The 57,671-nt window shown below is 39.8% G+C and carries 50 protein-coding genes, 7 tRNA genes and 4 pseudogenes (1 of these 61 running past the window's edge); 17 read left to right on the plus strand and 44 right to left on the minus strand.

The window, feature by feature from the left end:
* From FIM44_RS05585 to hisS, 3 genes are all read right to left on the minus strand, one after another.
* Positions 1 to 650, minus strand: a 650-nt coding sequence (locus tag FIM44_RS05585; RefSeq protein WP_140579370.1) for a DUF874 family protein, incomplete at its 3' end; no start/stop codon positions are given.
* Positions 651 to 1,080: 430 nt separating this feature from the next.
* Entirely contained in the window at positions 1,081 to 2,121 is a 1,041-nt protein-coding gene (asd, locus tag FIM44_RS05590) for an aspartate-semialdehyde dehydrogenase (RefSeq protein ID WP_140579371.1), read from the minus strand.
* Positions 2,108 to 3,436 carry a histidine--tRNA ligase gene (gene hisS, locus FIM44_RS05595; RefSeq protein ID WP_140579372.1) on the minus strand — a complete coding sequence of 443 codons (1,329 nt, stop codon included), beginning with the start codon at positions 3,434 to 3,436 and terminating at the stop codon, positions 2,108 to 2,110. Before hisS ends, asd begins: the two co-directional genes overlap by 14 nt.
* Before the next feature lie 61 nt (positions 3,437 to 3,497).
* On the opposite strand from hisS, the gene waaF reads away from it, so the two are divergent.
* On the plus strand, positions 3,498 to 4,547 hold the full coding sequence (waaF, locus tag FIM44_RS05600; protein ID WP_140579373.1) for a lipopolysaccharide heptosyltransferase II: 1,050 nt from the start codon (positions 3,498 to 3,500) through the stop codon (positions 4,545 to 4,547).
* Positions 4,548 to 4,737: 190 nt separating this feature from the next.
* On the opposite strand, the gene FIM44_RS05605 is transcribed toward waaF, so the two are convergent.
* A complete protein-coding gene (locus FIM44_RS05605; protein ID WP_000744170.1) occupies positions 4,738 to 4,956 on the minus strand; it encodes a hypothetical protein in 219 nt (72 codons plus the stop codon).
* 225 nt (positions 4,957 to 5,181) lie between these two features.
* Between FIM44_RS05605 and FIM44_RS05615 the strand changes: the two genes are divergently transcribed.
* Complete coding sequence (locus FIM44_RS05615; protein WP_140579374.1) at positions 5,182 to 6,171, plus strand: aldo/keto reductase; 990 nt, start codon at positions 5,182 to 5,184, stop codon at positions 6,169 to 6,171.
* Between the two features lie 535 nt (positions 6,172 to 6,706).
* On the opposite strand, the gene fusA is transcribed toward FIM44_RS05615, so the two are convergent.
* From fusA to FIM44_RS05710, 17 genes are all read right to left on the minus strand, one after another.
* On the minus strand, positions 6,707 to 8,785 hold the full coding sequence (fusA, locus tag FIM44_RS05625) for an elongation factor G (RefSeq protein ID WP_140579376.1): 2,079 nt from the start codon (positions 8,783 to 8,785) through the stop codon (positions 6,707 to 6,709).
* Between the two features lie 11 nt (positions 8,786 to 8,796).
* Positions 8,797 to 9,264: a 30S ribosomal protein S7 gene (gene rpsG, locus FIM44_RS05630; protein ID WP_001254358.1), complete on the minus strand. Its 468-nt coding sequence runs from the start codon at positions 9,262 to 9,264 to the stop codon at positions 8,797 to 8,799.
* Positions 9,265 to 9,279: 15 nt separating this feature from the next.
* Entirely contained in the window at positions 9,280 to 9,687 is a 408-nt protein-coding gene (rpsL, locus tag FIM44_RS05635) for a 30S ribosomal protein S12 (RefSeq protein WP_001142321.1), read from the minus strand.
* Between the two features lie 87 nt (positions 9,688 to 9,774).
* On the minus strand, positions 9,775 to 18,447 hold the full coding sequence (locus FIM44_RS05640) for a DNA-directed RNA polymerase subunit beta/beta' (RefSeq protein ID WP_140579377.1): 8,673 nt from the start codon (positions 18,445 to 18,447) through the stop codon (positions 9,775 to 9,777).
* Between the two features lie 224 nt (positions 18,448 to 18,671).
* The gene (gene rplL / locus FIM44_RS05650) at positions 18,672 to 19,049 is read right to left on the minus strand and encodes a 50S ribosomal protein L7/L12 (protein ID WP_001018228.1); all 378 of its coding nucleotides are present in this window, start codon (positions 19,047 to 19,049) and stop codon (positions 18,672 to 18,674) included.
* A gap of 45 nt (positions 19,050 to 19,094) precedes the next feature.
* On the minus strand, positions 19,095 to 19,589 hold the full coding sequence (gene rplJ / locus FIM44_RS05655; protein WP_128077775.1) for a 50S ribosomal protein L10: 495 nt from the start codon (positions 19,587 to 19,589) through the stop codon (positions 19,095 to 19,097).
* 108 nt (positions 19,590 to 19,697) lie between these two features.
* Complete coding sequence (rplA, locus tag FIM44_RS05660; protein WP_140579378.1) at positions 19,698 to 20,402, minus strand: 50S ribosomal protein L1; 705 nt, start codon at positions 20,400 to 20,402, stop codon at positions 19,698 to 19,700.
* Between the two features lie 44 nt (positions 20,403 to 20,446).
* Positions 20,447 to 20,872, minus strand: a complete 426-nt coding sequence (gene rplK / locus FIM44_RS05665) for a 50S ribosomal protein L11 (protein WP_042631812.1) — start codon at positions 20,870 to 20,872, stop codon at positions 20,447 to 20,449.
* Between the two features lie 17 nt (positions 20,873 to 20,889).
* A complete protein-coding gene (gene nusG / locus FIM44_RS05670; RefSeq protein WP_001846772.1) occupies positions 20,890 to 21,417 on the minus strand; it encodes a transcription termination/antitermination protein NusG in 528 nt (175 codons plus the stop codon).
* 29 nt (positions 21,418 to 21,446) lie between these two features.
* Complete coding sequence (secE, locus tag FIM44_RS05675) at positions 21,447 to 21,626, minus strand: preprotein translocase subunit SecE (protein WP_000362123.1); 180 nt, start codon at positions 21,624 to 21,626, stop codon at positions 21,447 to 21,449.
* 141 nt (positions 21,627 to 21,767) lie between these two features.
* Positions 21,768 to 21,843 (minus strand) — tRNA-Trp (locus FIM44_RS05680).
* 39 nt (positions 21,844 to 21,882) lie between these two features.
* The gene (gene rpmG / locus FIM44_RS05685; protein ID WP_000865159.1) at positions 21,883 to 22,041 is read right to left on the minus strand and encodes a 50S ribosomal protein L33; all 159 of its coding nucleotides are present in this window, start codon (positions 22,039 to 22,041) and stop codon (positions 21,883 to 21,885) included.
* A gap of 33 nt (positions 22,042 to 22,074) precedes the next feature.
* Positions 22,075 to 23,274 (minus strand): elongation factor Tu, encoded by a 1,200-nt coding sequence (gene tuf, locus FIM44_RS05690; RefSeq protein WP_001040574.1) that lies wholly within the window; start codon positions 23,272 to 23,274, stop codon positions 22,075 to 22,077.
* A gap of 126 nt (positions 23,275 to 23,400) precedes the next feature.
* Positions 23,401 to 23,475, minus strand: a tRNA-Thr gene (locus tag FIM44_RS05695).
* Positions 23,476 to 23,505: 30 nt separating this feature from the next.
* Positions 23,506 to 23,582: transfer RNA gene (locus tag FIM44_RS05700), tRNA-Gly, on the minus strand.
* A gap of 15 nt (positions 23,583 to 23,597) precedes the next feature.
* Positions 23,598 to 23,682 (minus strand) — tRNA-Tyr (locus tag FIM44_RS05705).
* Between the two features lie 27 nt (positions 23,683 to 23,709).
* Positions 23,710 to 23,785: transfer RNA gene (locus FIM44_RS05710), tRNA-Thr, on the minus strand.
* 185 nt (positions 23,786 to 23,970) lie between these two features.
* Between FIM44_RS05710 and FIM44_RS05715 the strand changes: the two genes are divergently transcribed.
* Entirely contained in the window at positions 23,971 to 25,707 is a 1,737-nt protein-coding gene (locus tag FIM44_RS05715) for an ABC transporter ATP-binding protein/permease (protein WP_140579379.1), read from the plus strand.
* Between the two features lie 8 nt (positions 25,708 to 25,715).
* On the opposite strand, the gene FIM44_RS05720 is transcribed toward FIM44_RS05715, so the two are convergent.
* The 17 genes and pseudogenes from FIM44_RS05720 to FIM44_RS05810 form a co-directional block, all read right to left on the minus strand.
* Positions 25,716 to 26,384 (minus strand): HAD family hydrolase, encoded by a 669-nt coding sequence (locus tag FIM44_RS05720; protein ID WP_140579380.1) that lies wholly within the window; start codon positions 26,382 to 26,384, stop codon positions 25,716 to 25,718.
* Between the two features lie 101 nt (positions 26,385 to 26,485).
* The gene (locus FIM44_RS05725) at positions 26,486 to 27,475 is read right to left on the minus strand and encodes a DNA adenine methylase (protein ID WP_140579381.1); all 990 of its coding nucleotides are present in this window, start codon (positions 27,473 to 27,475) and stop codon (positions 26,486 to 26,488) included.
* A gap of 8 nt (positions 27,476 to 27,483) precedes the next feature.
* Positions 27,484 to 28,171, minus strand: a pseudogene (locus tag FIM44_RS08670) (NlaIII/IceA1 family type II restriction endonuclease).
* Positions 28,172 to 28,255: 84 nt separating this feature from the next.
* Entirely contained in the window at positions 28,256 to 28,771 is a 516-nt protein-coding gene (gene cysE / locus FIM44_RS05740) for a serine O-acetyltransferase (RefSeq protein ID WP_140579383.1), read from the minus strand.
* Positions 28,772 to 29,030: 259 nt separating this feature from the next.
* Positions 29,031 to 29,117: transfer RNA gene (locus FIM44_RS05745), tRNA-Leu, on the minus strand.
* A 54-nt stretch (positions 29,118 to 29,171) separates the two neighbouring features.
* Positions 29,172 to 29,258 (minus strand) — tRNA-Leu (locus tag FIM44_RS05750).
* Positions 29,259 to 29,330: 72 nt separating this feature from the next.
* A complete protein-coding gene (locus tag FIM44_RS05755; RefSeq protein WP_000669961.1) occupies positions 29,331 to 29,648 on the minus strand; it encodes a F0F1 ATP synthase subunit C in 318 nt (105 codons plus the stop codon).
* A gap of 132 nt (positions 29,649 to 29,780) precedes the next feature.
* Positions 29,781 to 31,847, minus strand: coding sequence for a polyribonucleotide nucleotidyltransferase (locus FIM44_RS05760; protein WP_140579384.1), 2,067 nt, complete (start codon positions 31,845 to 31,847; stop codon positions 29,781 to 29,783).
* A 3-nt stretch (positions 31,848 to 31,850) separates the two neighbouring features.
* Positions 31,851 to 32,555: a phosphoribosyltransferase gene (locus FIM44_RS05765; protein WP_001090660.1), complete on the minus strand. Its 705-nt coding sequence runs from the start codon at positions 32,553 to 32,555 to the stop codon at positions 31,851 to 31,853.
* Between the two features lie 13 nt (positions 32,556 to 32,568).
* The gene (gene lptD, locus FIM44_RS05770) at positions 32,569 to 34,830 is read right to left on the minus strand and encodes an LPS-assembly protein LptD (RefSeq protein ID WP_140579385.1); all 2,262 of its coding nucleotides are present in this window, start codon (positions 34,828 to 34,830) and stop codon (positions 32,569 to 32,571) included.
* A 2-nt stretch (positions 34,831 to 34,832) separates the two neighbouring features.
* On the minus strand, positions 34,833 to 35,312 hold the full coding sequence (locus tag FIM44_RS05775) for an RDD family protein (protein ID WP_101021680.1): 480 nt from the start codon (positions 35,310 to 35,312) through the stop codon (positions 34,833 to 34,835).
* 41 nt (positions 35,313 to 35,353) lie between these two features.
* Complete coding sequence (gene purD / locus FIM44_RS05780; RefSeq protein ID WP_140579386.1) at positions 35,354 to 36,628, minus strand: phosphoribosylamine--glycine ligase; 1,275 nt, start codon at positions 36,626 to 36,628, stop codon at positions 35,354 to 35,356.
* Between the two features lie 382 nt (positions 36,629 to 37,010).
* Positions 37,011 to 37,355: a hypothetical protein gene (locus FIM44_RS05790; protein WP_078268907.1), complete on the minus strand. Its 345-nt coding sequence runs from the start codon at positions 37,353 to 37,355 to the stop codon at positions 37,011 to 37,013.
* A gap of 1 nt (position 37,356) precedes the next feature.
* Positions 37,357 to 37,826, minus strand: a pseudogene (locus FIM44_RS05795) (hypothetical protein).
* A gap of 442 nt (positions 37,827 to 38,268) precedes the next feature.
* Positions 38,269 to 38,955, minus strand: coding sequence for an ABC transporter ATP-binding protein (locus FIM44_RS05800; protein WP_000959606.1), 687 nt, complete (start codon positions 38,953 to 38,955; stop codon positions 38,269 to 38,271).
* Positions 38,949 to 39,653, minus strand: coding sequence for a di-trans,poly-cis-decaprenylcistransferase (locus FIM44_RS05805; RefSeq protein ID WP_140579387.1), 705 nt, complete (start codon positions 39,651 to 39,653; stop codon positions 38,949 to 38,951). The genes FIM44_RS05800 and FIM44_RS05805 overlap by 7 nt, the downstream gene beginning before the upstream one ends.
* A gap of 41 nt (positions 39,654 to 39,694) precedes the next feature.
* Positions 39,695 to 42,535: an FAD-binding and (Fe-S)-binding domain-containing protein gene (locus FIM44_RS05810; RefSeq protein ID WP_140579388.1), complete on the minus strand. Its 2,841-nt coding sequence runs from the start codon at positions 42,533 to 42,535 to the stop codon at positions 39,695 to 39,697.
* A 71-nt stretch (positions 42,536 to 42,606) separates the two neighbouring features.
* On the opposite strand from FIM44_RS05810, the gene FIM44_RS05815 reads away from it, so the two are divergent.
* The 3 genes from FIM44_RS05815 to crcB are packed head-to-tail and all read left to right on the plus strand — an operon-like array spanning position 42,607 to position 44,070.
* Positions 42,607 to 42,948: a rhodanese-like domain-containing protein gene (locus FIM44_RS05815; RefSeq protein WP_140478771.1), complete on the plus strand. Its 342-nt coding sequence runs from the start codon at positions 42,607 to 42,609 to the stop codon at positions 42,946 to 42,948.
* Positions 42,949 to 42,950: 2 nt separating this feature from the next.
* On the plus strand, positions 42,951 to 43,631 hold the full coding sequence (locus FIM44_RS05820) for a uroporphyrinogen-III synthase (RefSeq protein ID WP_140490629.1): 681 nt from the start codon (positions 42,951 to 42,953) through the stop codon (positions 43,629 to 43,631).
* Between the two features lie 46 nt (positions 43,632 to 43,677).
* Positions 43,678 to 44,070 carry a fluoride efflux transporter CrcB gene (gene crcB, locus FIM44_RS05825; RefSeq protein WP_140490627.1) on the plus strand — a complete coding sequence of 131 codons (393 nt, stop codon included), beginning with the start codon at positions 43,678 to 43,680 and terminating at the stop codon, positions 44,068 to 44,070.
* 50 nt (positions 44,071 to 44,120) lie between these two features.
* Here crcB and hemW read toward each other — a convergent pair whose 3' ends face one another.
* The gene (gene hemW / locus FIM44_RS05830) at positions 44,121 to 45,158 is read right to left on the minus strand and encodes a radical SAM family heme chaperone HemW (protein ID WP_194148706.1); all 1,038 of its coding nucleotides are present in this window, start codon (positions 45,156 to 45,158) and stop codon (positions 44,121 to 44,123) included.
* A 94-nt stretch (positions 45,159 to 45,252) separates the two neighbouring features.
* Here hemW and FIM44_RS05835 point away from each other — a divergent pair, with 94 nt between their 5' ends.
* The 6 genes from FIM44_RS05835 to folP all read left to right on the plus strand — a co-directional run bounded on the left by FIM44_RS05835 (position 45,253) and on the right by folP (position 49,721).
* Positions 45,253 to 45,543, plus strand: a complete 291-nt coding sequence (locus tag FIM44_RS05835; protein ID WP_140579390.1) for a c-type cytochrome — start codon at positions 45,253 to 45,255, stop codon at positions 45,541 to 45,543.
* A 160-nt stretch (positions 45,544 to 45,703) separates the two neighbouring features.
* A complete protein-coding gene (locus tag FIM44_RS05840; protein ID WP_000902626.1) occupies positions 45,704 to 46,171 on the plus strand; it encodes an RNA pyrophosphohydrolase in 468 nt (155 codons plus the stop codon).
* Between the two features lies 1 nt (position 46,172).
* The gene (locus tag FIM44_RS05845) at positions 46,173 to 47,390 is read left to right on the plus strand and encodes an aspartate kinase (RefSeq protein WP_140579391.1); all 1,218 of its coding nucleotides are present in this window, start codon (positions 46,173 to 46,175) and stop codon (positions 47,388 to 47,390) included.
* On the plus strand, positions 47,387 to 47,929 hold the full coding sequence (gene hobA, locus FIM44_RS05850; protein ID WP_140579392.1) for a DNA replication regulator HobA: 543 nt from the start codon (positions 47,387 to 47,389) through the stop codon (positions 47,927 to 47,929). Before FIM44_RS05845 ends, hobA begins: the two co-directional genes overlap by 4 nt.
* Positions 47,926 to 48,582, plus strand: coding sequence for a DNA polymerase III subunit delta' (locus tag FIM44_RS05855; protein WP_120894093.1), 657 nt, complete (start codon positions 47,926 to 47,928; stop codon positions 48,580 to 48,582). The genes hobA and FIM44_RS05855 overlap by 4 nt, the downstream gene beginning before the upstream one ends.
* Positions 48,579 to 49,721 carry a dihydropteroate synthase gene (gene folP / locus FIM44_RS05860; protein WP_140579393.1) on the plus strand — a complete coding sequence of 381 codons (1,143 nt, stop codon included), beginning with the start codon at positions 48,579 to 48,581 and terminating at the stop codon, positions 49,719 to 49,721. Before FIM44_RS05855 ends, folP begins: the two co-directional genes overlap by 4 nt.
* Positions 49,722 to 49,815: 94 nt before the next feature.
* Here folP and FIM44_RS05865 read toward each other — a convergent pair whose 3' ends face one another.
* Positions 49,816 to 50,277 (minus strand): HP1233 family protein, encoded by a 462-nt coding sequence (locus tag FIM44_RS05865; protein ID WP_033742661.1) that lies wholly within the window; start codon positions 50,275 to 50,277, stop codon positions 49,816 to 49,818.
* 370 nt (positions 50,278 to 50,647) lie between these two features.
* Here FIM44_RS05865 and FIM44_RS05870 point away from each other — a divergent pair, with 370 nt between their 5' ends.
* The 5 genes from FIM44_RS05870 (at position 50,648) to FIM44_RS05890 (ending at position 55,722) form a co-directional block, all read left to right on the plus strand.
* On the plus strand, positions 50,648 to 51,556 hold the full coding sequence (locus tag FIM44_RS05870) for a DMT family transporter (protein WP_140579394.1): 909 nt from the start codon (positions 50,648 to 50,650) through the stop codon (positions 51,554 to 51,556).
* Positions 51,547 to 52,794 carry a glycosyltransferase family 39 protein gene (locus FIM44_RS05875; protein ID WP_140579395.1) on the plus strand — a complete coding sequence of 416 codons (1,248 nt, stop codon included), beginning with the start codon at positions 51,547 to 51,549 and terminating at the stop codon, positions 52,792 to 52,794. The genes FIM44_RS05870 and FIM44_RS05875 overlap by 10 nt, the downstream gene beginning before the upstream one ends.
* A 78-nt stretch (positions 52,795 to 52,872) precedes the next feature.
* Positions 52,873 to 53,424 (plus strand): DUF507 family protein, encoded by a 552-nt coding sequence (locus tag FIM44_RS05880; protein ID WP_001237418.1) that lies wholly within the window; start codon positions 52,873 to 52,875, stop codon positions 53,422 to 53,424.
* Complete coding sequence (carA, locus tag FIM44_RS05885; RefSeq protein ID WP_140579396.1) at positions 53,424 to 54,551, plus strand: glutamine-hydrolyzing carbamoyl-phosphate synthase small subunit; 1,128 nt, start codon at positions 53,424 to 53,426, stop codon at positions 54,549 to 54,551. The genes FIM44_RS05880 and carA overlap by 1 nt, the downstream gene beginning before the upstream one ends.
* A 166-nt stretch (positions 54,552 to 54,717) precedes the next feature.
* Positions 54,718 to 55,722 carry a formamidase gene (locus FIM44_RS05890; RefSeq protein ID WP_140579397.1) on the plus strand — a complete coding sequence of 335 codons (1,005 nt, stop codon included), beginning with the start codon at positions 54,718 to 54,720 and terminating at the stop codon, positions 55,720 to 55,722.
* Positions 55,723 to 55,800: 78 nt separating this feature from the next.
* Here FIM44_RS05890 and FIM44_RS08675 read toward each other — a convergent pair.
* From FIM44_RS08675 to alaS, 4 genes and pseudogenes are all read right to left on the minus strand, one after another.
* Positions 55,801 to 56,059, minus strand: a pseudogene (locus FIM44_RS08675) (hypothetical protein).
* 150 nt (positions 56,060 to 56,209) lie between these two features.
* A pseudogene (locus tag FIM44_RS08835) lies at positions 56,210 to 56,685 on the minus strand (hypothetical protein).
* A gap of 119 nt (positions 56,686 to 56,804) precedes the next feature.
* Positions 56,805 to 57,368, minus strand: a complete 564-nt coding sequence (maf, locus tag FIM44_RS05905) for a septum formation inhibitor Maf (protein ID WP_140579398.1) — start codon at positions 57,366 to 57,368, stop codon at positions 56,805 to 56,807.
* Between the two features lies 1 nt (position 57,369).
* Positions 57,370 to 57,671, minus strand: the end of a protein-coding gene (gene alaS, locus FIM44_RS05910) for an alanine--tRNA ligase (protein WP_140579399.1). 2,242 nt of this gene lie beyond the right edge of the window; only the last 302 of its 2,544 coding nucleotides appear in the window; its start codon lies off the right edge, out of view; its stop codon occupies positions 57,370 to 57,372.

Consider the following 57,671-nt stretch of genomic DNA (forward strand, 5'->3'; position numbering starts at 1 on the left):
TCTATAGAAATACTATCCTTAATTCCTACTTTTTTAATAAAGAATTGACTATGATTTTCTTGGCAATTTTGTTCTGCTTTTTTAACCAAATCTTTTTGTGTATTGTTTGTCTTTTGTTTTTCTTGTTCTGTCTTTTGTTTTTCTTGTTCTACTTTTATTTGATTACTAGTCTCTATATTGCTTGTCTTTTGTTTTTCTTGTTCTACTTTTATTTGATTACTAGTCTCTATATTGCTTGTCTTTTGTTTTTCCTGTTCTACTTTTATTTGATTATTAGCGAGTTCTATCCCACTCTTGTTCGCTCTATCCCTAGCATTTTCAGCTTCCTTTTGAACTTCAGCCACTTCTTTTTTGGATTGGTCATCAGCAAAACACACATTCATAAGCATGGCTGTTATCGTTGTTACACCTATTACTGAATTAAACCATGAGTTAGGATGCGTTTTTAAATAATCATCCGCAGTCTTAACATTCCCGCATATCCAATCGCTTTTTTTAATTTGTTTTTTTATTGAGTCTTTTATCGCTTCCCAAAAAGTAATCCCCATTATAGACACTCCCACATTCTTAAAAACTTTCTTTTCTTTTGCCGTTTTTACTAATTTCATCATCATTGTTGCAAGCATTACTAAAACTCTTATAGCAGGCATTTAAATCCTTTCAAAAAACAATCTTACCCATCAAGATCTTATTATTGTAGTGTATATAGTTATATTCAATCGTTATTAAACGATTGGTTTGAAAAATTGTAAGTGGCAATTCAATCAGATTTTTCTAATCCATTTCAATAAAACTTGATACAAGTTTTCCTTATACCCAAACCCACACCCTTTTAAAGGGAATAATAGGCAATAACTCGCTAGCTAAACATTCACTCTCTGCTTGAGTGTAAGCCTTTCATTCCTTTTGACCTACCAAATATTAGCATTTCTCTCAATCAAGCCTTGAGAAATTCAATTACACCCTTGTTTAACATCGCAAGCCTAGTAACTTAAAGCTCTTTTTTAGAGATTGGGTTAGGTTGATCCTTATCCTTAATTCAAGTGCATGCGCATTCATCTTTGTTATCTTTGAGTAAAATCAAGCGTTCTTAATGTAATGCAAGGCGATTTTGAGTGCGTTGGTGGCTGCCCCCACTCTTAATTGATCCGCCACGCAAAAGCCGTGCAAAGTTTTCTTATCAAACAAATCCTTCCTCAAGCGCCCTATAAAGACGCTATCCGTGTGGCTCACTTTTAAGGGCGTGGGGTAAAGATTATGGCTAGGATCATCGCAAACAACCACGCTAGGGGCGTTTTTTAAGACTTCATAGACTTCTTTGAGATCGAATTCTTTTTCAAAAGCGATACTCAAACTCTCGCTATGGCTCCTCAATACCGGCACGCGCACGCAAGTCGCGCTGATAGGGAAATCCACGCCCATGATTTTATGGGTTTCATGCACCATTTTCAGCTCTTCTTTCGTGTAGCCATTCTCCTTAAAAGTATCAATATGAGCGATCGCATTGAAAGCGATCGGATAAGCGAAAGCCCCGGCTCGCAAAACCTGGTTTAAATCAATAGCGGAGTCTTTTTCCAAATATTCTAATGCGGTTTTTAACTCATTTTTTAAACTCTCTATGCCCTTATTCCCTGCCCCACTCACGGCTTGATAGGTGCTAACAATCACGCTTTTTATCTTAAAATGAAGGTGTAAGGGGTTTAAGATTTGCGTCATTTGAATGGTAGAGCAATTAGGGTTAGCGATGATATTCAAAGGAGCGTTAAAAATTTCTTTAGCGTTGATTTCAGGCACGACTAAAGGCACTTTTTTATCCAATCTAAAAAAGCTCGTGTTATCAATCACTAAGGCAGTTTTTGCAGTGCTTGTAGCAAATTCTTCGCTCACGCTCCCCCCAGCGCTAAAAAAGGCGATGTCTATTCTTTCTTTTTCAAAAACCTCATGCGTGGTTTCTAAAATCTCATAGTCTTTATTGAAAGCTTTAATCTTTTTACCGGCACTCCTAGCGCTAGCGAGCGGGACAAATTTTTTAATTGGGAAAGAAGAATTTTCTAAACCCTTAATCAGCTCTTGCCCTACCGCTCCGCTAGCCCCGACAATAGCGACATTATAAGTCCTCATCGTTTTCTCCAATGATTTCAAGGGCTTTTAAAAAACTCAAGCAATTCAACTGCATGCCTGAATGCATGTTTTTCAAGCTTAAGGTTTCGCTTTTAAATTCTTCTTCACCAATGACAGCCACAAACTCATGCCCTTTGTGGTTGGCATAAGAAAAGGGTTTTTTGATTTTTTGAGCTTCTGGATAGACTTCGCTAAAAATCCCGCTTTGCCTTAAAGACTCCGCTAATCGATTTGCATAAGAAAAATACTCTTCATGCATGCAAGCGATTAAGACTTTAGCTTGGGTGGAACGCTCGTCTAATAATTGCATTTCACTCAAAGCCACAATCAATCTATCAATCCCAATAGAAGCCCCTACCCCTTGTAAATTTTCTTTAGAAAAATTTTTAGTCAAATGATCGTAACGCCCCCCTGAACACACGCTCCCTAAAGACTTCATGTCATTAAGCGTGGTTTCATACACAATCCCCGTATAATACCCTAACCCCCTAGCGATAGAAAAATCAATTTTATACAGGTTTTGAGAAATTTGTAAATCCCCTAGCAACTGGTATAGCCTTTCTAAATCCTGTATGCCCTTTTTCAGATTTTCATTATAGTCTTTCAAATAAGCAATTTTTTCAAAAAATTCCGCATGGCTTAAATCGTTCTGTTTGATTTGAACCATTTCTAAAAGCTCTTTAATGGTGTTTGAATTCAAATCGCACTCTTTTTTTAATTCTTCTTCAACCCCATTCAAGCCAATTTTTTCTAATTTATCCACAATGCGCAACACTTCATTCACTTGAGAGATCCCAAAATATTCGCATATCCCGTTCAAAATTTTTCTGTGGTTGATAGAGACGCAAAAATCTTCTAAATCCAAGGCTTTTAAGGAAGCGATGATCACTTGAATGATCTCAGCATCGCACACCAAACTCTCGCTCCCTATAAAATCAAAATCGCATTGCGTGAATTCCCTATAACGCCCTTTTTGCGCCCTTTCGCCCCTAAAGACATTGCCTATGGCGTAGCGTTTAAAGGGCATGCCTAATATTTGGTGGTGCAAAGAGACAAAGCGGGCTAATGGCACGGTCAAATCAAACCTTAAAGCCACATCCCTATCCCCATGGTCTTTAAAACGATAAATTTCTTTTTGAATATCGTTGCTCGCATCAGGTAGTAGCGCTTCAGCGTATTCCAAATGAGGGGTTTCAATCGGCACAAAACCAAAACTTTGAAACACGACTGAAACTTTAGAGAGCAACTGGGCTTTTTGTATCGCATCTTTAGGCAAGCGGTCTTTAAACCCGCTCAACACTTTAGGGGTAATCATTCCATTTCCTTGTATTTGTATGCTAAAATTTTAGCTTAAAATCTTTAAAAAAGGGCTATTGATGAGCGTAAATGCACCCAAACGCATGCGTATTTTATTGCGTTTGCCTAATTGGTTAGGCGATGGGGTGATGGCAAGCTCGCTTTTTTACACCCTTAAACACCACTACCCTAACGCGTATTTTATCTTAGTGGGCCCACAAATCACTTGCGAACTTTTCAAAAAAGATGAAAAAATAGAAGCCGTTTTTACAGATGACACCAAAAAATCCTTTTTCAGGCTGCTAGCCACTTACAAACTCGCTCAAAAAATAGGGCGTTGCGATATAGCGATCGCATTAAACAACCATTTTTATTCCGCTTTTTTGCTCTATGCGACAAAAACGCCTATTCGCATCGGTTTTGCTCAATTTTTTCGTTCTTTGTTTCTCAGCCATGCAATAATGACTGCCCCTAAAGAGTATCATCAAGTGGAAAAGTATTGCTTTTTGTTTTCGCAATTTTTAAAAAAAGAATTGGATCAAAAAAGCGTTTTGCCCTTAAAACTGGCCTTTAACCTCCCCACTCACACCCCAAATACCCCTAAAAAAATCGGCTTTAACCCTAGCGCAAGCTATGGGAGCGCTAAAAGATGGCCGGCCTCTTATTACGCTGAAGCCGCCGCTGCTTTGTTAGAAGAAGGGCATGAAATTTATTTTTTTGGGGCTAAAGAAGACGCTATCGTTTCTGAAGAAATTTTAAAACTCATCAAAGGCTTATTAAAAAACCCCTTATTGTTCCATAACGCTTACAATCTGTGCGGGAAAACAAGCATTGAAGAATTGATAGAGCGCATCGCTGTTTTAGATTTATTCATCACTAACGATAGCGGCCCTATGCATGCGGCTGCTAGCACACAAACCCCCTTAATCGCTCTTTTTGGCCCCACTGATGAAAAAGAGACTCGCCCCTATAAAGCTCAAAAAGCAATCGTATTGAACCACCATTTAAGCTGTGCGCCTTGCAAGAAACGAGTTTGCCCTTTAAAGAATGAAAAAAACCATTTGTGCATGCGATCTATCACGCCCCTTGAAGTCCTTCAAGCCACTCACACCCTTTTAGAAAAGCCTTAACGCCCTTTATGCACTTTTAAAAAACACAGCCGTATTGACAAAATTCTAGTATATAAAAGATTTAAACTTTACTTTTGAAGGCGTGAGAAAAGCGATAAATCCTACCAAGGGTTTTACAAAATGGTAAGAAAAATTATAAGATAATATCCAAAAAAGCGTTTTTAAAAACGCTTTTTTAGAGTCAAAGCCATTAGGCCACTGAGTTTTTAGGTTTTTTGGCGTCTTTTTTATCTTTGTGAGCCACTAATTGAGAGCTTAACTCAGGTTTTTTGGCGTCTTTTTTATCTTTGTGAGCCACTAATTGAGAGCTTAACTCAGGTTTTTTGGCGTCTTTTTTATCTTTGTGAGCGTATGCAGAACTCACTGCCAAAACTGATAATAAAACACCTGTCAAGATTTGCTTTTTCATACGAAAACTCCTTATGATGATCTTAAAAGCGAGAGAATTATATTTCTCAAAAGTAAACGAATAGAAACCAATAGAATTTTTGATTGGTTTGGTGGTTTTGCTACCTTAAAAAAACTACAATACAAAAAACTTGATAAATTATCTTTGGTTTTAGAAAGTTTGACAAAAATTAAGATTGATATTATATTGAAAAAACAAAAAACAATATGAAATCAAGGAGTTTGTATGCAACAGCGTCATTTAGGCCCTTTAAAAGTGGGTGCGTTAGCTCTAGGGTGCATGGGCATGACTTATGGGTATGGGAAAGTCCATGATAAAAAGCAGATGGTTAAACTTATCCATAAGGCTTTGGAATTGGGTATTAACTTTTTTGACACTGCAGAGGCTTATGGGGAAAATAATGAAAAGCTTTTAGGCGAAGCGATCAAGCCTTTTAAAGACAAGGTTGTGGTAGCGAGCAAGTTTGGGATTTACTACACAGATCCTAATGACAAATACGCAACCATGTTTTTAGACTCCAGTCCTAACCGTATTAAGAGTGCCATTGAAGGGAGTTTGAAACGCTTAAAAGTAGAATGCATTGATTTATACTACCAACACCGCGTGGATACTAACACGCCCATAGAAGAAGTGGCAGAAGTTATGCAAGCTCTTATCAAAGAAGGAAAAATTAAAGCTTGGGGGATGAGTGAGGCAGGGTTATCTAGCATCCAAAAAGCCCATCAAATTTGCCCTTTAAGTGCGTTGCAGAGCGAATATTCCTTGTGGTGGTGCGAACCTGAAAAAGAGATTTTAGGTTTTTTAGAAAAAGAAAAAATTGGCTTTGTCGCTTTTTCGCCTTTGGGTAAGGGGTTTTTAGGTGCGAAATTTGAAAAAAATGCCACCTTCGCTAGTGAGGATTTTAGAAGCGTTTCTCCTAGGTTTAATCAAGAAAATCTAGCCAAAAATTATGTCTTGGTGGAATTAATCCAAGATCATGCACACGCTAAAGGCGTTACACCAGCCCAACTGGCTCTCTCATGGATTTTGCACACGCAAAAAATCATTGTCCCTCTCTTTGGCACCACCAAAGAATCCAGGCTCATAGAAAATATAGGGGCTTTGCAGGTTTCTTGGAGTCAAAAAGAATTGGAGATTTTCCAAAAAGAATTGACTGCAATCAAAATAGAAGGGGCCCGCTACCCTAAAAGAATCAATGAAATGGTGAATCGATAAAAGTATTGGGTATTTATAATTGCATTGGCTCTTTTAAAAGAGATTGAGCGTTATTTTCTGTTTGTCAGTGTGTTTTTATCCCACTAACAAACTTTTTAAGGCATTTTAACAAGGCTTTGTTTTAATAAAAAATTGATTATAAAAATTTGAAAAATACCAAAAAGCGTTTTTTAAGATTGAATACAAAAGAGCTTGTCGTTAGTCAAGCGGAATTTCTTGTAAGGCGGTCTATGAATTAGGGGATTTTTAAAGAGCATTGCTACAAAACACCCCCTAACCCCTTAAGAAAACGAATTCCACCATGAAATAAAATCTAAAACGATTAAACGAAGCAACCAAAACCCCATTTTTAAAAAATTAAAAAATTTTAGTTACTCCTGTTTGACAATAGAGCCAAGAATCAATTTTATAGTAAAAAAGGTAATTAGAGAGATAGAAGTGGATAAAAACCCTCAAGAAAGTCTTTTCAATCCAAAAGAGAAAAAGTTTAAACAGCACCTGCAACACCCTCCCACAAGAGAGCGTTATGATAAAATCAGCCTTTGCGCTTTTCTACAATTTCCTTAGCGATATTGCTAGGCACTTCGCCATAATGATCAAACTCCATAGAGTAAGTCCCACGCCCTTGAGTGGCTGATCGTAAATCCGTAGAGTAACCAAACATTTCCACCAACGGCACAAAAGCGTTCACGATTTTCAAGCCTAATCGGTCATCCATAGAATTGATTTGCCCTCTTCTTCTATTCAAATCGCCAATCACATCGCCCATGTATTCTTCAGGGACTTCCACTTCCACTTTCATCATAGGCTCTAGTAAAACCGGGTTAGCCGTGCGACTCGCTTCTTTAAACGCCATAGAACCAGCGATTTTAAACGCCATTTCTGAAGAATCCACATCATGGTAGCTCCCATCATAAAGGGTAACTTTAAAATCCACCACCGGATAGCCTGCCAAAACGCCATTTTGCATCGCTTCTTGGATACCCTTATCCACCGCAGGGATATATTCTTTAGGGATCACGCCCCCAGAAATTTCATTCACAAATTCATACCCACTGCCAGGCTCTTTAGGCTCAAGCTTGATAAACACATGCCCGTATTGCCCACGACCACCGCTTTGCTTAGCGTATTTATGCTCTTTGCTCACGCTTGAGCGGATAGTCTCTCTAAAGGCGACTTGCGGCTGACCGATTTCAGCTTCCACCTTAAATTCTCTCTTTAATCTATCCACGATGATTTCTAGGTGCAATTCACCCATGCCGCCAATGAGAGTTTGCCCGGTTTCTTCTTGAGTCATCACCCTAAAGCTTGGATCTTCTTCGGCAAGCTTGCCTAACGCTACGCCCATTTTTTCCTGGTCTGCTTTCGTTTTAGGCTCCACAGCGATGTGAATGACCGGCTCAGGAAATTCCATCCTCTCTAAAACAACCGCATTTTTCTCATCGCAAAGCGTGTCCCCAGTTAGCGTGTCTTTCAGGCCCACAAACGCACAAATCTCACCCGCATAAACTTCTTTAATGTCTTCTCTCTTATTGGAATGCATTTTAAGGAGTCTTCCCACGCGCTCTTTCTTGTCTTTGGTGGAGTTATACACATAGCTACCGGACTCTAGCTTGCCACGATACACGCGCACAAAAGTGAGTTGGCCCACAAAAGGATCTGTCATGATTTTAAACGCCAAACCGGCAAACTCGCCATCATCGCTGGATTTCACAAAAACCTCTTCTTCAGTTTTTGGATCAATCCCCTTAATATCCACAACCTCCGTGGGTGCTGGCAAGTAATCAATGACTGCGTCTAATAAAGTCTGCACGCCTTTATTTTTAAAAGAAGAACCACAAAGCATAGGGACAAGGCTCATGTTCAAACAACCTGTTTTAATGCCTTTTTTGATTTCTTCAATATCCAATTCTTCACCACCTAAATACTTTTCCATCAACGCTTCATCTTGCTCGGCTACGGCTTCTACAAGCTTTTCTCGGTATTGTTTAGCCTTTTCTAACAAATCGCTAGGGATTTCTTCCACATCGTATTTGGCCCCCATGGTTTCATTATTCCAAACGATCGCTTTCATTTGGACTAAATCAATCACGCCAATGAAAGTGTCTTCAGCCCCAATAGGGATATTAATAGGCACAGGATTGGCTTTCAAGCGTTGCTTAATCTGGTTTTCCACATTATAGAAATTCGCCCCAATCCTATCCATTTTATTGACAAAAACAATCCTAGGCACGCCGTATTTATTCGCTTGACGCCACACGGTCTCGCTTTGAGGCTGCACGCCCCCAACCGAGCAAAACACCGAAACCGCACCATCTAGCACGCGCATGGATCGTTCCACTTCAATAGTGAAATCCACATGCCCTGGAGTGTCAATCAAATTGATTTGGTGATCCTTCCAAAAGCAAGTTGTTGCTGCAGAAGTGATAGTGATCCCTCTTTCTTTTTCTTGCTCCATCCAATCCATTGTCGCCGCACCGTCATGCACTTCGCCAATCTTATGGCTCACGCCTGTATAGAATAAAATCCTTTCAGAAGTGGTGGTTTTCCCAGCATCAATGTGGGCGGCAATACCGATATTCCTGATCCTATTTAATGGGGTTTTTCTAGCCATTCTAACTCCAATTACCAGCGATAGTGCACGAACGCTTTATTCGCTTCTGCCATTTTATGCACATCTTCTTTTTTCTTAAAAGCCGCACCCTTATCGCTAGCCGCATCCATAAGCTCGTTAGCCAATCTATCCACCATCATTCTTTCATTGCGTTTCCTGGTCGCTTCTAAAATCCAACGAATAGATAGCGACTGCTGGCGGCTCGCTCTCACTTCTACCGGCACTTGATAGGTAGCCCCACCCACTCTTCTGCTGCGCACTTCCACTAAAGGGCGCACCCTTTCTAGGGCTTTTTCAAACACTTCAATCCCTTTTTCACCGCTTTTTTCTTCAATCTTATTAAAAGCTTTATAGATGATTTTTTCCGCTACGCTTTTCTTGCCGTCGAACATCATCTTATTGATAAACTTAGTAACCACTTTGTTCCCATAAACAGGATCGCCCAAAACCTCCCTAACGGGTGCTTTTCTTCTTCTCATACTTTTGTTTTCCTCTTATTTTTTCTTGTTGTCTGTTGCTTTCTTGTCGGTTGCTTTAGCTTTTTTAGTCCCGTATTTAGAGCGTGAAACCGTTCTTTTATTGACCCCTGCAGTGTCTAAAGCGCCACGAACGATGTGGTATTTCACACCGGGTAAATCCTTAACCCTACCCCCACGCACTAACACAATGGAGTGCTCTTGCAAGTTATGCCCTTCACCAGGGATGTAACTGATCACTTCAAATTTACTGGTCAAACGGACCTTAGCGACCTTTCTTAAAGCCGAGTTAGGCTTTTTAGGGGTAGTCGTATAAACCCTAGTACAAACCCCTCTTCTTTGAGGGCATTCCACTAATGCAGGTGATTTCGTTTTTTTAACCACCTTTTTCCTTTCTTTTCTAATCAACTGATTGATAGTAGGCACTATTTTTCCTTATTCTAAAAATTTAAAACTAAAAGTTCTCCCATTTTACCCTAATTTTTCTTTTAAAAATCTTAACCGATTTTTTTGTCAAAATTTAGGGCTATCTTCAAGCGTTCTTAGCACGATTTTCTTATTCTTATACATGCCTGTTCCCACAGGGATCATCCTCCCCAACACCACATTCTCTTTCAAATCCTCTAAAAAGTCTTTTTTCATAGCGATACTGGCTTCTGTTAAAACTTTAGTCGTTTCTTGGAAAGAGGCCGCTGAGATGATGCTATCGCTCCCAATAGCCGCTCTGGTGATCCCTAAAAGCACCGGTTCAGCAATCGCTGGCTCGCCTTTTAAAGCGATCACACGAGCGTTTTCTTCTTTGAAGAGTTTTTTACTGACTAAATCCCCTTCAATAAACTTGCTATCCCCGCTGTCTAAGATGCGCACTTGCCTTAGCATTTGAGACACAATGATTTCAATGTGCTTGTCGGCAATGCTTACCCCTTGCCTGCGATACACTTGCTGGACTTCGCTCACAATGTATTTATAAAGCTCTTTTTCGCCACTAATCCTTAAAATATCATGGCTTGAGATTACTCCATCTGTCATCGTCTCTCCCGCATGCACAAATTCATCAGCATGCACTAAAATTTGCTTGCCTTTATCCACAAAATAATCCATGGAACGGCCATCTTTAGAAGTTACGATGATGTGTTCTTTATTGCGAATGGGTTTGCCAAAACTCACTATCCCATCCACTTCAGAAAGGATCGCCACATCTTTAGGCTTGGGTTTTCTCGCTTCAAAGAGTTCAGAAACCCTTGGGAGACCCCCGGTAATATCCCTAGATTTAACGGTCGCTTTAGGGATTTTCGCCAACACTTCAGCCTGCTCCACGCTAGAGCCATCACTAACAGCAATAGAAGTTTTTGGTTCTAGGAAATAACGCACCTCTTCGCCATTAGCCCCCTCTAAAAACAAGCTTGGTTTGTATCCGCTTGGAATGTAATCATTCACCACTAAGCTTGTGATACCGGTATTTTCGTCTTCTTTTTCAGCGACCGTAACCCCTGCGATAACATCCACAAAACTCACCTTACCTTTAAAGTCCGCAATGATAGGGGTGTTGTAAGGATCCCATGTGGCAATCGTTTTGAAAGTGTTAGTCGTGGGTTTAGAGATCACGCTATTAGCGCTCACTTCACTATTATCATCAATTAAGATCTCAGAACCCCTAGCGATATAATGGCGAGCGGCTTCCCTACCATTATCATCAGCTATCACCGCAAACAAGCCTTTTTCGCTCACAATATCGCCCTTTTTGATCCCATGGGTGCGCTCTAAATGGTTAGCCTCTAAAACATAGTATTTGATTATGCCTTTTTCTTTGGCATACACATCTTGTGCAATGGGGTCATTATCCTTGACTAGCAATTCGCTCGCATAAGGGATGCGATTAGGCACATTCCAGCCCTCTTGGATAATATCAGCGATACTCCCCCCCTTATGCACCTGATGCCCACTAGCATAAGGCAAATACACTTTCCCCTCAATCTTACTGCCAACGCCGGCTAGTTCGCTTGGCTTGACAATATCGCTTCTTCTTAAAACAAATTTAGCTTCTTGATCGCCATTTTTCACGCTCACAACGACTTCTTCATAGACCGTTTCAATGCGTAATTCCCCATCAAAAGGCGCTTTAATCTTAGGTTCTACCACTAAAATAGAAGCGTTACGGCGGTTAGCGATAATGTTTTTACCCTCCTTATTCGTGTAAGTCCTAAGGTTGTAGAAACGCACAAAACCTTCTTTGCTCGCTACAATTTCGCGCTCATCCTGACTCCTGCTCGCTGTCCCGCCCACATGGAAAGTCCTTAAAGTGAGCTGCGTTCCAGGCTCCCCGATAGATTGCGCGGCTACCACGCCCACCGCTTCACCCGGATAACTCATCTTGCCTTCGCCCAAATTCAAGCCGTAGCATTTCGCGCACACGCCCTTTGGCGCTTTACAAGTTACTGGGGTGCGGATCGTAATGGATTTAATCCCGGCTTCAACCACTTTTTTAGCACCCTCTTCATCAATCAAAGTGTCCGCATAAAGCAAGATTTCATTCGTAATGGGATCGATCACATCTTCTAATAAAACGCGCCCAAAAATACGCTCTTCTAAAGGTTCAATCAGCTCACTCCCCACCGCAATATCCGTGATTTCAATCCCTTCATGCGTGCCGCAATCATCAGACACCACCTTGACATTTTGCGAAACATCAATGAGCTTTCTTGTCAAATACCCCGCATTGGCTGTTTTTAGCGCTGTATCCGCTAAGCCCTTTCTAGCGCCGTGCGTGGAGTTGAAGTATTCTAAGACATTCAACCCCTCTTTAAAGTTAGAAATAATGGGCGTTTCAATGATACTGCCATCTGGCTTTGTCATAAGACCCCTCATCGCTGAAAGCTGACGGATTTGCACCGCGCTACCCCTTGCGCCGCTATCTGCCATCATATAAATAGAGTTAAAGCCCTCTTTATCTTTTGCGATAGCGGTCATCATTTCTTTACTCATTTTGTCATTGACTTCAGTCCAAGTGTCAATGATCTTATTGTAACGCTCTTGGTCAGTGAGTAGCCCTTGATCGTATTGTTGCTGGATTTTTTTAACCTCTACTTTGGCTTTTTCCACCATTTTTTGCTTGTCTTTGGGCGTGATAATATCCTCCATAGAGATAGAAATACCAGCCTTAGTCGCATACCTGAAGCCAAGCGTTTTCAAATTATCCAAAAAGGTTGCGGTAATGCCGATACCACCGACTTTATGCACATAATCCACAAGCACGCCAATATCTTTTTTCTTCATGGGTCTGTTCCACAAATCAGTAGGGATAAAATCAGGCAAAATAGATTTAATAATCATGCGCCCTGCGCTCGTAGCGATAATATTCCCTTGATCTAAAACCCTAATCTTTGCATGGATGTCTAATTCTTTCGTGTCAATAGCGGTGATGATTTCATTCACGCTAGAAAAAAGCTTATGCTCGCCCTTGACCCCGCTCTTTTCTAAAGAAAGATAATAAAGCCCTAAAACCATATCCTGGCTAGGAATGGCTACGGCTTTACCGCTAGCGGGCAAAAGGATATTCATAGAGCTTAGCATCAGCACCTTGCATTCAGCGATCGCTTCCTGGCTTAAAGGCACATGCACCGCCATTTGATCCCCGTCAAAATCGGCGTTGAACGCTGAACACACTAACGGGTGCAATTGGATCGCTTTGCCGTCAATAAGCTTTGGATGGAACGCTTGAATGGATTGCTTGTGCAAGGTAGGAGCGCGGTTGAGTAACACCGGATACCCCTCTGTGATTTCTTGCAAGCACTCCCACACTTCATTGCTTTTTTGCTCAATCATGCGTTTAGCCTGTTTGAGCGTGGTAGCATAGCCTCTCTCTTCAAGCTTGGATAATAAATGCGGTTTGAAGAGTTCTAACGCCATGTTTTTAGGCAATCCGCACTCGTCCATCTTGAGGTTTGGCCCAACCACAATCACGCTTCTGCCTGAAAAATCCACGCGCTTACCTAAAAGGTTTTGCCTGAAACGCCCTTGCTTGCCTTTAATGATTTCACTGAGCGATTTTAAAGGGCGCTTGTTAGCCCCTTTAACCGCATTGGTGCTGCGGCCGTTATCAAAAAGCACATCCACGGCTTCTTGCAACATCCTCTTTTCATTGCGCACAATGATTTCTGGTGCCCCAAGCTCCATTAGGCGTTTCAAGCGTTGGTTACGATTGATGACACGACGATACAATTCATTCACATCGCTGACTGCAAACTTCCCGCCATCTAGCGCGACTAAAGGCCTTAAATCCGGCGGCAATACCGGTAAAACCGTGAGCATCATCCACTCAGGCCTGTTACCAGAATTTAAAAAGCTTTCTACCACTTTCAAACGCTTAATGAGTTTTTTCTTTTTCGCATCAGAATTAGTGTCTTTCACTTCTTCTTTCAAACTTTGTAACAAAACGATCAAGTCAATTTCTTCTAACAAATCCTTGATCGCTTCGCCACCCATTTGCGCTACAAATCCCCTGTCTTCGTATCTTCGTGAGATATTTTGATACTGCTCTTCATTCAAAATATCGTATTTCATCACAAGCTTAGTGCCTTCATTGTCATAAGCGGCTTCGCCTGGTTCTTTAACGATATAAGCTTCATAATACAACACACGCTCTAAGTCTTTCATCTTAACGCCTAAAAGCGTGCCGATACGGCTAGGCAAGGAATTGACATACCAAATATGCGCTACAGGAGTGGCCAATTCAATATGCCCCATTCTAAAACGCCTGACTTTGGAGTGCGTGATCGCCACGCCACATTTTTCGCATGTGCCAATGTCTTTAAAGCGAGGCTTTTTGTATTTACCACACAAGCATTCATAATCTTTAGTGGGGCCAAAGATTTTCATGCAAAACAAGCCGTCTCGTTCAGGTTTTAGGGTGCGATAATTGATCGTTTCTGGCTTTTTAACTTCCCCATAACTCCAAGAATGGATTTTTTCAGGGCTAGCTAGAGTGAGCTGGAAAGAGCTAAAGTCTTTAGGCCTGTCATCTTCTTTAATGACAATGGGTTTAGGCGCTCCATCTTCATCCACATCATCCCCAAAAATATTAATATCCAAAGCGAGCGATTGCAATTCTTTAGTCAAAACATAGAAAGTCTCAGGGATCTCACTCTCACCCACTTGCTCACCTTTAGCAATAGCCCTATAAGCGTTCTCTCTGCCTCTAATATCATCGGATTTAATGGTGAGCATTTCTTTTAGAGTGTGCGCTGCGCCATAAGCTTCCAAGGCCCACACTTCCATTTCCCCAAACCTTTGACCTCCAAAGAGCGCTTTACCCCCAACAGGCTGGTGCGTTACCAAGCTATAAGGGCCTGTGCTTCTGGCATGGACTTTTTCATCCACTAAATGGTGGAGTTTGATCATATACATGTAGCCCACATTCACGCGCTCCCTCATTTTTTCGCCTGTGCGCCCATCATACAGATCCATTTTGCCATCCATAGCGATCTTAGCTAATTCAAACAGCTTGTAAAATTTTTCTTGCGAGATGCCTTCAAACACAGGGATAGCCATCTTAACGCCCTTGCTCCAATCTTTAGCGTATTCCAAAAGCTCTTCATCAGAGCAATTCTCAAGAACATGGATTGTCAAGGGGTCTTTTTCATTAATGGCGTTAGCGATTTCTAGCATTTTAGCGCGCAATTCTTTGGCAAAATCTCTGGTTTTATCCTCTAGCATGCGAGCGATTTGTTTCCCAAACTCTTTCCCCACTAAGCCTAAATGCATTTCTAAAATCTGCCCGATGTTCATGCGGCTTGGCACGCCTAAAGGGTTTAAGACAATATCCACAGGCTCGCCATCAGCAGTATAAGGCATATCCGCAACCGGCACGATATTAGACACAATCCCTTTATTCCCATGCCTTCCTGCCATTTTATCGCCCACTTTAAGCTTTCGTTTTGTAGCGATATAGAGCTTGACTTTTTTGATCACGCCACTAGGCAAAATATCATCTTTTTCTAAAATAGAAAGCTTTTCTTCATGCTCTTCACCCAAAACTTTTTTTTGCTCTAAGAAATTATTTTTAGTGATTTCATAGTGGTTTTGCACTTCTTTAGAATACTTTTTGACTAAACTAGCCAAAGTGAAGCGGTTGATTGAAGCGATTTCTTCTTTAGGGATTTGATCGCCTTCTTTATAATCCTTGCCGTTATGGCTGAAAGGCTCTTCTAAAATCGCTTGAGAAAGGAGCGAGCTAACGCGCAACAATTCTTCTCTATTGAGCATGGTCAAGTGGTCAAAATGCTCCATATCAAGCTTGGCTTTTTCTTCTTCATACGCACTCAAAACCCGCACGTCTTTCTCATAGCCTTTTTTAGTGAAGACTTTCACATCAATCACCGTGCCTTCCAAACTTGGAGGGCAATACAAACTCTTATTGACCACATGCCCGGCTTTATCCCCAAAAATAGCCCTTAAAAGCCGCTCTTCAGGCGTGCTTTTAATCTCGCCTTTAGGAGAAGTCTTGCCCACTAAAATCATGCCAGCGCTCACATAAGTGCCCACTTTAACGATCCCGCTTTCATCAAGATGAGCGAGCGCTTCTTCTTTCACATCAGGAATGTCAGCGGTAAATTCTTCCACGCCATGCTTAAGCTCCCTAGCATCCACTTCTTTTTCATAAATGTGGGTGGAAGTAAAAATATCATCTTTAGTGATGCGCTCACTCACTACGATCGCGTCTTCAAAGTTATAGCCATTCCAAGGCATGAACGCCACGCGCACATTTTTCCCTAACGCCAACTCGCCTCTATCCATGCTAGGGCCATCAGCAATGATTTGCCCGGCTTCCACTTTATCGCCCACTTTAACGATAGGGACTTGATTGAAACTGGTGTTTTGGTTGGTGCGCAAGTTTTTTTGCAAAGAATACGCATCAATATAGGCTTCTTCTTTGCTTTCGCCTAAAATATAAATATTTTTAGAATCAATTTTTTCTACAACGCCTGCGCGATTGGCTTTGATCGCTCCCCAAGAATCCCTAGCGATAATTTTTTCAATCCCCGTGCCTACAATGGGAGCGTCGCTTCTTAATAACGGCACCGCTTGGCGCTGCATGTTAGTCCCCATTAAGGCGCGGTTGGCGTCATCATGCTCTAAGAAAGGAATGAGCGATGCGGCGACCCCTACTAACATGCTAGAGCTTAAATCCATTAAGGTTACTTTGCTTTTTTCGTTTAAAACAATCTCGCCTTCCACACGCGTTTCAATCAAATCGCCTAAAATATTACCCTCTTCATCAATGGGGGTGCTTGCGGGAGCGATGATGTGGCTGTCTTCTTGAATAGCGGTCAAATAAATCGTCTCACCCACGACCTTGCCATCCACAACCTTTTTATAAGGGGCTTCAATAAAGCCTAAATCATTCACTCTTGTGAAAGTGGAAAGGGTGTTGATCAGACCGATATTTTGACCTTCTGGGGTTTCAATAGGGCAAATTCGGCCATAATGCGTGGGGTGCACATCTCTGGCTTCAAACCCTACCCTGTCTTTCACCAATCCCCCTTCACCGAGTGCTGAAAGGCGGCGCTTGTGCGTAACCTCACTCAAGGGGTTAGTTTGATCCATAAATTGCGAGAGCTGACCGCCCATGAAAAATTCCATGATCGTGCTGGTGATCATTTTAGAATTAACCAAGTCATGGGGCATGAGCGAATCAAAAGCCCCGCTCATGGTAGTGAGCTTGTCTTTAATGGTCTTTTGCATTTTCACTAAGCCTGAATGCAATTCATTGGCCAGTAATTCCCCTACCGCCCTAATCCTACGATTGCCCAAGTGGTCCCTGTCATCAATCTTGCCCTGATTGTTTTTGATCTTCATGAGGTATTTAACGGTGGTGATAATATCTTCATGCGTTAAAGTCGTAATGTAATCAGGCACATGCAAGCCTAACTTGTGGTTCATTTTCATACGGCCCACCATGGTCAAATCATAGCGTTCTGGATCAAAGAAAAGTTTTTTGACAAACTGCTTAGCCACTTCAGTCGTAACGGGATCGCCTGGTTTCATAACCTTATGGATACGAATCGCCGCTAGAGCGTTTTCATCATCAATTTTTTCAGTTTGCTTGAGTAATTTCAAAGACTCAGAATCGGCCAAAAAAGAATGGATAATGGAAGCGTCATGCCCTAACGCTAGATCGTTGATGATCACAAATTCTTGCACGCCTAAATCGTGGATTTTTTCTAATCTGTTTTTATCTAGCTGAGTGAGCATGTCTAATAAGACTTCTTTCCCCACCATAACAGGCTCAGCTAAATGACGATTGAGTAAAATATCCATAGGGTATTCCACCCATTCTAAATGGTTTTCTTTAAGCTCTTTAATCTTTCTTGAAGTGAGCTTTTTACCCGCTAAAAGAATAACCTTACCTTGAGGATCTTTCAAGTCAAATTCCATTCTTTGATTGGCGTCTAATGAAGCAAATGGGATCAAATATTTATCGTTTTCATAACGCACTTTAACAAGCGGGTAGAACATTTTGATGATGTCTTGTTTTTGATAATCCATCGCCCTGAATAAAATGGTAACAGGCACTTTACGGCGTTTATTGATACGAGCGTATAAAACATCTTTAGAATCGTATTCAAAATACAGCCACGAACCCCTATCAGGAATGATTTGCCCTGTGTAAATGAGCTTGTTTAAAGAAGTGCTGGACTCTTCTTCTTTGAAGATCACACCGGGGCTTCTGTGGAGTTGATTGACCACCACGCGCTCCACCCCATTGATAATAAATGAAGTGCGTTCTGTCATCAAAGGGATCTCACGAATGAAAATGCTTTGTTCTTTAATGTCCTTAATGCCGTTCTTTTCGCCACTTTTGGTATCTTTTTCCCACAAGATCAAGCGCACTTTAATTTTAAGCGGGATAGAGTAGGTAATGCCCCTCTCCATCGCTTCTCTAACGGTGTATTTAGACTTGCCAAATTCGCAACCCGCGTATTCTAAAGTGATGCGGTTATGCTCATCTTGGATAGGGAAAATGGATTTAAAAACCTTTTCAATCCCGCTCTCTTTACCCTCTTTAGAATACAAGAAAGAATCATAGCTGTCTCGTTGTAATAATAATAAATTAGGGACTTCTAAATCTGTTGGGGTTTTTGTAAAATCAGCTCTCAAGCGGTTTTTTAGGGGAATTTTTTTTGACATATTTCAAGCCTTTGATCAAAAATTTTGAGTTATTTAATGCATTAATTCAAGTAAGCATTGCAAAAGGATCTTTAAACTTTAGAACCATCCATGATAAAAATACCAAAAACCCACCTGCAATACTAACCACTTTAGGCCACACGCTCACAAACAAAAATCATGGAGCAAAATCATCTGCCACACTAGATCAGAGAAAGGCGCAAAGGCCTTTCTGTTTTTAAGTCTTACTTGACTTCAACCTTAGCGCCCACTTCTTCAAGTTTCTTCTTGATGGTTTCAGCTTCTTCTTTATTCACGCCCTCTTTAAGCACATGAGGGGTTTTTTCGGTAGCGTCTTTAGCTTCTTTCAGGCCAAGTCCGGTAATTTCACGAACCACTTTAATCACCTTGATTTTTTCAGCACCGCTATCAGCCAAAATCACATTAAATTCGGTTTTTTCTTCGCTTTCAGCCGCTGCACCGCCAGCTACAGCCGCACCCGCTACGACCGTTGGAGTCGCACTCACGCCAAATTTTTCCTCAAACATTTTAACCAATTCAGAAAGCTCTAAAACGCTCAATGAACCAATATACTCTAACACTTCTTCTTTTGAAATTGCCATAATCCAATCCTTCAAATTTTTTTAAATTAAAGCCATCACAGGCTCTTAGTTTTCTTCTTTCGCTTTACGCAAATTGTCTAAACCGGTCACAAAATAACGCACCGGAGCCGTCCAAACAGAAAGCAACATTCCCATAAGCTCTTCTTTGCTTGGGAGTTTTGAAACCGCTTCCACATGAGCTACGCTAACGCTTTCTTTATCAAACAAGCCCGCTTTCAACACAAAGTGATCTTTATGTTCTTTTTGGAAGTCAAACACGAGTTTAGAGAGAGCGATTTGATCATCGCCCCACAAAAACACATTGGTTTCTTTCAAATCCAAATCAGAATAGCCGGTCTCTTTCATGGCGATACGAGCAAGAGTATTCTTAATCACTTGCACTTTAATGCCTTGATTGCGAGCCTTATTCCTTAAAGCTTCCAACTTTCTCACGCTAAGACCCTTATAATCGCAAATTAAAAGGGCTTTGGCATCTGCAAATTGCGATTTTAAGTTAGCGACTAGCTCTACTTTATGCTGCCTTTGATGTTGTTTTTGCATCTTTTCCTCCTTTCTAGACTAGACCTCTGCAAGATTATCTTTTTAAAAAAGAAATTTTAAGCTTTTTAGCTCTTACGATCTTCAGCCTAAGATTAAAAACTCCTAACGCTATTTAATATCCATCAATTCTTGCACGTCCAAACTCACTGAAGGGGACATGGTGAGCGAAAGAGCGGCGTTTCTGATATACTTGCCTTTCGCACTACTGGGTTTTAGGCGGTTGATCGTTTTAACCAACTCAAGCATGTTTTCTTTGATTTTTTCTTCAGGAAAACTCGCCTTGCCAATAGGGGCATGAACATTGCCCTTTTTATCCACCCTAAAATTCACTTGACCGCTTTTAGCGTTAGTAACCGCTTTAGCAATATCCATCGTAACGGTTCCGGTTTTGGGGTTTGGCATCAAACCTTTAGGGCCTAAAATCCTACCCACTTTACCGACAACCGCCATCATATCGGGCGTTGCGATCACCATGTCAAAATCAATACGACCATTTTTGATTTCTTCAGCCAAATCGTCTCCGCCAACGACATCAGCCCCAGCGTTCTTGGCTTCATCCTGCTTAATGTCTTTTGCAAAAACAGCCACTCTTACTTTTTTCCCTGTTCCATGAGGAAGCACCACCGCACCGCGCACCATTTGGTCCGCATGCCTTGGATCAACCCCTAGTCTTAACGCTACTTCCACGGTTTCATCAAATTTGACTGAAGCGAGAGATTTAACCACCTCTACGCCCTGCTCTACGCCATACGCTTTATCGTTTTGAATTTTAGAAAAAAGTTTTTCCAATCTTTTAAATACTTTTTTTGCCACGATTCTAATCCTTAAAAATTTCTTTCAATTCCAACAAAACCCAATCAATCCACAACTTCTACGCCCATGCTCCTAGCGCTGCCCATAACAATTTTTTTGGCCGCTTCCATGGTGCTTGTGTTTAAATCTTCCATTTTCAATTGTGCGATCTCTTCCACTTGCTTGTGGGTGAGCTTTGCAATCTTATTCTTAAGCGGGTTGTCAGAACCTTTTTCAACCCCAGAAGCTTTTTTGATCAAATCCGTTACCGGAGGCTTTTTAGTGATAAAGGTGAAACTCTTATCTTGATAAACCGTGATAATGACTGGGATATTAAAACTCCCCATGTCTTTAGTTTTCTCGTTAAAAGCCTTACAAAATTCCATGATATTAACCCCTCTTTGACCCAACGCTGGCCCTACGGGAGGTGAAGGGTTTGCCTTACCGGCAGGGATTTGAAGTTTGATTTCTCCGACTACTTTTTTAGCCATGTTTTCTCCTTAAAAAGTTATATAATTTTTTCCACTTGCGAATGCAAAATCTCTATTGGAGTGTTCCTACCAAAAATAGAAACATTGAGCTTGAGCTTACGGTGCTCCACATCATACTCTTCCACCGTAGCGGTAAAGTTTGCAAAAGGGCCTTCCACCACGCGCACCACTTCGCCTTGCTCAAAAAAGATTTTGGGCTTGGGGGCTGCTCGGTTATTCATTTTTTCTAAAATATGCCCAATATCCGCTTCACTCAATGGGGTTGGCTTTTTGTTTTCTCCAATAAAACGACTCACTCTTGGCAAAGATTGTATCTTGTGCCACAAAACCGTATCTAAATCCACTTTAATAAAAACATACCCGGGATAAAGGCTTCGTTCCGTTACTTTCGTCTTGCTTTTTTTAGAAACCTCTATAATATCTTCAGTAGGCACAATGATCTCTTGTATCCTATCTCTTATATTATGATCGTTCGCTAGATTCTCAATCGCTTTCTTAACGGACTGCTCGCTCCCTGAATAAGTTTGTATGGCATACCAATCCATCATTATTCTCCTTATTTAAAGCCACCAACCTATAGAACACTAGAGATAAAAGCCCCCAGAGAAAAATCCAACAAAGCTAAAAACAGCGTAATAGCACTCACCACCACCAAAACAGAAACAAGCGCGTTGCGTATCTGCTCCTTAATAGGAAATATCACTTTAGAAAGCTCTTCTCTAGCTAATTTATATTGCATGAGCCATTTATCCATAGTTTCTTTTCGCCCTCACTTAAACTTAATACATTTATACATTAAAACAATCTTCAATTTTATCCAAAATAGCTTAAACTAAAATTAAAAAATTAAAAACAATCCAATTGAAACAAAAATTTGATAGAATAAATTAGTAGATGGCAGGCCAGGAGGGACTCGAACCCCCAACAACCGGTTTTGGAGACCGACGCTCTACCATTGGAGCTACTGACCTAACCTCCCCTCCTTTTCAATCACAACACAAAAGAAAAAACTAGCTCTTCAATTTGATTTCTTTATGAAGAGTGTGTTTGTTTTCCCTTGGGCAGAACTTCTTAAGCTCCAGTTTTTCAGTGTTAGTTTTAGCGTTCTTGGTTGTGCTGTAATTGATGTCTTCACAATCAGAACACTTCAACCCTATTTTAACTTTCATAATGACCCTTTATGGTAACTCTTTTTGCTAATATTATTCAATAATATTGCTCACAACACCAGCACCAACAGTCCTACCGCCTTCACGAATCGCAAATTTGGTTCCCAACTCTAACGCAACAGGGCTAATCAACTCTACAGTGATTTTCACATTATCGCCAGGCATAACCATTTCTACGCCTTCAGGAAGAGTGATAGAGCCAGTCACATCAGTCGTGCGCACATAGAATTGCGGACGGTAATTGGTGAAGAATGGAGTGTGTCTCCCGCCTTCTTCTTTAGAAAGGACATAAATTTCTCCCTCAAATTTCTTGTGCGGAGTGATAGAACCTGGTTTGCATAGAACCATACCGCGTTCTACTTCTTCTTTTTTAGTTCCTCTCAAAAGCACGCCCACATTATCGCCGGCTTCACCTTTTTCCAACTCTTTCCTAAACATTTCTACACCGGTTACAGTCGTTTTTTGTGTAGGTCTGATACCAACGATTTCCACTTCATCGCCTACTTTCACCACACCTCTTTCAATCCTGCCTGTAACCACAGTCCCTCTACCCGCAATAGAGAACACATCTTCAACCGGCATCAAGAAAGTTTTTTCAGTGTCTCTTTCTGGAGTAGGGATATAGGCATCCACTTCAGCCATGAGCTTAAGCACTTTTTCACCCCATTCACCCACATTGCCAGCCTTCGCTTCTTCTAAAGCTCTTAAAGCTGAACCCGCTATGATAGGAGTGTCATCGCCAGGGAATTCATACGCGCTCAACAATTCGCGTACTTCCATTTCCACAAGCTCTAACAATTCTTGGTCATCTACCATGTCTTGTTTGTTTAAGAAAACAACGATGTGAGGCACGCCTACTTGACGAGACAATAAGATATGTTCTCTGGTTTGAGGCATAGGGCCATCAGCTGCAGAAACAACCAAAATCGCTCCGTCCATCTGTGCCGCACCGGTGATCATGTTTTTTACATAGTCAGCGTGTCCTGGGCAATCCACATGCGCATAGTGTCTGTTTTCAGTCTCATATTCAATGTGGGAAGTAGCGATAGTGATCCCTCTTTCTTTTTCTTCAGGGGCGTTATCAATATTATCATAGTCTTTCATTTCTGCAAGACCTTTCAAGGAAAGCACCGCTGAAATCGCTGCACTCAAAGTCGTTTTACCATGGTCTACATGCCCAATGGTTCCAATATTAACATGCGGCTTAGTTCTGTTAAACTTTTCTTTTGCCATTTGTATTTCTCCTTAATTTTTTGAAATGGATTTTAGAATTATACTAAACAAAATCCTAAGTATTCCTAAATGCTACCACAAAATTTAAGACATTTTTGTCTTATCGCCATTCAAGAGATTATAAACTGGAGCCTATAAGCGGAATTGAACCGCCGACCTCTTCCTTACCAAGGAAGTGCTCTGCCTCTGAGCTATATAGGCGTCTCAAAAACTAAAATGTTATCCTAAAAATGGAGCGGGAAACGGGACTCGAACCCGCGACCCTCAGCTTGGAAGGCTGATGCTCTAGCCAACTGAGCTATTCCCGCATCTATAAAACAAAATGGTGGTGAGACGTGGATTCGAACCACGGAAGACATAGTCAGCAGATTTACAGTCTGCCCTCGTTGGCCACTTGAGTATCTCACCAAAAACTTTGCAAAACAACATTTCAACTGGAGCTGGCTAAGGGACTTGAACCCCCGACCTGCTGCTTACAAGGCAGCTGCTCTACCAACTGAGCTAAGCCAGCATAAAATAATCAAAGACTTGGGATTATAGCAGTTTTATACTTGACTTGTCAAGAAAGGATGACGGAAAGCTAAATTATTCGTATGGCACAGAGCATGGTTAAAATTTTAGCTATAATCTAGCTCAATTTGGCTTAACACAACTCAAAGCTCATTACATATAAAAGAATTTATGGACACTTAAATTATGGCAAGAAAAAAACATAAAATTTCTACTTTAAAATACTTTTCGCGCTCTTTAAAGCAAATCTACATGCTCATCACTTTCAAAGAAAAAATGATTTTTTTCCTGCTTGTGCTGATGGCTGTTTTTTCTTCTTTTGTGGAAGTGATGTCCCTAACCCTCCTGATGCCTTTTATCACTCTCGCTTCCGATCCTAATAGGGCTTTAGACGACAAAGATTGGAAAATGGTCTATGATTTTTTCCATTTTTCATCTCCCGTTCGTCTTATGTATTTCTTTAGTTTTTGCTTGGTGGGGATTTATTTGTTCAGGATGTTTTATGGGGTGTCTTTCACTTATTTGAAAGGGCGTTTTTCCAACAAGAAAGCTTATCAAATCAAGCAACAACTTTTTTTACAGCACATTAAAAGCAACTACCTCTCCCACCTTAACCACAACTTGGATTCTTTAAGAGACATTATCAACAATAAAGCAGAGGGCATGTTTATGAGCTTTAACGCATTCTTAAGCTTTCTCACTGAAATAACTGTGATCGTTTTTTTCTACTCCACGCTCATATTAACTAACTGGAAAATAACGCTCGTTTTTACGATGATCCTCGCCTTACAAATTTTTCTTATTGTCAAAAAAGTCACCGTTCTCATTAAGAAAAAGGGTGAGATGGCTGCCAAATCCAAAGCGCAAACGCTTAAGGTTTTTTCAAAATTTTTCAGCAATTTCAAAATCACTAAACTCAAAGACAACCACGAAGAAGCCCACAAGCTTTTTGGAGAAAATAGCCGTAAAGCCCATGACACCGAGATCATTTACGCCACTTTGCAAGTAGTCCCCAGGTATTCAATAGAAACGGTGGGCTTTAGCTTGTTGATTTTAGCGGTCGCTTACATTCTATTCAAATACGGCGAAGCTAAAATGGTGCTCCCTACCATTTCTATGTATGCTCTAGCACTTTATCGCATACTCCCTTCTGTGACTGGAATGATCAACTACTACAATGAAATCGCTTACAACCAGCTTGCGACTAACATGGTTTTTAAAAGCCTTTCTAAAACCATCGTTGAAGAGGATTTAGTCCCTTTAGATTTTAATGAAAAAATCACTCTTCAAAACATTTCATTCGCTTATAAGTCAAAACACCCGGTTTTAAAAAATTTTAACCTAACCATTCAAAGAGGTCAAAAAGTCGCTCTCATAGGCCATAGCGGGTGCGGGAAATCCACGCTGGCGGATATTATTATGGGGCTTACTTACCCTAAAAGCGGGGAAATTTTTATTGATAACACCCTTTTAACCAACGAAAACAGACGCTCATGGCGTAAAAAAATAGGCTATATCCCCCAAAATATTTACCTTTTTGATGGCACTGTGGGGGATAATATCGCTTTTGGGAGCGCCATAGATGAAAAACGCTTGATTAAGGTGTGCAAAATGGCTCATATTTATGATTTTTTATGCGAGCATGAGGGCCTTAAAACCCAAGTGGGTGAAGGGGGCGCTAAGCTTAGCGGCGGTCAAAAACAGCGCATAGGCATTGCAAGAGCCTTATACGATAACCCTGAAATTTTGGTTTTAGATGAAGCCACTTCGGCCCTAGACAATGAAACCGAGAGTAAAATCATGGATGAAATCTATCAAATCGCTAAAAATAAAACCCTGATCGTTATCGCCCACCGCTTAAGCACAATTGAACGCTGTGAAGTCATCATTGATATGAGCCAACACAAAGACAATCTTGACTAAAGTTGGCTTCACTCTTTTATAAAGTTTTGCAAATCAAACCCTTTAAAGCTCTCTAAATACTTCCCTTGATAGCCGTTTTGACCCACTAAATTTTTCAAAACCTTGCTGTTGTAACCCAAAAACGCCACTTCATTAGCCTTAGCACTTTCATAGTCATTGACGCTATCGCCTATCATTAGCATGCGGCTTGGGTTATAGGCATATTTTTGAATGATATTGGCGATGATCTTAGGTTTATTAGGCGGACTCCCTTCAACGCTCTTAAAATACTTAATGATCCCTAAAAACTCGCACAACACTTGCAATTCGCTATGCAAGGCCGCTGAAGCGATATGGAAAATATGATTTTTATAATGCTTATCAATAAACGCCATCACTTCGCTATTCAAATGCCCCCTATCAAAAAGCTTTTGTTCTATAATAGTGCCAAACTCTAGGGCTAATGCATCCACTTTTTCTTGAGTGATAGGGGTTTTTAAAATCTCGTTATAAAAATATTGGATTTTTTCATTCCTTGAAATCCCCCCGCTTTGATAATGATAAACTCCAAATTGCTTTAAACTCTCTTTACTATCGTTGCCATGCTTTTGAAACAACGCCTTAAATCCTTCATATTTTAAATGCATGCTGTCAAAAATCACGCCATCAAAATCCCATAAAACCACTTCAAGTGCCATGATTTCCCCTTTTTTATAGGCTTATTTTGGCTTCATTTTACCTTATTCAAGCGGTATTTAAGCGATTATTTTTGCCATTTAAGGTTAGGCTATCTTGACTCTTATTTGATAAGAATATGCAAACACTCTTTGGTGTGTGCGGCTTTATGGGCGCGTTTGTTATCCGCTTTAAAACGCATGTAGGTTTTGGTTATTAAGGAGTAAGTGCCGTATTTTTTTAAAATATTTTTAATCTCTATCTCGCTCATAAGCCCTTCATTGTTATAGCTTAAAAAGATGTATTTGAATCGCGCTGTTTTGATTAAATTTTCAAAAGCGTTTAAGATTTTAGTGCGAGAGCAAAACGAGGATTTCTGGTAACTGGGCAAGCCGGTTTTGCCTTTTGGAGCAAAGGGCGTATAAGCAGCAATCGTGTTTAATAAATGGTAATTCGCCCCGTATTGCCTCGCATTATAAGGAGGATCCAAATACAAAATATCCCCTGAAATCTTTCCGATCAACTCGCTAGAATCTTGCTGATACACTTCATTAGCACTTAAACTCAAATCAAAATCAGCGCCTTTTAAAATGAGTTCTTTTTGAGCGCTTTTTTTAAGGTGTTTTAAAAAAGCCCCATAAACTGAAGCGGTGTTAGCCACCTTGTCCGCGCTCTCTAATAACGATGCGAGCAAAAAGTAATACGCACAATTATCAATGTTTTGAGAAAGCTTAAGCTTTTCAATTTTTAAACGCATCGCATCAATTTTTTGAGCGTTTGTTTCGCTAAAATACTGCCTTGAACCCCCCCCTAAAGAATAATGCGAATAAATAAAGCCCTTTTTTAAAGCAACGCTATTAATCCTGTCAATAAGCTCTTCTTTATTAGGGATTTCTTGAATGTTGCCGATATAATTTTGATTCAAAACAAAGCTGTAATATTCCAAATCATTAGAAATGATTTTATGGACAATCTTTTTAAACGCGCGCCCCACAATGCCCGTCCCAGCGAATAGATCACAAAAAATCGCACCAGAAAGGTTGTCCCCTACAACCGCATGGATATTTTCTTTAATAAAGGGAATGAGCTTGTATTTAGAGCCGATGTAGTTCATTGCAACTGCTATAAAGTAGTCTTTTGATGGTATCCAATTTGATACCCCTCATCATAACCTTTTTGATACCCTTCATTGTATGTCCTATCATTACAAGTTTTCCTGTATTGTATGGGGTCATATTGATAACAGCCCACACAACCATCATATTCAGCCTCCCTCTCATAGAAAGAATAATAATTGCCAGGAATTTTTGTTGCGTCAAATCTATAGCCACTTTCTTTGCATTTTTTACAAATCTGGCGTTCCTTGTCGTTACAAGCTTTGCATAAAGCCTGGAAATCATCAAAAGTCTGTGTGTTTGAATCAGAAACTCTTGGATCATCCTTGCGGCCGTCTTTATGATCCACTTCTATATTGAGTGTTTTCAGAATTGCCACGCGCACCGCACATCGCACAACATTGTTGCTTGTGGTAGTTTTTAATGTCTTGACGGATACTTTGGTTAAAAACACATTCAGTATTATAGCCATTCAAGCGTATTCTATCAATAGAATTTCCTAGAGTTTGCCCTTTATCAAATTCTAATATAAATTCTTTAGCCAAAGATGAGTTATTCCTGCACCAACTCCCCCCATTACCTAGCTGCAATCCTTAATATTTTCCTATAAATTCTATAGCACTTACCCAACGACTCACCCCCGTTTTATCAGGTTGTGCAAGTTCCAAAAATAACTCTTTTTTACTTTTACTCATTTTAAAAATCCTCTCTATAAAAAATTCTAATCAATTTATCTCAAAATAACCCGCATGGCGCAAACTCCAACCGCTTATTTAAAATTAACGATCCTTTGTGATGGTTTTAGCCTTAGCGCCTACAGCCGTAGAGCCCGTGGGTAAATCTGAAAGCACCACCGCATTAGCCCCAATCTTCACATCATCGCCCACGCAAATCGCGCCCAAGACCTTAGCCCCTGCCCCCACTACCACTCGGTTGCCTAAAGTGGGGTGGCGCTTGCCCTTGAACTTGCCCGTACCCCCTAGAGTTACGCCATGATAAATGGTAACATCATCTCCAATCTCTGCAGTCTCGCCAATCACCACACCCATGCCATGATCAATAAAAAGCCCTCTCCCAATCTTAGCGCCCGGGTGGATTTCTATCCCGGTAATAAAGCGCGCTAACTGAGAAAGCGCGCGTGCAATAAAATAAAACCCTTTCTTGTGCAACGCATGTGCTAGGCGGTGGCAAAGCAGTGCATGAATGCCCGGATAAAGCAAAAGAACCTCCCACTTATTCCTAGCTGCTGGGTCTTCTTGCAAGACACGCTCCAGGCTATAAGACAAATCCAGCATGATAGAGTCTCCGGTTGGAATATATTTGAATCAACATGACTTAAGCAGATTTTTTCTCATCTCCAATAAAACTTGATGCAAATTTTTCTTGTCATTATACCTAAACTCACACTCCTTATTATAATGGATTAAACAACCCTTTAAAAAAGGCTTAAAAAAACCCACTAATCCATCGTTTATTTGGCATTTATTTAGAATAAAACTATTTTAATGAAAAAAATAAAAATGCAGACTGAAAAAGATTACTATTAACTATTAATGGTGCCGAAGGTCGGACTCGAACCGACACGAGATTGCTCCCACCAGATTTTGAGTCTAGCGTGTCTACCAATTCCACCACTTCGGCACATTATAGAGCAAAGAGTGAGATTATACCCACTTATTCCTTAAAAAAACTTAATGGTGCACTGGGCGAGACTCGAACTCGCACGAGATTGCTCCCACCACCCCCTCAAGATGGCGTGTCTACCAATTCCACCACCAGTGCTAAAAATTTAAAATAAGCGGATATTATAGCTAAATCACGCTTTTTAAGCAATAATTTAGCCTATCAAAACCCTTAACTTAAGAATGGGTTACTATAAATAGCGATAATAGCAAACACTAGAGTATAAATCACTTGCGCTTCAATCATCGCCATGGCCACGAACATGGTGGTGAGCAATTTACCGCCCACTCCTGGGTTTCTCGCTGTGCCTGTAATGGTCGCTGCGGCCGCATTCCCCATGCCGATCGCCCCACCAAAAGCGGCAATCCCTAGACCGATCATCGCTCCTAAGATAGAATAAGATTTAATCATATCCATCCCACCCATTCCGCCATCATGAGCGAAAGCAACGCCCGCTAAAGCCAGAAAAAATAACGCTAAAAATTTCATTTTCGCACTCCGTTTCAAAAATTAGGCTTGATTTTCATTTCGAATCGTTCCTCTACTTTCAAAAATACAAGCAAGAATTTATTTTAATACAAACTAGCTTAAAAACGCTTTTAAAAAACGCTTTTTAAAATTTTAAGCCAAATCCAAAGCGATTTTACCCTTATTGAAACTAATCACCCTACATTTGATGCTATCGCCTTCTTTTAAAACCACTTGACACCTGTCCATGTTTTGCTTTCTTAACAAGCCTTCGCCCCCCTTAGGCAAGCTTAAAAACGCCCCAAAATCCACGATTCGTTTCACTTGAGCTTCTAGCACCTCATCAATAGCGTATTGCTCCAATTCTTGATCTAAAGAATGCAAGTAGTTTAAAATAAATTCCTTAGTTTTCAAAACCCGTTCTTTATTCCCCATGATTTTCACTTCACCGCTCGGTTTATTCAAATCAATTTTAACCTCAAATTTTTCCACTATCTCTTTAATCACACGCCCCCCTTGACCGATAATTTCTACAATTTTATCGGGCGCGACATTAAAAATCTCCGTTGTGGGCAAATGGGAAAAATTGATCACAATCTTTTCTTTCGCTTCATGCATGATTTTTAAAATATGTTCTCGCGCTTCTTTAGCTTGGAGTAAGGCTTGGTATAAAATTTCTAGCTGGATACCGCTCATTTTGGTATCCATTTGCATAGCCGTAATGCCTTCTAAATTCCCGGCAATCTTAAAATCCATATCGCCTTCTGCGTCTTCTAAGCCGCTAATATCGCTTAAAATGGCGTGATCTTGCCCTTCGCTCACCATGCCCATAGCCACACCAGCGACTAAATCATAAATTTCCACACCGCTTGCATAAAGGGCTAAAGAGCCTGCACACACGCTCGCCATTGAGCTTGAACCATTGCTTTCTAAAATCTCAGAAACCAATCGTATCACCTGCTCTTTATTTTTAATGCTCGTTTCTAAGGCTCTTTTAGCCAAATTCCCATGCCCTAATTCGCGCCTTGAAGCCGCGCCAATAGAACTCGCTTCGCCCACGCAAAAAGGAGGGAAATTATAATGAAACATGAAGCGCTCTTTGATAGGGGTTTTATGCTCCAAACTCTCATGGGTTTGAGCGTCATTATCCGTGCCTAAAACCCCTACCACTAAGCTTTGAGTTTGCCCCCTAGTGAATAAAATGGAGCTATGCGCCATAGGGAGTAAATCGCTCTCTATCAAAATGGGCCGTACTTCTTCTAACGCGCGCTTATCCGGGCGGATTTTATCTTGAATAATCATGCGCCTTATCTCAGTTTTTTTCACTTTTTCTAAAGACAATTCAATTTCTTCTAAACTGAATTCTGAGTGGGCTTCACTGATTTTTCTGGCAATTTCATTGAAAACATTTTCTCGCTCGCTCAAAGCAGAACTTTCAATGCCTTTGATGATTTCATCAAAATACTGATTTTTTAATAAATCTAACAGCCTTTCATTAAAAATTATTCCTTGGCTCTCTTTGAAAAGCAACTCGTTTTGGTGAGGCGTGAAAACCTCTTCATAAAGCGTGCAAGTTTCTTCCAAACTTTTTTGAGCCAATTCTAAAGCTTCTAGCATTAAAGGCTCTTCTAAAGCGTTTAATTTTTGCCCTAAAGAGTGCATTTCTATCATGTTCAAACTCTCTTTTGTGCCGGACACGAACAAATCCAAACTGGATTGATTCAAAAGGCTTGTGTTAGGGTTGATGATAAATTCGTCATCAATCCTAGCGATCCTGCAAGCGCTCACGCTTTTAATGGGAGCGATATGGGCCAAAAAGAGAGCGGCTGAAGCGGCGTTTAAAGCAGAAACTTGCAAATCATTTTCAATATCATGGCTTAAAACCATTAAAGTGATTTGGGTAGGGTAGCGGTAATCTTTAGGGAATAAAGGGCGTAAAGTCCTGTCTATGAGCCTAGAGATTAAGATTTCAAAATCTTGCGCCCTGCCTTCTCTTTTAACAAAACCGCCCGGGATCTTTCCGGCTGCATAAGATTTTTCTAAAAACTGCACCACTAAAGGCAGAAAATCTTCACTCACAGGCTCTCTTTCTATACACACGCTCGCTAAAATGATGGTTTTTCCTAAGCGATACATAAGAGAACTGGTGGCTTGTTTGGCCACTTGTTTGAGAGCGAACTCCTCGGTTTTGTTACTAGAAGTGATGGTGATAAAATCCATAATTTAATGTTCCTTTTTTAAATTAGGCGCGTTGTTAGCGCCCAAGTATTTTTCAATTTCTTCATTGCTTAATCGCTTGAGTTCTTTATAATGATGCTCCACAGAGACAAAGCATTCAGGGCGATACACGCTAATCACCCCATCGCACAAACTTTCTAAGCCTTGAGCGACATTTTGCGCGAGAATGGGGGTTAAAATATAAATGTCTTGGCATTCTTTTTTCAAGCAAGTTTGCACGCCCAACCCCGCTCTAAACCCGGTTTCAATCCCCCTATCTACGATAAAAATATTTTTATCTTTCAAGCTTTTGATCGCATTGCCTTTGCGATACTGATAGATGTGAGACAAAATGTCTTCTTCATAAGCTCGCTTGGCTTCCCCATAAACATAGTCTAAAGTGATGTCAAAGGAATTGATCAAACTTTCATTCATCACTATATCCATGCTCTCACTCACCAAAGCGATCTCGCATTTTGAGTTTAAAGGGGCTAGGATAGGTTCTAAAAAAAGTATATCATAAGTCGCTCCAAATTTTTGCGCTAAAGCGTGAGCTAAATACAGAGCGTTAAAACTCAAAGCGAGCATGATGGAATCTTTTAAATCAATGTGGCGTGTGTGGATTTCATTGATCAATTTGTTCAAAGCGTCTTCTTCATTGATAAAACGCATGCCCTCTATATCGGTGATATGGCTAAAATCCGTATTCAAATGCATTCCTTTTTTACTTACGCTGTAAAGAGCGGTAAGTTACATTGGTTTTAGTGATCGGTGAAAAGTCTAATTCTAGCTTAACATAGTTATTTTCAAACACTCTTATAGGCTGGTTGGGATCGCCGGTGAGGATAGGGCGTCGTTGGTTGACGAATTGAAAGCCAATCCCAAAACAACGGATTTTTTTATAAATCCCCACATTCCAATTTAGAACCACATTGTTTCTAATGTCATAACCCACATCCGCGCTCATGGAAAAATAGCCAAAGTCGTTGCTAAAACCCGCCTTTAAATAATCCGCAGGATTTTCTACAATGCTATTAATCCCACTGCTAAAATTGTTCCTTAAAAAATAAGAGAGGTTAAAGCTTAAAAACTTGCGTTGGTAATTGGCGTTCACAGAGATTTCTTCTAAGCGGTTTTGATAAAACGAATAAAAGACATTCCCAAAAATATTCAATCCTGTTAAGGGCGAAAACCCGATCTTGCTCTCTAATGGCATTCTAAAGGGCGAAACCTTATCGTCAAGATTGATGAGTTGCGATATTTTAAAATACAATAACTCTTGCCCTCCTAAGCCATAAAGGTATTGCGTTAGGGTTAAATTCACCGTCTTATTGCTCGCATCGCTGGGTAAAATACTGCTAGGATTCCACACAGAGTCATACAAACGCCCTTGATAATCATAATCCCTCAATAAAGGCGAAGTGTAGCTGTTTAAGGCTTGCGCGCTTAAAGCATACATGTTTTGAGAAAATAAGCCGTTTTTAAAGGTGTAATAAGGGATGTTGAAAATCGCTTCTAGTTGGATCGTGTGGAAAAGCTTGTTGTATTCTCTGGCTAAATCCGTATTGACATACATGGAAAAATTTGAAGACACAAAGTTCCCAAATTCCCTTGATTCATTAGGGATCGTAGGCACGAAAGAATTTTTAGATTGCATTAAAGCCACATTAGATAGTTGGAGATCATTCCAAAGCCCTAAAGACAAATACTTTTTAAACAAAGAAAATTGCAAGCCCACCGGCACGTTCAAAGCGTTTTGCACATAGCCATAGCCGATCTCTCTTGCGGTGTTTCTAAACTGATAATCCACCGAATACAACAAATTTTTAAAATACAAAGAATTTAAATATTTATGGTATTGCAAATTAGGGACAGATTGGAAAGTGCGGTTATTGTTGATTTTATTCAGGTTTAAAAAATACTTGATATTCAAGCCGTAATAATGGTTTTCTGTTTGCAAATAGTAATTCGCCCTAGACATGTGCGTGGCGTCTGTGATACGCTTATTGACCTTTTCAAAACGCACATAGTCCAAATCGTTCATGTATAAAAAGTCAATGTAATGCCCGTTGTCAATATTAGACTTAAGATGAAAGTATTTTTGTAAAGTGTCCCTACTAGAGCTTAAAAATTCAAACCCGTAGATATTTTGATTCCTCAAATCATAGCGTTTGACGTATTGGGTGTAATTCCTAAAATAGCGCGCGTTGAATAAAAACCTGTCGTTTTTAGAGTTAATGTAGCGCGCTTCAAAATTCAAGCCAAAACCCCTTTTATAGCGGATTTGTGGGGTAAAGGTCATATCCCATGAGTTTTTAGGGGCCAAATAAAAGGGTTGCAAATAAATAAAGCCGTCTAAATTGGAAGTGCCAAACTCAGGGTATAAAAACCCGGTCGTTCTTTTATTGCTAGTGGACATGAAAATATAGGGCAAATACAATACAGGAATATCACCGACATAGATCTTAGGATTCCACATAGACAAATGCGATTTTTGCATGTTGAATGAGCCTGAAGTCGCATTGACATGCCAAATGGGGTTATCAATGCTGCACCCTGAAGCACTCATGTTTTTCACCTTATATTTTTGATCCTTCCCGCTAGCAATATCCGCGCTCACCCAAATCCCGCTCACGCTGTCTTGGACATAAAAGGGGAAAATGATTTCATATTTTTCATTCAAGCTCAATTTCACGTAATCGGTTTTAACGAGCAAACCCTCGCCCCTATAAACCTTGATATTCCCCTCTAATAACGCTTCTTTAGTCTTAGTGTCATAGCGCACCTTGTCCGCTAGAATATACACATCATAATTCAATAAGATCGCATTCCCTGATGCGGTTATCACATTGTCTTTAGCGCTCACTTTATCCGCAAGGATTTCAAAAATCTTATGGTTTTGTTTGTCAAATCGTTGCATAGCGATTTCTTTAGCGTCTAATGCACTCAACAAAAAAAAGACCGCCAAATACAACCAATAAATCATGATTAAAACAACACCAAAAGACTTTTGCTTTTTTCTTCATGCCACGCCCTATGATAGGGGTTTTTAAACACTACAAACCATAAAAAGGGGCATAGAAAAACCACGATCTTTAACCCTAAACGCTTCAATAAAATAGCCCTACTGGGGCAATCTGCTAAATAAATATCAATGATTTTAATCCTAAAAACCAGTTTAGCCAAACTCATCTTGCACAAACACACAAAAAAGATTTCATAAACGCCATACAAGATGATAAAACTCATTACAACAAATGCGCTGTGATAAATGGGGTTAGTCAGCCAATATAAAGAATGCAAGAAATCGCATGCGTCTAAAAGATCGCTCAATAAAAACGCTACTAACAAACCATCGGTTAAAAACGCTAAGATGCGCCAATACAAAGGGCATAAACGCATTTTTTCACGCATAAGGAGTGTTTCTATGATTTCAGTTTCTTCTTTTTCTAAATTTGGAGAGCGCATTCAAAAACAAACAAGACAAACTCTTTGGTTTGTCTTAAACTTCAAGAATATTCTTTCAAATCTAACACCTTAAAACCAATATCCTTGCGGTAAAACATGCCTTCAAAATGCACCTTTTGAGCGATTTCATAAGCATGGTTTCTGGCTTCTAATAAGGATTTTCCTCTGCCAATGGCAAAGATCACCCTCCCCCCACTGCTTTCAAACACGCCGTTATCCTGCTCCACCTCCCCTAAAATCAAATGACCCTTTTTTTCATCAACCGGATCAATATAAAGGGTTTGTTTGGGCGAAGAGCTAGTGGGGTAATTCCTAGAAACAAGCGCCACACTCATCACAAATTCTTTAGAAAACACCAATTCAAGAGAATGTAATTCCCCTTTGGCTGTAGCCAAACACAAATCTAAAAGCGAGCTTTCTAAAAGGGGTAAAATCGTCTGGCATTCAATATCTTTAAAACGCACGCTAAAATCCAATAAATACGGCTCTAAAACGCCCTTTTCTTCTATGACCACAATTTCAGCGAGTAAAACCCCTTTAAAAGGCGTGTTATCAGCCTGAAATTTCTCTAAAGCGGGTTTAAAGATATGATTTTTTATTTTCTCTTCTAATTCATTAGAGAAAAAGTTTGCAGGAGCGATGGCCCCCATACCCCCCGTATTGACTCCATTATCCCCCTCTAATAAGCGTTTGTAGTTTTGGCAAAAGGGCAACAAGATAAAATCATCATTGGCTATGAGCGCTGTAACTGAAAGCTCAAACCCCTCTAAAAAAGGCTCTATGATCACAGGCTCATTGCTTTGTTTGAAAGCGTCTTCAAGGATTTTTATCGCTTCTTCTTCTTGATGGACAATGCTTGTGTTTTTATTCAACGCTTTAATCACTAAAGGGAAAGAAGCGTTTTGAATGTGATTGAGAGCTTCTTTTAAATCGTTTGTTTCAAAATAAGACGCGCTTTTGATGCCGCACTCTTTAACAAAAGCTTTCATATAGCTTTTAGAAGCCTCTAACTTAGCCGCTTCTTTAGAAGCCCCAAACACTAAAATCCCCGCTTTTTCTAGCATTTCTGTAAGCCCTAAAATCAAAAGTTCTTCTTCTGAAATGATGGCTAAATGGATCTGTTTTTTCAGGGCTAATTCCACGATATGCTCGTAATGTTCGCATTCCAGATTTTCGCCCAAATCTTGAGTGCCACCATTACCCAAACAAAAATACAAAGCATTCACTCGCTCATCTTGCTGAAGCCTTTGAGCCAAAGCATACTCTCGCCCCTTATTCCCCACAATTAAAACATTATAGTTATTGTTATCTTTCATGTCTTCCCTAAAATGTGGTTGTTTTTAAACCCAGATGACCGCTACTTTTACATGCGCATAAGTTCAACAAACCTACACTAATTAAGGCTAGGAGGATTTTCTTAGGGGCAGATTTAAAAAATGCCATCACACAAAAACCACTACCTTAGCCTAACTTATTTTTTCAACGAACTTGCCATCAATAAGAAACACGAATCATCTAGGCGACGCTTACAATTATACTTAAATTTTAAAGAAATTCCATGCAAAACTATACAGCATAGAAAACACAATCAAGAGATAGATAACGAAAGGAGTTATAGTCGTGGGTATGGGCGGTAAGGTTTCAATTGCGTTCGAATTTCTAATTTTTTGCTCTTAATCTTTTAGAAAAATTCAAATTCTAAGGATCTATCTTTTCGTTAGGGTTATTAGATCGATTTGGTTCATCGCATTCAAATGAAAAATTTTTTCCGTCAAACTTTCTGAGAACAAGACCTGATTGTTTGCACAATTCCAATGCTTTGTTAAGCTTCTGATTTCTTATCTCTTCCAATTGTTTAATATTCGTATCAAGATAGGCTTCATAGGTTTCTTCTGTCATTATAATTACTCCAAATGTTAAAATACTATAGCCTTTATTTTGATAATAGGTTTTAAGTGCAACAAAGATCACTAAAGCATAAACACCTAAAAGCGCCAATAACCAAAGAGTTATTTTGCTTGTTATGGATAATGCTTTTTTCACTTCAATACCTAAACATAGGGTTATCAAAATAATCAAACATTTTAGTATTGTTTTGTGGCTGTGTATTTTGATGATTGGAGTTAAAAATGTTGTTTGTAGGGTTTTCTAAGGGCTTTTTTGTAGCCGGCTCATCGCATTCAAACGAAAAATTGGTGTTATCAAATTTTTTAAGAATACGATTTTGTTGTTTGCAAAATTCTAAAAACTTTTGAAAATTCTCTTGAGATTTTTTTCTTGCTCTTCTTTTTGCCTACGCTGTTCTTTAAGATTTTTTTCTCTTAAAAGTTCTGTATGCCACCTTGAGATTTCAGCGTCTCTTTTAATTTCTGCTTCTTTTAATCCAATATTGCTAAGTTTTTTAAACTTAATACAATTTTCAAGAGATTTGAATAAAGAAAGACATAAAGAATCTTCAATTTCTAATCCATCTAGTTGCTTGCCAATTTTATACTGAAACCAAATATTATCCATGTGTAATTCCTTGTGAGAAATTATTATTCTACCAAAACAATAAGACAAAAATTCTAGCTATTTCTAATTTTAATACCCCATTAAACTTAATGAAACCTAAACTCAACGAAACCAAAACCCAACATAAATATTACTAAAAAGATTTTTTTCTAAAGATCTCACCACCAACAAAGCGATAACTCGCAATTCAATCTTAGGCTTCATCTGCAACAATACAATCTTTAGCAATCAAGCCATCTGTTATGATTAGACATGACTTTAGATTTTATTTTTAATAGTAAAACTCATTCCCCCTACAACCCCAAACTAAACCCCCTAACCCTAAAGAGCGCTTTTTTAAGAAGTTATCATTTAACTAGCGTCAAAATCTTTTATATTATTATAAAAAACGCTTTTAGTATTTCTTAAAATATTATCACTCAATAGGAAATCCTTTACTGATTTATTTCAACCTTTCTTTATACGCCGCTTCCAAACTGCTATACCCTTTTTTCAATTCTCCCACACCCCCAAAAGCCACTACTTTAGCTTCTTTTAAAAAAATCGCACTGTCTAAATACTTTTCCACATCCACCACCAAATGCGTAGAGACTAACAAGCTTGCGTTTTGGCTAAATTCCTTAGCGATGAGTTCAAAAATCTCTTCTCTGGCGATAGGGTCAATCCCAGCCACCGGTTCATCAAAAAGATACAAAGAAGCGTTTCGTGATAGGGTTAAGATCAGCTGTAATTTTTCTCTCATGCCTTTTGAAAGGGCTTTGAATTCTCTTTTTAAAGGCACGCTGAAGCGTTTGAGTAAATCTAGGGCTTTTGATGAATCAAAATCGCTAAAAAAATCCTTGTAAAAAGCGATCGCTTTTAAAGGCGTTAATTTAGGGTCTAAAAAATCGCCATCGCTTAAAAACGCCACGCTTTTTTTAGTTTCTATGCCGATCTTTTGGTTTAAAATTTTCACTTCCCCCTGATAGTTCAAATTCAATCCGGCTAAAATTTTTAACAGAGTGGTTTTACCCGCTCCATTAGGGCCTAAAAGCCCTATAAATTGCTGTTTGGGTAGTTTCAAATTGATATTGTCTAACGCTTTCAAACTCCCATAGGTTTTAGTCAAATTCTCTATTTCTACTAGCATTTTAATTCCCCGAATTTGCGCACTCTTTTGTAAAAATCGCTAATGATATTTTCTAAATCTTTAGGGGTGAAATCAGGCCACAAAATCGGCGTGAAAAACAATTCTGCATAGCTGGACTGCCACAATAAAAAATTAGACAAGCGCATTTCCCCCCCTGTTCGTAACAATAAATCCACTTCCGGCAAATCGCGCGTGTCTAAACGATTAGAAATTTCATTTTCTAAGCTTTCTAAAAGGCTTATATTGCTAGGCGGGCTTTCTAATAAGCTTTTAAAAGCCCTTGAAAGCTCGTTTTTAGATCCGTAATTAAGGGCTAAAACTTGCGTAAAATCCTTAAAATGCCTAGTATCGTTTTCAAGCTGCAAGATCGTGTCTCTCAATTCTTTAGAAAAGCCCTCTAAATCCCCTATCGCCTTGAAGCGTATGTTATTATCCAAGTAAGTGGATCGCTCATCTTTAAGGTATTTTTTAAGCATATTCATTAAAAAATCCACTTCACTTTTAGGGCGTTTCCAATTTTCTGTAGAAAAAGCGTATAAAGTCAAGCATTCTAGCTTATGGTTAGCGCACCAGATCGTGATGTCTTTAAGGGTTTTTACGCCCTTTTTATGCCCATAAACCCTAGCTTTATTCTTTAATTTAGCCCACCTGCCATTACCATCCATAATAATGGCAAGATGTTTGAGAGTGTTATCCAATGCCTTTACCCTTTAAAGAAATTCTTTAATTATACACCAATTTAAAGCGTGCAAGCATCCACTAAATAAGCGATATGCTGCCAAGAAAATCGGGTTTTTTCACTCAAACCGATCTCACAAGTGCTAGAAGTGGAAAAGCCCCTTTTAAGATCATAGGATTGGTAAAACGCTTGAAAGCCGTTTAAAGCGCTCTCGTTCAATTCAGGGGTAAAAAAGCCCTTATTCCCCGCAAAGCCACAGCAACCCGTCTCTTTGTGGATAACAATCTCGCCTAAAGTGCATTTTTTAGCCAAATTGAACAACAACTCTTCTTTATTTTCTAACTTTAAAGCGCACATCGTGTATAACCCTATGTCTTCGTTAATGGGGTTGAATTTTAATTTAGGGCTTAGAACTTCTTCAATATAGACGCTCAAATCATAGACTTTCAAATCCTTATAAGCTTTCATTTGCTTGAAAAAATACGTCGAACATGCACTATGGTCTAAAACAATGGGGATTTTTCCCTCATCGCTTAATTGTAAAAAAATCGCATGGTTTTTTTCATTGTTCTGCTTGGTTAAGTCGGTGTAATTGATGAAGGCTTTCCCGCAACAAAGTGCATCCAATCCATTAGGATACATTACCGAAACTTTGGCTTTTTGGCATAAGGATTCAAACACTTCTTGGATACTCCTTTGATCCGCCATTTCTTTTGATGGAGCGAACGAGCGGTTGATGCAAGTGCTGAAATAAATGACTTTTTCTTCGCTCTTAAGCGTTTTATTTTCTAAAGGATAGGCGTTGTTTTTGGGCATGTAATCAAAAGCTTTAGGGAAGGGCTTGATGAATTTTTTAATCCCTTTAGTTAGGCTCACTAAGTTGTGAGAGCCTATGAGATTTTGAACCAAGCGAGCGCTTTTTAAAGAAAAACGAGCCGCACTTGTGGTTATTTGCATGTGATTAAGGATCTTTGAAGCGATCTTTTCGCCTTTAGGGTTTTTTTGATAATAATTTAGGGCGATTCTTCCGGTATCAATTTCTAAAGGGCATAGCATAGAACACATATGGCACACCGCACAAGTGGCGTGCACTAAATATTCAGACTCTTTTAAAAGCTCATCTAATAAAACTTGATCTTCATTATGACCATGACTTACTCTTTCTTTTAAGCGCTCTATCTCTCTGTGGATAACGATTCGTTGTCGTGGCGTTAAAGATAAATCTTTGCTAGGGCAAATCCTTTCACAGAATCCGCATTCCATGCACATGTCCAGATGCTCTTCAATAGGGTAAATGCTCTTTAAATTTTTAGTGTGGATTTCTTTATCGTTTGTGATGATCACATCAGGGTTTAAAATGCCTTTAGGATCAAACAATTCTTTGATTTGTTTGTGGATTTTATAGGCTTTTTCTCCCCACTCCATTTCCACAAAAGGGGCTACCATCCTGCCTGTGCCATGTTCGGCTTTAATAGAGCCAGAGCTTTTGCTCACCATTAAAAACATCTCAGAAACTAAATTTTCAAACGCCTTTCTTTCGGTTTCATTTTCTAAAATCGGCGTAACGACAAAGTGCAAATTCCCGCTTAACGCATGCCCAAAAATAATGCCATTATCCTTAAAGCCATGTTTTTTTAAAAGCCCTTCAATCGCTTTTGCCCCCTCTACAAAATTTTCTTGACTGAAGCACACGTCTTCAATGATCACAGAACTTTGGCTTTTTCTTTTTGACGCTGCGATAGGGAAAATGCCTTTTCTGATCTTCCACCACGATTGATAAACATTAGGATCACTGCTGATTTGAGAATCTAAAACGACCGGTATCGCGCTCAAAGCGTTTAAAATCGTTTGCATGTTGTTTTCTAAAATTAAAGGATCATCGCTTTCGCTTTGAATGAGTAAGCATGCGTTAGGTTCTTTGATTTCTAAAACCACGCTAGGCATGCCCTCCAAACCTTTCACGCTTTTTAAGCACGCATAATCCATAAGCTCTGCTGAAGAAATCATTTCAGGTTGTTTGGCTTTTAAGGCGGCTAAAATTTGAGCGGCTTTGGCGCATCGCTCTAAATTTTCATAAAACAATAACGTGCAAGTTTTATAAGCGTAGTCTTTCACGCATTCTAATCCCACGCTTGAAATAAAGCCTAAAGTCCCCTCAGAGCCTATGAATAAATGGCTAATGATTTCAATCGGATCTTCAAAATCAATGAGAGCGTTTAAGCTATAGCCGGTGGTGTTTTTGATCTCGTATTTTTTCTTAATTAGAGCATGCAATTCTTTGTCTTCTAAAATCTCTTTTCTTAAATTCAAAACCCCTTCAATCAAATCTTTGCGCGCGTTTTTGAAACTCTCAACGCTCTTGTGATTGGCCGTGTCTAAAAGAGTGCCATCAGCTAAAATCACTCTTAAGGATTTTAGGGTTTTGTAGCTGTTTTGCTCCACCCCGCAACACATCCCGCTAGCGTTATTAGCGACAATCCCCCCTATCATAGCGGTGTTTATCGTAGAGGGATCTGGGCCTATTTTTTTATGGTAAGGTTTTAATAAAGCGTTCGCATGGCTTCCTATGACTCCGCATGAGAGCTGAATGCTTTGAGTGTTGTCTAAAATGTGAGCGTCTTTGAAAAAATGCGCCACCACCACTAGCACCCCATCACAGCTCGCCTGCCCTGATAAGGAACTCCCAGCCGCTCTAAAAGTCAATGTAACGCCATGCTTTTTGGCTAAGACACAAAGCTTTTGGACTTCTTCTTCATTTTTCACCCAAGCGACTATTTTAGGGATATAACGATAACATGACGCGTCAATGCCATAAGCCAAACGGCGTAAATAATCCTTAAAGATCCGCTCGTTTAAAAACCCGCTCGCTTCGGTAAAAAAAGCGTCATAATTTTCTTGCACACACTCTCCTTAAACATTCCTATTTATCAAATCATTGTAACATAACCTTACTTTAAAAACTAAGGATAAACATGCTTGAAGATTTTGAAGATTATGCAATCAGTTTAGAAGAAGTGAATTTCAATGATTTTATCGTGGTAGATGTGCGCGAATTGGACGAATATGAGGAATTGCATTTGCCTAACGCTACGCTCATTAGCGTCAATGACCAAGAAAAGCTCGCTGATTTTTTATCCCAACACAAAGATCAAAAAGTGTTGCTCCATTGCAGGGCTGGTCGCAGGGCTTTAGACGCGGCTAAAAGCATGCATGAATTAGGCTATACGCCCTATTATTTAGAGGGCAATGTCTATGATTTTGAAAAATATGGCTTTAGAATGGTCTATGATGACACTAGCGGTAAAAAAAACTAGGCATGAGGGAGATTGTATGGGTGCATTCTCAAAGAATCGCCCCTTATAAGACTCTCATTTTAAATGAATTTTGCTACTATCCCTTAGAATTAGATCCAACCCCTTTTAACGCTCTCATTTTCACTTCTAAAAATGCGGTGTTTTCCTTGCTAGAAACTCTAAAAAACAGCCCCAAACTCCAAATTTTACAAAACATTCCTGCTTACGCTTTGAGCGAACCCACCGCAAAAACTTTACAAGATCACCATTTTAAAGTCGCCTTTATAGGGGAAAAAGCCCATGGCAAAGAGTTCGTTCAAGAAATCATTCCTTTATTGGAAAAAAAAAGCGTTTTGTATCTCAGGGCAAAAGAAATTGCTTCTTCTTTAGACACCATTCTTTTAGAGCATGGCATTGATTTCCAACAAGCCGTTGTTTATGAAAACAAGCTCAAACATTTGACTTTAAGCGAACAAAACGCCCTAAAACCCAAAGAAAAAAGCGTTCTTATTTTTACCGCTATAAGCCATGCAAAAGCCTTTTTGCACTATTTTGAATTTTTAGAAAATTACACCGCTATAAGCATTGGCAACACGACCGCTCTTTATTTGCAAGAGCAAGGCATTCAAAGCTATAGCGCTAAAAAGCCCTCCTTAGAAGCGTGTTTAGAACTGGCTTTAAGTTTGAGGGTTAAGGAATGTTAAAAACATCTCATTATAATGTTCTCAGTTATTTTTTAAAGGATGATGCATGAATTTTGTCTTTTTATGGGCCGCTTTAGGGGGGGCTATAGGGAGTTCGCTAAGGTATTTTGTGGGCAAAATGATGCCCAGTAAATTTTTAATGTTTGAAAGTTTTCCTTTAGGGACTTTTAGCGTGAATATCATAGGGTGTTTTGTCATCGGCTTTATGGGGCATTTGGCTGTCAAAAAAGTTTTTGGTGATGATTTTGGGATTTTCTTTGTTACCGGGGTTTTAGGGGGTTTTACGACCTTTTCTTCTTATGGGCTAGACACTTTAAAACTCTTGCAAAAATCCCAATACCTTGAAGCCATTTCTTATGTCTTAGGCACTAACCTTTTAGGGCTTATTGGGGTGGCTATCGGGTGGTTTTTGGCTAAAAATTTTATAGGCGTTAATTAAAAAACGCTTTCTGGCGTTTCATTAACGCTTGATTAAAGCAGAGCCTACAATCACAACAGCCACAAAGCCATTTCATCGGCCATGAAAAAATCGCTCGCTATCAATCGGTTATTTTTAATGAAAGCCTTGTTTTCTTCAATCAAAAACTTTACTTTATTTTCATCTAAGAAACTAAGCTCAACCCCAAGCATGCACCTTAGGCCTAAAAACAGCTTTTCTAAGCGCTTGTCTTGTTCGCTAAGCGTCTCAATTTGGCGTTTTAGGGGGTCTTTGACGTAGTTTTCTATGAGTTTTTTCGCATAAAAGCGCTCATTCGCCACGCAGCCTACAGCCCCAGCCCCGCACCCTAAATAATCTTTAGCCCCCCAGTAAGCCAAATTGTGCTTGACTTGGTAATTTCTAGCGTAATTAGACACTTCGTATTGCTTGAAAGAAAAGCCCTCTAAAGCCTCTTTTATTATATTGTCAAAATGGGTGCATGAGGGTTTTTTGGCGTTTTTTTCTAAATTCGTGTTTTTTTCAATGCTCAAAGCATAAGCGCTCAAGTGGTTGATAGGGAGTTCTTTAGCGAGCTTTAGTTCTTCTTTTAGAGAGTTTTCATTGTCTAATGGGGTGTTATAAATCAAATCAATGCTGATATTTTCAATCCCGCTTTTTAAAATAGTTTCTATCACAGGAGCGATATTTTTGGAATGCTGGCGCTCTAAAAACAATAATTTATCCTCTCTAAAACTTTGCACCCCTAAACTCAAGCGGTTGATCCCTAAATCTTTTAAGCCTTGACACCAAGCTTTAGAAATCAATTCGGGGTTAGCTTCAGTGGTGATCTCACAATCCAAGCTCAAGCGCGCATTGCGATAAATGCTTTCAAAAATCCTTTCAAAAGCCTTCACGCTTAAAGTGTTAGGCGTGCCGCCGCCAATAAAAACGCTCTCAATTGGTTCATCAGTTTGACTTAACGCATGCTTTAAATCCAGGCATAGCGCTTGAATGTATTCTTCTTTTAGCCCATGCTTATTTTCATAGGAATTGAAAGCGCAATAACCGCATTTATTTTCACAAAAGGGGATATGAATGTATAAAATCATATTTATTTCTCTCATTTTCACTTTATTTTAAGCAAAACTTAAACTTGTAATTGTATCATTTTAAGATCATTTTGATAAGTAAAGGAGACAAACGATGAAAAAGGTTGTTATGGCTTTAAGCGTTTTAGCGTTCGCAAACGCTTTAATGGCAACAGATGTTAAAGCTCTTGCAAAAGGTTGTGCCGCTTGCCATGGGGTCAAGTTTGAAAAGAAAGCTTTAGGCAAAAGCAAAATCGTCAACATGATGAGTGAAGCAGAAATTGAAAAAGATCTTATGGGTTTTAAAAATGGTGCTAATAAGAATCCTGTCATGACCGCGCAAGCTAAAAAATTAAGCGATGAAGACATCAAAGCTTTAGCCAAATACATCCCCACTCTCAAATAAACCCTCTTAATTTTAATAGCGTTATTTGGGCGCTATTAAAATGAGTTTCAAACCCTTTTTTCTTAATTTTTGATTTTAATGGCATTCTTAACCCTACTTAAAGCTAGCATACACTATAATACCATCTTAATCAAACAAGAAAGAGCTAAAATAAAGACCTATGCTACATAAAAAATATCGTCCTAATGTTGCGGCTATCATTGTGTCGCCAGACTACCCTAATACATGCGAAATTTTTATCGCTGAGCGCATAGATATTGAAGGGGCGTGGCAATTCCCCCAAGGGGGCATTGATGAGGGCGAAACCCCTTTAGAAGCGCTCCATAGAGAATTATTAGAAGAAATTGGCACGAATGAAATAGAGATTTTGGCGCAATACCCCAGATGGATCGCCTATGATTTCCCAAGCAATATGGAGCATAAATTCTATGCGTTTGACGGGCAAAAACAACGCTATTTTTTAGTGCGCCTAAAGCATGCTAACAACATTGATTTGAACAAACACACGCCAGAATTTAGAGCTTATCAGTTCATCCATCTCAAGGATTTGCTTAAAAAAATCGTTCCCTTTAAGCGTCAGGTGTACCGCCAAGTCATCGCTTATTTCAAAAGAGAGGGGTATTTATAGGGTGTTAATCGTTCAAAAATATGGCGGCACGAGCATGGGCAGCATAGAAAGGATCCACAATGTCGCTCAAAGGGTTTTAGAAAGCGTTAAATTAGGGCATCAAGTCGTGGTGGTGGTTTCAGCAATGAGTGGCGAAACCGATAGGCTTTTAGAATTTGGCAAGAATTTTAGCCATAACCCTAACAAGCGAGAAATGGATAGGATTGTGAGCGTGGGGGAATTGGTTTCAAGCGCGGCTTTGAGCATGGCGTTAGAAAGGTATGGGCATAGAGCCGTTTCATTGAGCGGGAAAGAAGCGGGCATTTTAACCAGCTCGCATTTTCAAAACGCCGTGATCCAATCCATTGACACCAAACGCATCACAGAACTTTTAGAAAAAAACTACATTGTAGTGATCGCTGGGTTTCAAGGCGCTGATATTCAAGGCGAAACAACGACTTTGGGGCGTGGGGGGAGCGATTTGAGCGCGGTCGCTTTGGCCGGGGCTTTAAAAGCGGATCTGTGCGAAATCTATACGGATGTGGATGGCGTTTATACCACTGATCCGCGCATTGAAGAAAAGGCCCAAAAAATCACACAAATCAGCTATGATGAAATGCTTGAACTGGCTTCTATGGGGGCTAAAGTTTTATTAAACCGCTCGGTAGAATTAGCTAAAAAACTCAGCGTGAAGTTAGTGACTCGCAATTCGTTTAACCATAGCGAAGGCACGCTCATTGTGGCTGAAAAAGACTTTAAAGGAGAACGCATGGAAACCCCTATAGTGAGTGGGATCGCATTGGATAAGAATCAGGCTCGTGTGAGCATGGAGGGCGTGGAAGACAGACCTGGCATTGCCGCTGAAATCTTTGGCGCTTTAGCGGAGTATCGCATTAATGTGGATATGATCGTCCAAACGATCGGCAGAGACGGCAAAACCGATTTGGATTTTACGATCGTTAAAACCCAAATAGAAGAAACCAAGCAAGCCTTAAAGCCTTTTTTAGTGCAAATGGATTCCATTGATTATGATGAAAATATCGCTAAAGTTTCCATAGTGGGCGTGGGCATGAAGTCGCATTCTGGGGTAGCGAGCATCGCTTTTAAAGCCCTAGCCAAAGACAATATCAATATCATGATGATTTCTACAAGCGAGATTAAAATTTCGGTTTTGATTGACATTAAATACGCTGAATTAGCGGTTAGAACTTTGCATGCGGTGTATCAATTAGATCAATGAAAAATTTCTACGACTGGATCAAGGAATTTGTGCGCAATCAAGGGGAGTTTATCGCCCAACAAAGCGGGTGGTTGGAATTAGAGCGATCAAGCTATGCAAAACTCATTGCGCAAACCATTTCGCATGTGCTTAATGGCGGATCGCTGTTAGTGAGCACGGATTCTTCTAGGCACTGGTTTTTAAACTACATTCTTTCTAACTTAAACCCTAAAGATTTAAAAGAGCGCCCCTTATTGTCCGTCATTGATTTTAACGCTTCTTCTTTCTACCCAAAAAACGATGCGAATCTCTCTCTAGCCACCATAGAGCTGACTTATCAAAACCCCATGTTTTGGCATGTTGGGAGAATTGAAAATGAAGGCTTGAAAACGATACTACTGAGTAAAATCCCTAGTTTTTTATGGCTTTTTGAAGAGCTTAAAGAAGATTGCTTGCTTTTAAAAGAGCATGACAGCTTATTGGATTATAAATTATTACAGCTCTTCAAACTCTTTGAAAACGCGCTTTTTAGCGCGCTATACAATAAGGTTACTTTGTGAAAAACTCCAACCGCCTTATTTATACGGACAATCTTGAAGAGAGCCTAGAAGAGACCGCAAGCCTTTTTGAACACCACATTAAATTCTACACCGAGATCATTGAAAAAGACAAAAAGGTGATCAAAACTTTTAACAAGGATTTTAAAATTGAGCATGCCAAAGAAGTCATTTCAAAGGCTCACTTAAAACACAGCGAATTGAACGCTTTTTTAATCGCCGCTCCTAGTTATGGTATAGAAGCCCAAAACGCGCTTTTAAAAATCTTAGAAGAACCCCCGAATAACGTTTGTTTTATCATGTTCGCTAAAAGCCCAAACCATGTGTTAGCCACCATTAAATCCCGCCTAATCAAAGAAGACAAACGCCAAAAAATCCCCCTAAAACCTTTAGATTTGGATTTATCCAGGTTGGATTTGAAAGACATCTATGCGTTTTTAAAAAATTTAGACAAAGAAAACTTTGATTCCAGAGAAAATCAGAGGGAAAGGATTGAAAGCTTATTAGAGAGTATTCACAGACACCAAATCTGTTTAAACGAGCAAGAATTGCAAGCCTTTGACTTAGCGATCAAGGCTAACAGCTCTTATTACAAGCTCAGCTACAATCTTTTACCCCTGCTTTTAAGCCTTTTATCCAAAAAGAAAACGCCATGATTGTAAAACGCCTTAACCCTGATGTGCTCAAAAGCGCTCTACAAAAAATAGGTCCAGAAAAGATCGCGCAAAACCATATGCGCCAAAAAGGCGTTAGCTTTGTTTTTGAAATCCAACACCTGCCCTTAAGCGCTGCGCTCATTTTAAAGCAAGAGGCCATAAGCGTTGGGGGCGATTTTGCCACGCCAAGAGATTGTATTTTAGCCAAAGAGCCTTTTTATGATGGGGTGCTGATTGCGAGCACTAACCAATTAGAACGCCTGATTGTTAAGTGCCACTCCCAACCCTTTGGGCTTAAACATTTAGCGCAAGAATTAAAAAGCCACCTTAAATCCCAAAAGCCTAACACCCCACAGATCATGGCAATCTTGAATCTCACGCCGGATAGTTTCTATGAAAAGAGCCGTTTTGATAGCAAAAAAGCGCTTGAAGAAATCTATCAATGGCTAGAAAAGGGTATCACGCTCATTGATATAGGCGCGGCGAGTTCAAGACCAGAGAGTGAAATCATTGATCCAAAAACAGAGCAGGATCGCTTAAAAGAAATTTTACTAGAGATTAAATCCCAAAAACTCTACCAGTGCGCCCAATTCAGCATAGACACCTACCATGCCACAACCGCCCAAATGGCTTTGGAGCATTGTTTTTCCATCCTTAATGATGTGAGCGGTTTTAATAGCATTGAAATGCTAGAAGTCGCAAGAGATTACAAGCCCACTTGCATTTTAATGCATACTCAAAAAACCCCCAAAGACATGCAAGAAAATGTTTTTTACCACAATTTATTTGATGAAATGGATCGCTTCTTTAAGGAAAAACTAGAGGTTTTAGAAAAACACGCGCTTCAAGATATTATTTTAGATATAGGGTTTGGGTTCGCTAAATTAAAAGAGCATAATTTAGCCTTAATCAAGCATTTAAGCCACTTCCTCAAATTCAAAAAACCCTTATTGGTGGGAGCGAGTCGTAAAAACACGATCGGGCTTATCACCGGGCGTGAAGTTCAAGACCGGCTCGCCGGCACTTTGAGTTTGCATTTAATGGCGTTGCAAAACGGAGCGAGCGTTTTAAGAGCGCATGACATTGATGAGCATATCGATCTCATCAAGGTGTTTAAGAGTTTGGAAGAAACGGATTAAACCGAAATTTTTAGCTTTGATCCCATTGGGCGTTGGTTATCATCAAAACGCTAAAAAGCGTTTTTGATGATCAATCCTTGATTAACCCTAATCTTTAAAGGATCACATCCATGGTTGAAGGGTTGTTGTAAGCGTTTTGATAGCGTTGCAAAAAATCGTTGTGGTTGGTGGCGTTAAAGGTTTGTAGGGCTTTTTTGTGCAAGCCATTCACCGGTTGCTTGGGGGCGTTTTCCACTTCTTTAGAGAATTTCCCATTATAAAAATCCGTCAAACTATAGAGCGACTGAGCGGCAAGGCGTTTTTGGCTCTCATCCATTCCGGCCGTAGCCCTTAAAAAAGCCTCATATTCTCTATCGCTCATCAATTCTAAAACCAAAAAGCCGTAAGTCTCTCGCTTGTCAGGGTTAAAGGGGAGGTTTTCTGTTGGAGCGTCCTTTTTTTCTCGTTCTACTTTTTCTGCGCTTTCAATAGGAGCTAGGTCTTCTTTAGGAGCGCTTTTAGCGTTTAAAAGCCCATAGAGGTTAGAATCAAACTGATTGATAGAAGAAACAGCCATGCGAATTTCCTAAAATTGGATTTTACGCTGATATTAAGCAAAATCCATTCCCTAATGAGACTAAAAAATTTAAAAAGCTTAAAAGAGTTTTCTAATGGTGGCGTTCAAACCCTTTAAAAAGGGTCTAGGAGTTTATTTTCAAAAAGGACTCGTGTTTTTATGTTTTCATATTTCTATAAGGAGTTTGAAATGCTGAAGCTTCTAGAATGATTCTAGACAAAACAAAAGGTAAAACTCCTAGAACATTGTTATAGCATGATTTTACCAATCAATGCAACTTTTATGCTTTTAGAGCTTAAAAACTTTAAGTCTTAATTAGAGATTTTAGGTTAAACTACCCTAAAAATCTTTAATCTAATGAGCAAAAAGCATGCGTAATACCATTTTATTTGGCGTTTCAATGATACTCTTGGCGAATTTATGCTTTGGGATCATGAGCGCGTTTGTTAAAATCACAGCGGATTATTTTTCCCCTATGGAGAATGTGTTTTACCGCTCCATTACCATGACGCTTTTGCTCTTGCTTATTTATCCTTTCAAACCCTACCGCTTAAAAAGCTACAAACAAGGCGGTTTTAAAAAACTCGCTTTTAGGGTCGTTGTGGGGGGCTTAGCCATGCTAGCGTTTTTTTATAATATTGAAAAAATTTCGCTCGCTACAGCGACGGCTTTTTCGCAATGCGCGCCGATTTATACGGTGCTTCTTTCCCCTTTGCTTTTGAAAGAAAAACTCAAAAGAAGCGCGTTAATTTCCGCATGCATCGGGCTAGTGGGGGTGGTGTTGATCTCCGATCCTAGCGTGGAAAATGTGGGGCCGGTTGAAATTCTTATGGGAATATTGAGCGGGATTTTTGTGTCTTTAGCGTATATCACTTTAAGGGATTTGAGGGAATATTATGACAAGCAGGCCGTGATTTTAGCTTTCGCCTTTGGCATGAGCCTTCTTGGATTAGCGGGCATGTTCATTGATATTCCTTTTTTATCCACAGGCATTCATGTTCCTAGAAAAGAAGACATTTTGTGGATTTCTTTAATAGGGATTAGCGGGACTTTAGGGCAGTATTTCTTAACTTATGCTTACATGAACGCTCCTGCTGGGATCATTGCCCCCATTGAATACACCCGCATTGTTTGGGGGCTGTTGTTTGGGCTGTATTTAGGCGATAAGTTTTTAGATCTTAAAAGCTCTTTGGGGGTGGCTTTGATTTTATGTTCAGGTTTACTCATTGCCTTGCCCGCTCTTTTAAAAGAATTAAAAAAATTTAAGCCATGCAACTAAGCCCCTTACAAAGCGCTCTGTTATACTTCCGCTACTTTATTTATCCAGAGAAAAAAACAAGAAGCTTTGATTTAAGCGATTTAGTCTTTATTATCATGGTTTTTTTAGTCCTAGCTTTGGGGCTGTTGATGAGTGGAGAAATTTCTATCAGCTACAATGAAGCGAAGGATTTTTTTTACAGCAGCGCATGGTTTGTTCAAATCGCTCAAAAAAGCACCGCCATTTTAGGCCAAAACGATTTGGCTTTAAGATTGCCTTTTTTGATCGCTCACATCCTTAACATGTTTTTATTTTATTTGATAGGGCGAAAGATTTTAAAAAAGCCTAAAGACGCCCTTTATGTGGTATTGACTTACGCTTTATTGCCTGGAGTGAATCTCTTTGCGATTTTATTGGCTAAAAGCGTGCTGGTGTTAAGCCTTGGGCTTTTGATTAGCTATTTGTATATCAAAACCCAAAAAATCCCTTATTTAACCCTCAGCGCTTGCGCATTTTTAGACGGCGCGTTTATCCCGCTTTTACTAGGGGTTTTTACCTACGCTTTAAGAAGACGCTATTTTAAGAGCGCGATCTTTGCTTTGGTGGTTTTAATTGTGAATACCGCTCTTTTTAGCGGGAGTTTCAATAAGGGCTTGCCTAGCGGGTATTTTATAGACACATGCTTAGAACTCATGCTTTTATATTCGCCCTTATTGTTCCTCTACTACCCTTATACGCTCTATAAAGCCCTTTTGGATAAAAAGCCATCACTACTAGCCTTTATGAGCGCGAGCGGTTGGCTTTTCCCTTTGCTTTTGAGCATGCGCCAAGAGATAGATTTAAAAACTTTCGCCCCCTTAGCTTTAATCGGTTTGCCTTTGTTTATTAAAAGCGTTTTAAATAGCCTTAGGGTGCGTTTAAAGGAATTTAGGGGGCAGTATTATTTGCGCGTTTTTAGTTTGTATCTTTTAATGCTCACTGAAACGCTTTTTTTATGGGGGAGTAAAATTTCTGGCGCTAATGAAAAATTATTAAACCGGCATTTCTTAGCCAAAGAAGTCGCTACGGCCTTGCAATTAAGGGGCATTCATCAAATCCGCACTAACGATAAACAACTCGCTTTAAGGCTTCAATTCTATGGCATTAAAGAAGGGGGGAGGTTAAGACTGATCAACACTAAAATTTCTAAAAAACGCCCTGATATTACAATCATCTACGCTGATAAAATTCTACAATCCTATAGTTTGGTGCGCCATTAAACCCATTCTTTAAAAAGCATTTTATCTAAAGAATGATAAAATACACTCCAAAAATAAATAAAATACGCGAGAAAAACCATGAGACTCAAACTAACCCATATAAACCATATAAGCCATAAAATTGCCAATGACTTTATCCATTCAAAACTATTAGAATTAAAAGCCCCTAGAGAATTATTGTGCGAATTGATAGAAGGGATTTTGGAAAAAAGCGTTAAAAAAGAAAACGCCATAGATGAGCAAGCCAGAGAGCTTTTAGAAGAAAACACCGATGAGATAGAATTCATGCGGATGGATGAAAGGCAGCTTTTTTGGATGATTAAAAGACAGATCGCTCAAAAAGAGGGCTTCCATTTGTTTTGGGAAGAAAGGTGTAACGATTTATCGCACCAGATTTTGAATAAAATCTTAGATGAAGATTTGATCATGTTTAGCGTGTCTGAAAATTTGATAAGAAACTTGATTTACAAATCCATTGACACCTATTCTAAAGCGTATGAAAGCATTGAAAATGAAGTGCATGAAAAAATCAAGCATTACAAACGCAAACTCCCCGTAGGGAGCGATGAATACGAGCTTGTGTTTGAAAGGCTCTATGAAGAAGAATTAAGGCGTAAAGGCTTTTTATAATGGTCTCTCTCTATTTAGAAAACGGGCTTTTTTTGCAAGCGCAAAGTTTTGGGGCTAGCGGCACGCAAGTGGGCGAGCTTGTTTTTAACACTTCTATGAGCGGCTATCAAGAAGTCATTAGCGACCCTAGCTATAAGGGGCAATTCGTGGTTTTTAGCATGCCTGAAATTGGGGTTGTGGGCGCTAATTCTAAAGACGATGAATCCTTTTTTTCATGCGCAGGGGTTTTAGCACGCCATTACAACGAATTTTTTTCTAATTCAAGGGCGGATTTTAGCTTGAGTGCTTATTTAAAAAAGCGCGGCGTTTTAGGGGTTTGTGGCGTTGATACCAGGAGTTTGATCAAAACCTTACGCCATCATGGGTGCTTGATGATGGTCGCTTCCACGATAGAGCATAACAAAAACAAGCTTGAAGAAATTTTAAAAAACGCCCCTAGAATTTCCCACTCCCCCCTAGTGTCTAGCGTTTCCACGCCAAAAATCACCACGCACCAACGCGCCACTTTTGATTTCAAAACCCTAGATTACAAGCCTTTTGATGAAAAAACCTCTCATAAAATTATCGCAGTATTAGACTTTGGGGCTAAGGGCAATATCTTAAACGAGCTTCAAAATGTGGGGTTAAAAGCCCTTATTTACCCGCACCACACTAAAGCTAACGAGCTGATTAAAGCCTATGAAAAAAAAGAAATTAACGGGATTTTCCTCTCTAACGGGCCTGGCGATCCTTTGAGCTTGCAGCAAGAAATTGAAGAAATCAAACAACTCATTGACGCTAAAATCCCTATGTTTGGCATTTGCTTAGGGCATCAATTGCTCTCTATCGCGCAAGGCTACCCTACCTACAAGCTCAAATTTGGCCATCATGGGAGCAACCACCCCGTTAAAAACCTGAAAACAAACGCCGTTGAAATCACCGCGCAAAATCACAACTATTGCGTCCCTGAAGAAATTGAAGAAATCGCTATCATCACGCACCGCAATCTTTTTGACAACACCATTGAGGGCGTGCGTTATAAAAACGCTCCCATTATTTCTGTCCAGCACCACCCAGAAAGCAGTCCCGGCCCCAAAGAGAGCCACTATATTTTTAAGGAATTTGTGGAATTGTTAAAAGATTTTTAGGGGTTTTTAAAAACAGCACCCATAGAGATTGAAAAGCGCTTTAAAAATAGATTTAAATCTTTTTATCAAAAAATCTCGCATTTACTCTAAATTAGTTCTCTTGCAATAATATTCTCTCGCAATAATTACTATTGTTATTGCGACAAAACTTTTAGAAGGAGTTATTATGGGAAGTATCGGTAGTATGGGCAAACCTATTGAAGGGTTTTTAGTGGCAGCCATTCAGTTTCCTGTGCCCATTGTCAACAGCCGTAAGGATATTGATCACAACATTGAAAGCATTATTAGAACCTTGCATGCGACTAAAGCGGGGTATCCAGGAGTGGAGCTTATCATTTTCCCTGAGTATAGCACGCAAGGTTTGAATACCGCTAAGTGGCTTAGCGAAGAGTTTTTACTAGATGTCCCGGGTAAAGAGACGGAAGCTTACGCTAAAGCGTGTAAAGAGGCGAAAGTTTATGGTGTTTTTTCCATCATGGAACGCAATCCTGATTCTAACAAAAACCCCTACAACACCGCCATCATCATTGATCCGCAAGGTAAAATCATTTTAAAATACCGCAAGCTATTCCCATGGAATCCCATTGAACCATGGTATCCTGGGGATTTAGGAATGCCTGTGTGCGAGGGTCCGGGCGGATCAAAATTAGCCGTGTGCATTTGCCATGACGGCATGATTCCAGAGCTCGCTAGAGAAGCGGCCTATAAAGGGTGCAATGTGTATATCCGCATTTCAGGCTATAGCACTCAAGTCAATGATCAATGGATTTTGACCAACCGCTCCAATGCGTGGCACAATTTGATGTATACCGTGAGCGTGAATTTAGCCGGCTATGATAATGTCTTTTACTACTTTGGTGAGGGGCAAATCTGCAACTTTGATGGCACGACTCTTGTTCAAGGGCACCGCAACCCTTGGGAGATTGTAACCGGGGAAATCTATCCTAAAATGGCAGACAACGCTCGCTTAAGCTGGGGCTTAGAAAACAACATTTACAACCTAGGCCATAGAGGGTATGTGGCTAAACCGGGCGGAGAACATGACGCAGGCTTAACCTACATCAAAGACTTAGCCGCTGGTAAATACAAATTGCCTTGGGAAGATCACATGAAAATCAAAGATGGCTCTGTTTATGGCTACCCTACCACCGGTGGGCGTTTTGGGAAATAATCCCTAACCTTGTATTTTTGCTAGAACCTGTTTTTAAAGGTTCTAGCGTCCCCCCTATTTTAATTTTTCAATCAATTTTTACGAATAGTCTTCTATTGTAGAACATGTAAAAAACCCATAAAAAGCGTAAGCCCCCATAAAGCGATATAACCTATGCAAAACCATGTTATTTTTGATAAAGACACCACCACCACATTGTAGATGATAGAGCGCTAAAATCTGTAATAATGCCATAGCCACAATAGATCATTCCCGCTAAACATGCCAATTTATTAGCATGGCAACAAGCACTAATCCCAAAACCACCACCAAGATTGATACAAGAATACGAGACCAAGACCCCATGACAACTCCTTAAACATCAAATGCTGGAGTGTATCGTTTTCTTTTTTTGTTTGTCAAGGGGGTTTATCAGTTAGATAGAGTGTTTTTAACGCTTATCTTTTAGGGATAAGCCTAAAAAACATTGCTTTTTATCATGAGCCAATTATCGATCATCTAATATACCATAAATAAATATATTTGGAAACATTGAAGCGGAGCAAAAAAACACATAAAGAAGAAAATAACCCGTTACTTTCCAAAAAGACCACCCGTTGAAACTCCAAATGAGACACACGCCTATCATTGCTGCAACAACAATGAAAAATAACGACAAGAATCTGAAGCCAGAGATTAAAAATTTTTGCCCCTCTGTGAGCTTGTCTTTTCTAAACGCCTCTTGCAAACCTTTCTCAGCCAACGGCTTGACGCCATCAACGATTGGTTTGGTATCTGGGAAAAAATACTAATAGCCGCTCCTCCAATACCCATAGCAGCAGTAATGAGAGGATTGTTTTGATTGGGATCAGAATTTTCTATCTCTTCCATCTCTCTTTTTAAGCTCTTCCTAGAAAAGAGATATATGCCCCACGCAACCAACCATAAAAGCACCACCGCAACAGAAAAAATAAAATGCGCCATGCGACAAACCCTTTAAACATCAAATGTTGGAGTGTATCGTTTTTTTGTTTGTCAAGGGTGATTGGCTAGAAAATCATATTATTAAGTGTTTTAAAATAAAAGGATAGCGTTTATAATATTTAAAGTTTAGCCCCTAATTGTAGCGCCCCTAACAAGCCTTCCACATTCAGCCCCAACCCCACGCTCAAATTCTCGCTTGAGCTTTTAATATAAGGCTTATGAAAGTCTTCTAACCGCACACAGCCCGCGCTTTCTTGCCACAAACCGCTCTCTAAATATTTTTCTATTTCGCTGCAATCAAACGCCTTTAAACGCGCTCTAAAAACCGATAGATCCAGCCATTCTAATTTAGGAGAAATCAATGCCGAGCAGGTTAAAACCTCTATTTCATTGCCATTTTGGCGTTTTAAAAATTCAAGGGCTTCTTGCTTGTTTTTAGCTTTTCGTTGCATGCGATTACCCACGCTCACCACGCTATCAGCCACCACGATAACGCAATTATTCGCAAGTAACTCTTTAGCTTTTTCTAATTTCCCCTTGCACGCCAAATAGACAAACTCCCTAGGGTCTGTGGTTTTTAGGCTTTCTTCATCAAAATAGAGCGCTTTTTGTTCAAACTTAATCCCATGCTCTTTTAAAAGATTCGCCCTAGCGTTAGATTGAGAGCCTAAAATAAGCTCCATGCTATCCCTCTAAAGCTTTAAGAGCGGTATTTTTCGCCAAACTGAGCGCGGTTTGCAATTTTTCAATATCCTTGCCTCCAGCGCTCGCAAAATCGTCTCTTCCACCCCCTTTACCCCCTAAAATTTGCGCCACTTCATTAGCCCACACATTCGCTTTTATGGGCGCATTTTTCACCCCGCATGCGAGAGTTATGCGCTCATTTTCTTTTTTAAACACCATAGCGAGCAATCTTTCATGCTTACTCTTCAATCGGTCAATCATTTCTTTAATGTCGCCTTGTTCCACTACGCCCACCACCAAAC

Source organism: Helicobacter pylori, assembly GCF_006440215.1.
GTDB lineage: Bacteria > Campylobacterota > Campylobacteria > Campylobacterales > Helicobacteraceae > Helicobacter > Helicobacter pylori_CS.

What these genes read in the sequence shown, in the direction of transcription:
- asd (WP_140579371.1), bottom strand. Translation starts at nt 2,121, where the DNA reads ATGAGGACTTATAATGTCGCTATTGTCGGGGCTAGCGGAGCGGTAGGG.
- hisS (WP_140579372.1), bottom strand. Translation starts at nt 3,436, where the DNA reads ATGATTACCCCTAAAGTGTTGAGCGGGTTTAAAGACCGCTTGCCTAAA.
- waaF (WP_140579373.1), top strand. Translation starts at nt 3,498, where the DNA reads ATGAGCGTAAATGCACCCAAACGCATGCGTATTTTATTGCGTTTGCCT.
- FIM44_RS05605 (WP_000744170.1), bottom strand. Translation starts at nt 4,956, where the DNA reads ATGAAAAAGCAAATCTTGACAGGTGTTTTATTATCAGTTTTGGCAGTG.
- FIM44_RS05615 (WP_140579374.1), top strand. Translation starts at nt 5,182, where the DNA reads ATGCAACAGCGTCATTTAGGCCCTTTAAAAGTGGGTGCGTTAGCTCTA.
- fusA (WP_140579376.1), bottom strand. Translation starts at nt 8,785, where the DNA reads ATGGCTAGAAAAACCCCATTAAATAGGATCAGGAATATCGGTATTGCC.
- rpsG (WP_001254358.1), bottom strand. Translation starts at nt 9,264, where the DNA reads ATGAGAAGAAGAAAAGCACCCGTTAGGGAGGTTTTGGGCGATCCTGTT.
- FIM44_RS05640 (WP_140579377.1), bottom strand. Translation starts at nt 18,447, where the DNA reads ATGTCAAAAAAAATTCCCCTAAAAAACCGCTTGAGAGCTGATTTTACA.
- rplL (WP_001018228.1), bottom strand. Translation starts at nt 19,049, where the DNA reads ATGGCAATTTCAAAAGAAGAAGTGTTAGAGTATATTGGTTCATTGAGC.
- rplJ (WP_128077775.1), bottom strand. Translation starts at nt 19,589, where the DNA reads ATGCAAAAACAACATCAAAGGCAGCATAAAGTAGAGCTAGTCGCTAAC.
- rplK (WP_042631812.1), bottom strand. Translation starts at nt 20,872, where the DNA reads ATGGCTAAAAAAGTAGTCGGAGAAATCAAACTTCAAATCCCTGCCGGT.
- nusG (WP_001846772.1), bottom strand. Translation starts at nt 21,417, where the DNA reads ATGGATTGGTATGCCATACAAACTTATTCAGGGAGCGAGCAGTCCGTT.
- secE (WP_000362123.1), bottom strand. Translation starts at nt 21,626, where the DNA reads ATGGATAAATGGCTCATGCAATATAAATTAGCTAGAGAAGAGCTTTCT.
- rpmG (WP_000865159.1), bottom strand. Translation starts at nt 22,041, where the DNA reads ATGAAAGTTAAAATAGGGTTGAAGTGTTCTGATTGTGAAGACATCAAT.
- tuf (WP_001040574.1), bottom strand. Translation starts at nt 23,274, where the DNA reads ATGGCAAAAGAAAAGTTTAACAGAACTAAGCCGCATGTTAATATTGGA.
- FIM44_RS05715 (WP_140579379.1), top strand. Translation starts at nt 23,971, where the DNA reads ATGGCAAGAAAAAAACATAAAATTTCTACTTTAAAATACTTTTCGCGC.
- FIM44_RS05720 (WP_140579380.1), bottom strand. Translation starts at nt 26,384, where the DNA reads ATGGCACTTGAAGTGGTTTTATGGGATTTTGATGGCGTGATTTTTGAC.
- FIM44_RS05725 (WP_140579381.1), bottom strand. Translation starts at nt 27,475, where the DNA reads ATGAACTACATCGGCTCTAAATACAAGCTCATTCCCTTTATTAAAGAA.
- cysE (WP_140579383.1), bottom strand. Translation starts at nt 28,771, where the DNA reads ATGCTGGATTTGTCTTATAGCCTGGAGCGTGTCTTGCAAGAAGACCCA.
- FIM44_RS05755 (WP_000669961.1), bottom strand. Translation starts at nt 29,648, where the DNA reads ATGAAATTTTTAGCGTTATTTTTTCTGGCTTTAGCGGGCGTTGCTTTC.
- FIM44_RS05760 (WP_140579384.1), bottom strand. Translation starts at nt 31,847, where the DNA reads ATGGATTTTATCACCATCACTTCTAGTAACAAAACCGAGGAGTTCGCT.
- lptD (WP_140579385.1), bottom strand. Translation starts at nt 34,830, where the DNA reads ATGATTTATTGGTTGTATTTGGCGGTCTTTTTTTTGTTGAGTGCATTA.
- FIM44_RS05775 (WP_101021680.1), bottom strand. Translation starts at nt 35,312, where the DNA reads ATGCGCTCTCCAAATTTAGAAAAAGAAGAAACTGAAATCATAGAAACA.
- purD (WP_140579386.1), bottom strand. Translation starts at nt 36,628, where the DNA reads ATGAAAGATAACAATAACTATAATGTTTTAATTGTGGGGAATAAGGGG.
- FIM44_RS05800 (WP_000959606.1), bottom strand. Translation starts at nt 38,955, where the DNA reads ATGCTAGTAGAAATAGAGAATTTGACTAAAACCTATGGGAGTTTGAAA.
- FIM44_RS05815 (WP_140478771.1), top strand. Translation starts at nt 42,607, where the DNA reads ATGCTTGAAGATTTTGAAGATTATGCAATCAGTTTAGAAGAAGTGAAT.
- FIM44_RS05820 (WP_140490629.1), top strand. Translation starts at nt 42,951, where the DNA reads ATGAGGGAGATTGTATGGGTGCATTCTCAAAGAATCGCCCCTTATAAG.
- crcB (WP_140490627.1), top strand. Translation starts at nt 43,678, where the DNA reads ATGAATTTTGTCTTTTTATGGGCCGCTTTAGGGGGGGCTATAGGGAGT.
- hemW (WP_194148706.1), bottom strand. Translation starts at nt 45,158, where the DNA reads ATGATTTTATACATTCATATCCCCTTTTGTGAAAATAAATGCGGTTAT.
- FIM44_RS05835 (WP_140579390.1), top strand. Translation starts at nt 45,253, where the DNA reads ATGAAAAAGGTTGTTATGGCTTTAAGCGTTTTAGCGTTCGCAAACGCT.
- FIM44_RS05840 (WP_000902626.1), top strand. Translation starts at nt 45,704, where the DNA reads ATGCTACATAAAAAATATCGTCCTAATGTTGCGGCTATCATTGTGTCG.
- hobA (WP_140579392.1), top strand. Translation starts at nt 47,387, where the DNA reads ATGAAAAATTTCTACGACTGGATCAAGGAATTTGTGCGCAATCAAGGG.
- folP (WP_140579393.1), top strand. Translation starts at nt 48,579, where the DNA reads ATGATTGTAAAACGCCTTAACCCTGATGTGCTCAAAAGCGCTCTACAA.
- FIM44_RS05865 (WP_033742661.1), bottom strand. Translation starts at nt 50,277, where the DNA reads ATGGCTGTTTCTTCTATCAATCAGTTTGATTCTAACCTCTATGGGCTT.
- FIM44_RS05870 (WP_140579394.1), top strand. Translation starts at nt 50,648, where the DNA reads ATGCGTAATACCATTTTATTTGGCGTTTCAATGATACTCTTGGCGAAT.
- FIM44_RS05875 (WP_140579395.1), top strand. Translation starts at nt 51,547, where the DNA reads ATGCAACTAAGCCCCTTACAAAGCGCTCTGTTATACTTCCGCTACTTT.
- FIM44_RS05880 (WP_001237418.1), top strand. Translation starts at nt 52,873, where the DNA reads ATGAGACTCAAACTAACCCATATAAACCATATAAGCCATAAAATTGCC.
- carA (WP_140579396.1), top strand. Translation starts at nt 53,424, where the DNA reads ATGGTCTCTCTCTATTTAGAAAACGGGCTTTTTTTGCAAGCGCAAAGT.
- FIM44_RS05890 (WP_140579397.1), top strand. Translation starts at nt 54,718, where the DNA reads ATGGGAAGTATCGGTAGTATGGGCAAACCTATTGAAGGGTTTTTAGTG.
- maf (WP_140579398.1), bottom strand. Translation starts at nt 57,368, where the DNA reads ATGGAGCTTATTTTAGGCTCTCAATCTAACGCTAGGGCGAATCTTTTA.